General features: G+C 43.7%; 59 protein-coding genes and 1 tRNA gene. 12 read left to right on the top strand and 48 right to left on the bottom strand.

Annotated features, from left to right (window positions below; all coding sequences use genetic code 11):
• Positions 1–38: 38 nt before the first annotated feature.
• Together O3621_RS09970 and O3621_RS09965 are read left to right on the top strand one after the other, a co-directional pair.
• Entirely contained in the window at positions 39–581 is a 543-nt protein-coding gene (locus tag O3621_RS09970) for a DUF3278 domain-containing protein (protein WP_371514125.1), read from the top strand.
• Positions 578–754 carry a hypothetical protein gene (locus O3621_RS09965; RefSeq protein WP_002927526.1) on the top strand — a complete coding sequence of 59 codons (177 nt, stop codon included), beginning with the start codon at positions 578–580 and terminating at the stop codon, positions 752–754. Before O3621_RS09970 ends, O3621_RS09965 begins: the two co-directional genes overlap by 4 nt.
• A gap of 57 nt (positions 755–811) precedes the next feature.
• Here O3621_RS09965 and O3621_RS09960 read toward each other — a convergent pair whose 3' ends face one another.
• The 23 genes from O3621_RS09960 to O3621_RS09850 form a co-directional block, all read right to left on the bottom strand.
• A complete protein-coding gene (locus tag O3621_RS09960) occupies positions 812–1,069 on the bottom strand; it encodes a DUF896 family protein (RefSeq protein ID WP_002916326.1) in 258 nt (85 codons plus the stop codon).
• 20 nt (positions 1,070–1,089) lie between these two features.
• Positions 1,090–3,129: a glycine--tRNA ligase subunit beta gene (gene glyS, locus O3621_RS09955; protein WP_371514124.1), complete on the bottom strand. Its 2,040-nt coding sequence runs from the start codon at positions 3,127–3,129 to the stop codon at positions 1,090–1,092.
• A gap of 2 nt (positions 3,130–3,131) precedes the next feature.
• A complete protein-coding gene (gene glyQ / locus O3621_RS09950) occupies positions 3,132–4,049 on the bottom strand; it encodes a glycine--tRNA ligase subunit alpha (RefSeq protein ID WP_125331659.1) in 918 nt (305 codons plus the stop codon).
• Positions 4,050–4,248: 199 nt separating this feature from the next.
• Positions 4,249–5,010, bottom strand: coding sequence for an elongation factor Tu (locus tag O3621_RS09945; RefSeq protein WP_126435180.1), 762 nt, complete (start codon positions 5,008–5,010; stop codon positions 4,249–4,251).
• 313 nt (positions 5,011–5,323) lie between these two features.
• Complete coding sequence (locus tag O3621_RS09940) at positions 5,324–9,844, bottom strand: S8 family serine peptidase (RefSeq protein ID WP_371514123.1); 4,521 nt, start codon at positions 9,842–9,844, stop codon at positions 5,324–5,326.
• A 309-nt stretch (positions 9,845–10,153) separates the two neighbouring features.
• Positions 10,154–10,831, bottom strand: a complete 678-nt coding sequence (locus O3621_RS09935) for a hydrolase (RefSeq protein WP_009659035.1) — start codon at positions 10,829–10,831, stop codon at positions 10,154–10,156.
• A gap of 63 nt (positions 10,832–10,894) precedes the next feature.
• Positions 10,895–12,550, bottom strand: a complete 1,656-nt coding sequence (locus O3621_RS09930; RefSeq protein WP_311154350.1) for a VWA domain-containing protein — start codon at positions 12,548–12,550, stop codon at positions 10,895–10,897.
• 13 nt (positions 12,551–12,563) lie between these two features.
• Positions 12,564–13,253, bottom strand: coding sequence for a hypothetical protein (locus O3621_RS09925; RefSeq protein WP_311154351.1), 690 nt, complete (start codon positions 13,251–13,253; stop codon positions 12,564–12,566).
• 5 nt (positions 13,254–13,258) lie between these two features.
• A complete protein-coding gene (locus tag O3621_RS09920; RefSeq protein WP_311154352.1) occupies positions 13,259–14,416 on the bottom strand; it encodes a toxic anion resistance protein in 1,158 nt (385 codons plus the stop codon).
• 527 nt (positions 14,417–14,943) lie between these two features.
• Positions 14,944–15,333, bottom strand: a complete 390-nt coding sequence (locus O3621_RS09915; RefSeq protein ID WP_371514122.1) for an acetyltransferase — start codon at positions 15,331–15,333, stop codon at positions 14,944–14,946.
• A gap of 63 nt (positions 15,334–15,396) precedes the next feature.
• A complete protein-coding gene (locus tag O3621_RS09910) occupies positions 15,397–16,242 on the bottom strand; it encodes an aldo/keto reductase (RefSeq protein ID WP_371514121.1) in 846 nt (281 codons plus the stop codon).
• A 76-nt stretch (positions 16,243–16,318) separates the two neighbouring features.
• Complete coding sequence (locus O3621_RS09905; RefSeq protein WP_371514120.1) at positions 16,319–16,513, bottom strand: hypothetical protein; 195 nt, start codon at positions 16,511–16,513, stop codon at positions 16,319–16,321.
• Positions 16,514–16,671: 158 nt separating this feature from the next.
• The gene (gene nagA / locus O3621_RS09900; protein ID WP_314449263.1) at positions 16,672–17,823 is read right to left on the bottom strand and encodes an N-acetylglucosamine-6-phosphate deacetylase; all 1,152 of its coding nucleotides are present in this window, start codon (positions 17,821–17,823) and stop codon (positions 16,672–16,674) included.
• A 239-nt stretch (positions 17,824–18,062) separates the two neighbouring features.
• Positions 18,063–18,413 (bottom strand): 30S ribosome-binding factor RbfA, encoded by a 351-nt coding sequence (gene rbfA / locus O3621_RS09895; RefSeq protein ID WP_002908941.1) that lies wholly within the window; start codon positions 18,411–18,413, stop codon positions 18,063–18,065.
• A gap of 175 nt (positions 18,414–18,588) precedes the next feature.
• The gene (gene infB, locus O3621_RS09890; protein WP_314449261.1) at positions 18,589–21,381 is read right to left on the bottom strand and encodes a translation initiation factor IF-2; all 2,793 of its coding nucleotides are present in this window, start codon (positions 21,379–21,381) and stop codon (positions 18,589–18,591) included.
• A 19-nt stretch (positions 21,382–21,400) separates the two neighbouring features.
• Positions 21,401–21,697: a YlxQ-related RNA-binding protein gene (locus O3621_RS09885; RefSeq protein WP_314449258.1), complete on the bottom strand. Its 297-nt coding sequence runs from the start codon at positions 21,695–21,697 to the stop codon at positions 21,401–21,403.
• Positions 21,690–21,986: an RNase P modulator RnpM gene (gene rnpM / locus O3621_RS09880; protein ID WP_002893558.1), complete on the bottom strand. Its 297-nt coding sequence runs from the start codon at positions 21,984–21,986 to the stop codon at positions 21,690–21,692. The genes O3621_RS09885 and rnpM overlap by 8 nt, the downstream gene beginning before the upstream one ends.
• Positions 21,987–21,996: 10 nt before the next feature.
• Positions 21,997–23,253, bottom strand: a complete 1,257-nt coding sequence (gene nusA / locus O3621_RS09875) for a transcription termination factor NusA (RefSeq protein WP_314449304.1) — start codon at positions 23,251–23,253, stop codon at positions 21,997–21,999.
• Between the two features lie 59 nt (positions 23,254–23,312).
• On the bottom strand, positions 23,313–23,801 hold the full coding sequence (rimP, locus tag O3621_RS09870) for a ribosome maturation factor RimP (protein WP_314449302.1): 489 nt from the start codon (positions 23,799–23,801) through the stop codon (positions 23,313–23,315).
• 199 nt (positions 23,802–24,000) lie between these two features.
• Positions 24,001–24,639, bottom strand: a complete 639-nt coding sequence (gene trmB / locus O3621_RS09865; RefSeq protein WP_314449253.1) for a tRNA (guanosine(46)-N7)-methyltransferase TrmB — start codon at positions 24,637–24,639, stop codon at positions 24,001–24,003.
• Entirely contained in the window at positions 24,636–25,430 is a 795-nt protein-coding gene (gene ccrZ / locus O3621_RS09860; protein WP_002893562.1) for a cell cycle regulator CcrZ, read from the bottom strand. The genes trmB and ccrZ overlap by 4 nt, the downstream gene beginning before the upstream one ends.
• Before the next feature lie 50 nt (positions 25,431–25,480).
• A complete protein-coding gene (locus tag O3621_RS09855) occupies positions 25,481–26,527 on the bottom strand; it encodes an ABC transporter permease (RefSeq protein WP_314449249.1) in 1,047 nt (348 codons plus the stop codon).
• Positions 26,524–27,255 (bottom strand): ABC transporter ATP-binding protein, encoded by a 732-nt coding sequence (locus O3621_RS09850; protein WP_032911853.1) that lies wholly within the window; start codon positions 27,253–27,255, stop codon positions 26,524–26,526. Before O3621_RS09850 ends, O3621_RS09855 begins: the two co-directional genes overlap by 4 nt.
• 68 nt (positions 27,256–27,323) lie before the next feature.
• Here O3621_RS09850 and O3621_RS09845 point away from each other — a divergent pair, with 68 nt between their 5' ends.
• Both O3621_RS09845 and O3621_RS09840 read left to right on the top strand, forming a co-directional pair.
• A complete protein-coding gene (locus O3621_RS09845; protein ID WP_314449246.1) occupies positions 27,324–27,734 on the top strand; it encodes an HIT family protein in 411 nt (136 codons plus the stop codon).
• A gap of 9 nt (positions 27,735–27,743) precedes the next feature.
• Positions 27,744–28,034 (top strand): hypothetical protein, encoded by a 291-nt coding sequence (locus tag O3621_RS09840; protein ID WP_371514119.1) that lies wholly within the window; start codon positions 27,744–27,746, stop codon positions 28,032–28,034.
• Between the two features lie 118 nt (positions 28,035–28,152).
• Here O3621_RS09840 and O3621_RS09835 read toward each other — a convergent pair whose 3' ends face one another.
• The 5 genes from O3621_RS09835 to O3621_RS09815 form a co-directional block, all read right to left on the bottom strand.
• The gene (locus O3621_RS09835; RefSeq protein ID WP_371514118.1) at positions 28,153–29,391 is read right to left on the bottom strand and encodes an LCP family protein; all 1,239 of its coding nucleotides are present in this window, start codon (positions 29,389–29,391) and stop codon (positions 28,153–28,155) included.
• A 7-nt stretch (positions 29,392–29,398) separates the two neighbouring features.
• Positions 29,399–29,920: an N-acetyltransferase family protein gene (locus tag O3621_RS09830; protein WP_371514117.1), complete on the bottom strand. Its 522-nt coding sequence runs from the start codon at positions 29,918–29,920 to the stop codon at positions 29,399–29,401.
• On the bottom strand, positions 29,913–30,353 hold the full coding sequence (gene tsaE / locus O3621_RS09825; RefSeq protein WP_002908115.1) for a tRNA (adenosine(37)-N6)-threonylcarbamoyltransferase complex ATPase subunit type 1 TsaE: 441 nt from the start codon (positions 30,351–30,353) through the stop codon (positions 29,913–29,915). Before tsaE ends, O3621_RS09830 begins: the two co-directional genes overlap by 8 nt.
• Before the next feature lie 139 nt (positions 30,354–30,492).
• A complete protein-coding gene (locus tag O3621_RS09820; RefSeq protein ID WP_125409664.1) occupies positions 30,493–31,914 on the bottom strand; it encodes an NCS2 family permease in 1,422 nt (473 codons plus the stop codon).
• A gap of 145 nt (positions 31,915–32,059) precedes the next feature.
• The gene (locus O3621_RS09815) at positions 32,060–32,689 is read right to left on the bottom strand and encodes a DUF1361 domain-containing protein (RefSeq protein WP_125409662.1); all 630 of its coding nucleotides are present in this window, start codon (positions 32,687–32,689) and stop codon (positions 32,060–32,062) included.
• A 96-nt stretch (positions 32,690–32,785) separates the two neighbouring features.
• On the opposite strand from O3621_RS09815, the gene O3621_RS09810 reads away from it, so the two are divergent.
• The 6 genes from O3621_RS09810 (at position 32,786) to O3621_RS09785 (ending at position 38,538) form a co-directional block, all read left to right on the top strand.
• Positions 32,786–33,598 carry a Cof-type HAD-IIB family hydrolase gene (locus O3621_RS09810; RefSeq protein WP_371514116.1) on the top strand — a complete coding sequence of 271 codons (813 nt, stop codon included), beginning with the start codon at positions 32,786–32,788 and terminating at the stop codon, positions 33,596–33,598.
• 219 nt (positions 33,599–33,817) lie between these two features.
• On the top strand, positions 33,818–34,837 hold the full coding sequence (gene adhP / locus O3621_RS09805) for an alcohol dehydrogenase AdhP (protein WP_371514115.1): 1,020 nt from the start codon (positions 33,818–33,820) through the stop codon (positions 34,835–34,837).
• A 461-nt stretch (positions 34,838–35,298) separates the two neighbouring features.
• Positions 35,299–36,294 (top strand): PTS sugar transporter subunit IIB, encoded by a 996-nt coding sequence (locus tag O3621_RS09800; protein WP_371514114.1) that lies wholly within the window; start codon positions 35,299–35,301, stop codon positions 36,292–36,294.
• Positions 36,295–36,338: 44 nt separating this feature from the next.
• Positions 36,339–37,145 carry a PTS mannose/fructose/sorbose transporter subunit IIC gene (locus tag O3621_RS09795; RefSeq protein ID WP_002893578.1) on the top strand — a complete coding sequence of 269 codons (807 nt, stop codon included), beginning with the start codon at positions 36,339–36,341 and terminating at the stop codon, positions 37,143–37,145.
• A gap of 18 nt (positions 37,146–37,163) precedes the next feature.
• Complete coding sequence (locus O3621_RS09790; RefSeq protein WP_002893579.1) at positions 37,164–38,105, top strand: PTS system mannose/fructose/sorbose family transporter subunit IID; 942 nt, start codon at positions 37,164–37,166, stop codon at positions 38,103–38,105.
• A 70-nt stretch (positions 38,106–38,175) separates the two neighbouring features.
• A complete protein-coding gene (locus tag O3621_RS09785) occupies positions 38,176–38,538 on the top strand; it encodes a DUF956 family protein (RefSeq protein ID WP_314830784.1) in 363 nt (120 codons plus the stop codon).
• 186 nt (positions 38,539–38,724) lie between these two features.
• Here the strand turns inward: O3621_RS09785 and O3621_RS09780 are convergent, their stop codons facing one another.
• The 3 genes from O3621_RS09780 to O3621_RS09770 are packed head-to-tail and all read right to left on the bottom strand — an operon-like array spanning position 38,725 to position 40,499.
• Entirely contained in the window at positions 38,725–39,357 is a 633-nt protein-coding gene (locus tag O3621_RS09780) for a GNAT family N-acetyltransferase (RefSeq protein ID WP_314830785.1), read from the bottom strand.
• A 13-nt stretch (positions 39,358–39,370) separates the two neighbouring features.
• A complete protein-coding gene (locus tag O3621_RS09775; RefSeq protein WP_371514113.1) occupies positions 39,371–39,949 on the bottom strand; it encodes an NAD(P)H-dependent oxidoreductase in 579 nt (192 codons plus the stop codon).
• Complete coding sequence (locus tag O3621_RS09770) at positions 39,942–40,499, bottom strand: TetR/AcrR family transcriptional regulator (RefSeq protein WP_371514112.1); 558 nt, start codon at positions 40,497–40,499, stop codon at positions 39,942–39,944. Before O3621_RS09770 ends, O3621_RS09775 begins: the two co-directional genes overlap by 8 nt.
• Positions 40,500–40,808: 309 nt before the next feature.
• Here O3621_RS09770 and serS point away from each other — a divergent pair, with 309 nt between their 5' ends.
• Entirely contained in the window at positions 40,809–42,086 is a 1,278-nt protein-coding gene (serS, locus tag O3621_RS09765; RefSeq protein ID WP_371514111.1) for a serine--tRNA ligase, read from the top strand.
• A 120-nt stretch (positions 42,087–42,206) separates the two neighbouring features.
• Here serS and O3621_RS09760 read toward each other — a convergent pair whose 3' ends face one another.
• The 16 genes from O3621_RS09760 to O3621_RS09685 all read right to left on the bottom strand — a co-directional run bounded on the left by O3621_RS09760 (position 42,207) and on the right by O3621_RS09685 (position 55,747).
• Positions 42,207–43,124, bottom strand: coding sequence for a TDT family transporter (locus O3621_RS09760; RefSeq protein ID WP_314449213.1), 918 nt, complete (start codon positions 43,122–43,124; stop codon positions 42,207–42,209).
• 72 nt (positions 43,125–43,196) lie between these two features.
• Complete coding sequence (locus O3621_RS09755) at positions 43,197–44,261, bottom strand: acyl-CoA dehydrogenase family protein (protein ID WP_314449211.1); 1,065 nt, start codon at positions 44,259–44,261, stop codon at positions 43,197–43,199.
• Between the two features lie 18 nt (positions 44,262–44,279).
• Positions 44,280–44,828, bottom strand: coding sequence for a carboxymuconolactone decarboxylase family protein (locus O3621_RS09750; protein ID WP_314449208.1), 549 nt, complete (start codon positions 44,826–44,828; stop codon positions 44,280–44,282).
• Between the two features lie 199 nt (positions 44,829–45,027).
• Positions 45,028–45,798, bottom strand: a complete 771-nt coding sequence (locus tag O3621_RS09745) for an acetyl-CoA carboxylase carboxyl transferase subunit alpha (protein ID WP_002911786.1) — start codon at positions 45,796–45,798, stop codon at positions 45,028–45,030.
• A complete protein-coding gene (gene accD / locus O3621_RS09740; RefSeq protein ID WP_314449205.1) occupies positions 45,795–46,658 on the bottom strand; it encodes an acetyl-CoA carboxylase, carboxyltransferase subunit beta in 864 nt (287 codons plus the stop codon). The genes O3621_RS09745 and accD overlap by 4 nt, the downstream gene beginning before the upstream one ends.
• Positions 46,659–46,757: 99 nt before the next feature.
• Entirely contained in the window at positions 46,758–48,125 is a 1,368-nt protein-coding gene (locus O3621_RS09735; RefSeq protein WP_002905267.1) for an acetyl-CoA carboxylase biotin carboxylase subunit, read from the bottom strand.
• An 18-nt stretch (positions 48,126–48,143) separates the two neighbouring features.
• On the bottom strand, positions 48,144–48,566 hold the full coding sequence (fabZ, locus tag O3621_RS09730; protein WP_002896886.1) for a 3-hydroxyacyl-ACP dehydratase FabZ: 423 nt from the start codon (positions 48,564–48,566) through the stop codon (positions 48,144–48,146).
• The gene (accB, locus tag O3621_RS09725) at positions 48,563–49,051 is read right to left on the bottom strand and encodes an acetyl-CoA carboxylase biotin carboxyl carrier protein (protein ID WP_371514110.1); all 489 of its coding nucleotides are present in this window, start codon (positions 49,049–49,051) and stop codon (positions 48,563–48,565) included. Before accB ends, fabZ begins: the two co-directional genes overlap by 4 nt.
• A 6-nt stretch (positions 49,052–49,057) precedes the next feature.
• Positions 49,058–50,290 (bottom strand): beta-ketoacyl-ACP synthase II, encoded by a 1,233-nt coding sequence (gene fabF, locus O3621_RS09720; RefSeq protein ID WP_371514109.1) that lies wholly within the window; start codon positions 50,288–50,290, stop codon positions 49,058–49,060.
• A gap of 64 nt (positions 50,291–50,354) precedes the next feature.
• On the bottom strand, positions 50,355–51,089 hold the full coding sequence (gene fabG, locus O3621_RS09715; protein WP_314450491.1) for a 3-oxoacyl-[acyl-carrier-protein] reductase: 735 nt from the start codon (positions 51,087–51,089) through the stop codon (positions 50,355–50,357).
• 12 nt (positions 51,090–51,101) lie between these two features.
• Positions 51,102–52,022, bottom strand: a complete 921-nt coding sequence (fabD, locus tag O3621_RS09710) for an ACP S-malonyltransferase (RefSeq protein WP_314450489.1) — start codon at positions 52,020–52,022, stop codon at positions 51,102–51,104.
• A complete protein-coding gene (gene fabK / locus O3621_RS09705; protein ID WP_002893610.1) occupies positions 52,015–52,989 on the bottom strand; it encodes an enoyl-[acyl-carrier-protein] reductase FabK in 975 nt (324 codons plus the stop codon). The genes fabD and fabK overlap by 8 nt, the downstream gene beginning before the upstream one ends.
• Positions 52,990–53,125: 136 nt before the next feature.
• On the bottom strand, positions 53,126–53,350 hold the full coding sequence (locus O3621_RS09700; RefSeq protein WP_002893611.1) for an acyl carrier protein: 225 nt from the start codon (positions 53,348–53,350) through the stop codon (positions 53,126–53,128).
• A gap of 55 nt (positions 53,351–53,405) precedes the next feature.
• A complete protein-coding gene (locus O3621_RS09695; RefSeq protein ID WP_002908891.1) occupies positions 53,406–54,380 on the bottom strand; it encodes a beta-ketoacyl-ACP synthase III in 975 nt (324 codons plus the stop codon).
• Complete coding sequence (locus O3621_RS09690; RefSeq protein WP_002901186.1) at positions 54,380–54,814, bottom strand: MarR family winged helix-turn-helix transcriptional regulator; 435 nt, start codon at positions 54,812–54,814, stop codon at positions 54,380–54,382. The genes O3621_RS09695 and O3621_RS09690 overlap by 1 nt, the downstream gene beginning before the upstream one ends.
• A gap of 141 nt (positions 54,815–54,955) precedes the next feature.
• On the bottom strand, positions 54,956–55,747 hold the full coding sequence (locus O3621_RS09685; RefSeq protein ID WP_371514108.1) for an enoyl-CoA hydratase: 792 nt from the start codon (positions 55,745–55,747) through the stop codon (positions 54,956–54,958).
• A gap of 251 nt (positions 55,748–55,998) precedes the next feature.
• Between O3621_RS09685 and O3621_RS09680 the strand changes: the two genes are divergently transcribed.
• Positions 55,999–57,363: an aspartate kinase gene (locus tag O3621_RS09680; RefSeq protein WP_371514107.1), complete on the top strand. Its 1,365-nt coding sequence runs from the start codon at positions 55,999–56,001 to the stop codon at positions 57,361–57,363.
• Positions 57,364–57,594: 231 nt separating this feature from the next.
• Here the strand turns inward: O3621_RS09680 and O3621_RS09675 are convergent.
• A tRNA-Asn gene (locus tag O3621_RS09675) sits at positions 57,595–57,668 on the bottom strand.
• Positions 57,669–57,671: the final 3 nt, after the last annotated feature.

Here is a 57,671-nt window from a genome sequence, read left to right as displayed (position 1 = left end):
CCTGCAGCAACATTCATACCTAAAGAAAGGACACAAACATGAAAAAAGAAACATTCTCAGACAAGATGATTAAACGATTTTACGGTATTACTGGACCTTTGGACGAGCAAAAGCGCCAACAGGCTGAGCATCTAGGAAATATAGGCTTTATTTGGCTTTTCTTTATTCTGATTTTTGGCAATGCCATCGCCTTTCCCCTAGCCTTTCGCTGGCCCAAAATTATCGCTGTTGCCTATCCTATCCTGCTGGAAATCCTTATCCTCAGCTTCTGTGTCTATATAGTCATCCAAGCACGGCGCAAAGGAATTGATGATCTAGAGCTAGGACTTCAGGATGAAAAAGAAGAGAAAGCTATGAAACATGCTGGCCTCAAAGCAGGCTTCTCTTATTGGCTGCTCTTTTACCCTCTCTTTAGCATCATGATAGCTGTCATGGAAAAGAAAGATATCCTACAAGTTTTGCTTCAGCCTAAACTCATTATAACTGGATTAGCCGCAGGACTTGGATTTGGACTGATGATGCATTTCATTGCCAAAGGAAAGATTCGTCAAGCACAAAAAAAGGAGGAAGAAGACCTATGAGACTCAATCTCAAAGAAAAAATGGATTTAGGCATTCTGTCCCTCATTATTGCCATCGCTGCTTATTTCTTTTTCCGTATCACAGAGCCTTGGATTTTCTGGCTGGATGTAGCAATCATCGTTAGCTGCATCTATGTAGCCCTCCGCATTTTGAAAAAACGTAAACAAGAATAAAAGAACCCCTCGACAGGAACTTTCTAGCTTCCTAGCGAGGGATTTTTTTATATCTACTTAAGACTCTGGGTCATCCAGACTGCGGCCATGAAGACCTTTCTCGCGCTGAACTTGACGCAATTTCTCAGGTGTCACATCATTGCCATCCTCATCAACAATCTTGATACCTTCGATGTGATGGCGAACAGAGCGACGGTAGCCTTCGATATACTCTTCACGAAGCTTGGCTTGTTCCACTTTTTCCTCAGCAGTTAAACCTTCCGTTTTTTTCTTTTTAGCCAGTTCGTTGATGCGTTCAATTTTTTTAGGATCCATGATTCTACCTCTCTTACCTTTTATTTCGTATTAATTTGATTAAACTGGGCCAGCTGTCCCGCCTTAGCCGTCAATGAAGCTAGGAGAGCTAGGCGGTTGTTACGCACAGCTTCATCTTCTGCCATAACCATGGTATGGTCAAAGAAAGCATCGATAACTGGACTGAGAGCAAAGAGTTGGTCCAGATTGGCAGCTAAGTCTGCCGTCAGCTCCACTGCTTCAATAGCAGCTGCCAAATCTTTTTCCTCTTGATTTTCAAAGAGAGCTGGATTGACAGCTGTCTGCCCTTGGGCTTTCTCAGCTAGATTGAAGACCCGAGACAGGCTTTCGACTGCTGACTTGAAGTTGGCTTCCTGAGCTTTTTCTGCTAGAAGCGCAGCTGTTTCTACCAAATCGCGTACAACGAAGTGAGTGCTTTGAAGAACAGACGTAACAATGTCTTTCGGAATGCTGCGATCCATCATCTTCTCAACACGGGCACGGAAGAAGTCCAGCACTGCCTCTTGATTTTCATAGCTTAGACTATCAAACTTGAGTTCGTAAAGTCGACCAAGAAGCTGAGCCAAGTCAATGTTCCAGCCAAACTTGTCCAAGATACGCACAACACCCTGAGTCGCACGGCGTAGTGCATACGGGTCATTGGAACCGCTCGGAATCAGCCCAACTGAGAAGAAGGACAGAATGGTATCCAGCTTATCAGCCAGAGCCAAGACTGCTCCGACCTTGGTGTCAGGCAATTCGCCATCGGCTGAAGTCGGCATATAGTGCTCCCGAATGGCAGCTGCCACCGTAGCATTCTCACCAGCCAGAAGAGCATACTTTTCACCCATGATACCTTGCAGCTCATCAAATTCCCCAACCATGCCAGTCAGCAAATCAAACTTATAAATAGCCGCTGCACGAGCCAAGTCAGCTGTCTCATCAGCATCCAATCCTGCCTCTTGTGCCAAGAGAGCAGCAATCTTGCCAGTTCGCTCCATGTGCTCTGCCAGAGAGCCAATCTTTTCGTGGAAGGTCACATTGCTCAGCTTTTCAACCAAGTCAGCAATAGCCAGCTTTTGGTCTTCCCGCCAGAAGAATTCCCCGTCTTCCAGACGAGCCACCAAGACTTTCTCATTTCCCTTGATGACATTTTCTAAATGCTCTGCATTCCCATTGCGGACAGAGATGAAGTGCGGCAAAAGTTTGCCTTCAGCATCGCGCACAACAAAATAACGCTGGTGCTCTTTCATGGAAGTTACCAAGACTTCCTCAGGCACCTCTAAATATTTGGCATCAAAATTACCTAGAAAAGCAGTTGGATATTCTACCAGATTCAACACTTCATTGAGTAGGTCTTCGTCAATCTCGATAGAAACTCCGTGCTCCTCTTCAAGTGCTCGAATCTGCTCGACAATCATATCTCCCCGCTCAAGAGGACTGGCAATGACAAACTGAGCCCGTAGGTCATCTTCATAAGAATCTGCTGAAGCAATCTCCGTTTCTTGACCCAGGAAGCGGTGTCCTCGGCTAGTACGGCCGCTCTTGATATCCAAGAAATCCAAGTCAAAGGCCTGCTCATCTAAGAGTACAGTCAAGGTGTGGACCGGGCGGATGTATTCAAAGGTGTTGTTGGCCCAGTGCATGCTGACAGGGAAGGTCAGGGCTTGCAGAACTTCTGTCACTGCTGGGATGATCTCTTCTACAGGGCGACCGATTTCTTCCTTGGTCACATAGACGTATTCTTCACCTTTGATTTCGCGGAAAGTAATGTCATCAACCGTTAAACCCTTGCCACGGACAAAGCCTTCTGCAGCCTTGGTAAAGTTCCCATCTTCATCCAGAGCAATTTTCTTAGAAGGACCTTTGAAATCTTCTGTCAAATCAGACTGCTTGTCCGCCAAGCCAACCACGCGCACCGCCAAACGGCGAGGCGTTGAGAACATTTCAATCTTCTCAAAGGTCAGACGATGGTCTGTCAGGAAGGCTCCCATCTTGTCGCGCAGCTGCTTCATGCTCGGTGTCACGACATAGGCTGGCATTTCCTCCAAGCCTAATTCAACTAATAAATTTTTTACCATGATTATTCTCCCTCCTCTGCCAAGAGTTTATCGCGAGTCTCTGCATCCAAAAGCGGATAGCCCAGACGCTTGCGCTCAGCCACAAAGGTCTTGGCCACGACACGTGCTAAATTCCGGATACGAGCGATATAGCCAGCCCGCTCAGTCACAGATACAGCGCCACGCGCATCCAAGAGGTTAAAGGTATGCGAGCATTTGAGAACATAGTCATAGGCCGGGTGCACCAGATGCTCGTCCAGACAGCGCTTGGCTTCCGCTTCAAACTTTTCAAAATTCCCCAAGAGCAAGTCTTGATCGCTGACCTCAAAGCTGTACTTGGAATGCTCATACTCAGGATGCGTGAAAATTTCGCCATACTTAACGCCATCAGCCCACTCAATATCATAGACAGAGTCTACTTCCTGGATATAAGAAGCCAGACGCTCCAGACCATAAGTCACCTCAGCAGTCACCGGCTGAGTTGGCAGACCTCCGACCTGCTGGAAATAAGTGAACTGAGTGATTTCCATACCATCCAGCCAAACTTCCCAGCCCAGACCAGCCGAGCCGGTTGACGGATTTTCCCAGTTATCCTCGACAAAGCGAATATCATGCTCCAGTGGATTGATACCCAAGAGTTCCAAAGACTGCAAATAAAGTTCTTGAATATTGCTTGGAGAAGGCTTCATAACCACCTGAAATTGGTGGTGCTGATAAAGACGGTTAGGATTTTCCCCATAACGGCCATCTGCTGGCCGGCGAGACGGCTCGACATAAGCCGCATTCCAAGGCTCTGGCCCAATAGCCCGCAGGAAGGTATAGGGACTCATCGTTCCCGCCCCCTTCTCATTGTCATAAGCCTGCATGAGCATACAACCCTGATCATTCCAGAACTGCTGTAAAGTCAAAATTATTTCTTGAAAGGTAAGTTTCTTAGACATTAGTTACTCCTTTAGTTTCTTGAGATTCTTGCGAAGTGTTCAAAAGGGAACGATTATTTCCCTTTTGAAAAGCTAGTACATCGCCTAGACAAACCGCCCCATAGCGGTTGTCGTTAGTCAATCGAACCTTTAGGTTCGCAATTGACTTTGGCGAGGTGAAATGTTAATTTCTTAGACATTTTTTACTCCTTTAGTTTGTTTATATCTCTTTGTCTATTATTTTCTGCTGTATGAACCAATCCAACAAGGGAAGTGTTTTATCTGTATTTGCCCACCGATGATAAAAATCAAAGACCGCTTGCACACTGCCTAGATTTTCTACTAGCTTGTCAACTGTCAAAAAACTGCGCCAGTATTCGTAAAAAATACTAGCATAATTCCCTTGATAAGTTGAAGTGCCGAAATCATTCAATGAGTGCCAACCGTGCTTTTTCTGAAAGAGCTTTACGAGAGACTGATTACAAGCTTTTTCCACTCGAAATTCCTCATTTGTAAAGAAATACTTGCGGCTAATATACTCAACCATCCCTTCTTCAAACCAGATATAGGCACCGTATCCATCAAAATCATCTAAAAAATGCTCCGACCAATGAGCTAACTCATGGCCCACAATCTGCAAGAGAGAATTTTCAGACAAAGACTGATAGTGGTTTGCTATTGCTTGAGTTTGGTGAGAGGACTCGTAATTCTCCAACTGAAGAAGATATAAATCTTTCCAAACCGTCAATTCGGGAGTCATAACCATCCGCCTATCATTTGTATAGGCTGGTACAGGAATTTCCCGAATGATCTGCGTAGCAGAATCAAAATCGGACCAAATGATGGCTTGCGGTAAATCATAAACCGCAAACTCGTCTTTTAAAAAAGCTAGATAATCCTGCAACTTTGCGGCATTCTTTGCGACGAAATCTCGAAAAGCTGCTAATTGGTTCTCGTCTTTTACAAGATAAAAGTTCTCCACGAATCTCCTTTCTTTCGAACAATAGACTCAGTACGCAAAAGAACCACATCCGACAGTCCTAGGCTATTCACCTAGGGGCGTCAAGACGCGGTTCCACCCTAATTTATTACTTCATTGCTTTTGAAATTATAACCGAAAGCGCCATCTGCACTGCTTCCCTATCCGGCTCACACTATCCCGAACTCGCTAAAAAGTAGACAATGAGAATTCTTTCTAAAAAAGATTATAGCAGAAAATAGAGCCAATGTAAAATACTTATCGAAAAATCCCTCAAGTTTCAACTTGAAGGATTTTTAACTGACTTGAAAACCAATTAGACTTGTTTAGGCTTTTTCGGTCTTACAACTCTTGGCTTTCTGCCATCGAGTTTTCTTTTTGCCTCTCTGAGGTTGGCAATGGCTGCTTTGACATCTTCCTGGCTGGCACCTGGATCTGCCAAGACTGCCTTTGCCTCAGCATAGGCCTCTAGATAAGCCGCCTTCACCGTGTCAGTCGCATAGATAAACTTATTGCTGATGGCTTGGTAATGTACCTCATCATCGACTAGCTTCTTGAGATTAGTAAAGTTAGTCGCCTTGCCATCCAGCTTCTTCTCAGCTGTAGTCAGCTGAGCGATCGCAGTATCGATTTGCTCCTGGGTCACCTTGTCCTGCACCAAGAGCAGAGACACTGCTTGGAAGGCCTTGTCATAAGTACGGCGAGTCCTATCCTTAGCATTGGCATAAGCTCCTGTCTTAGTGGTAGCTGCATAAGCTTCCACAGCTGCTTTAACCGCAGCAATATCAGAGTCCTTACCGTCTAGATCAGCAGTTGCTGTTTCAAGCTTACTTCTTACGGCATCAACTTGCGTTTGGGTCAGTTTGCTTGTCAAAGCTTCCTTGGCTGCTTGATAGGCTTGGTCGTAGGCCGTGCGCTTCGCTGAAGAAGCATTGTAATACTGAGCAGTGCCGACCAGATTAGACTGCTGATTGACAGCTGCCAGCAAGCCTGACTTGACGATAACTCCTAGCTTGAGTAGGTTATTCTTGCCCTCTTTGACCTCAACAGTCGGCTCACTTTCCCAGAGCTCGTAGCCAGTCGGTAGGTTGACAAAGACAGAGTAGAATCCAGCTGCTACGGATCTTCCAAAGGCATGCTTGCCAAACAGTTCTGCTGGAAGCGTATAGACATCGCCATTGTTATTCTTGAGAACCACTTGAGTATTCTTCGGAACAGCTTGATCAAAGGCAATGCTGACCGGTGCAAAGACCAGCTTCTTAACTAGAAACTCAATCGTCTTAAAGCTATCTTGGGCTGTCAGCTCAAACTCCTGAGTCAGAGCGCTGTAGAAACGAAGCTCATCCTTATCATAAGTAAAGATCTCTGCTGTATAGCGGCCAAATGGCAGAGCATTGATTTGCTTGCCCTTGTCCAGTTCAACATACTTACCCTTGCTATCCTTGATTCGATAGACAAAGGTTGAAGATACATCTTGATGCGTATTGGCATCCACCAGAGCGACACGGATACGCCCATCATTTTCAGCACTGACTAGCTCTGACAAAGCTATGGCATCACGGTTGCCTGCATAGTCCTCTACCACATAGAAGATCTTAGACTTGTCCACTCCTTTTGGCAAGGTGTAGCTGCCATCCGCATTGGCTGAGATGTAAACCCGACGCTCGTAATCACGCTCAATGCCAAAATCATCCACGGCTTTATAGGTCTCTTTCCCTTTTTCATCTGCCTGCAGATAGAAGACCTGTTCTCTCAAAATACCGCCGTTGCCGACATCTTTTGGCTTGCGAGCCGTAAAGGTTTCCGCACCATCCTTGGTACTGATATAGCCTGAGCTAATCAGAGGTTTCTGAGTATCAATCTGCAGCTTAAAGCTAATCTGCTGCTCTTTAGCACCTGGTACATCTGGAGTATAGCGAACCACATAGGTATAGAGGCCATCTTCCAACTTCTCACCCTTGCTATCACGACCATCCCAATATGTATCTTCCAGTAGGTAGGACTTAGGATTGTCTGACTGACCACTATAATAGTTCTTGCGGCCTTCTCTAATCGTGCTGCTCTGCCAGATTGGGAAGCGATAGTCCGTATCATCTGCCGTATAGACACTAGCTGTCAGATTATTGATATTGCGATAGAGAACTGTCCGATACTGGATGCTGTCTTGATTACCATCTCCATTAGGTGAAAAGGCCAGGCGAATCTTGCCATCCGCTCCTAGCTGCAGCACATGCTTACCATCTGCATTTTCTGCAGTTCCCAGTACAATTGAGCTGCGAGCAGCTGTTCGACCGGTAGAGTAGAGTGTATCATTTGACTCTGTCACAAGGGAAGAGACATTGTCATCAGACAGGATACTCTTGTCCTTTGGCACTGGGTAATAGAAGCCTGACTTACCTTCTTGGACCAGATTATAGATTGGTCTTTCTACAGCTGGAAGATCTTGGAATTGCCCACGGAAGCCCATAAATGGCAGACTAACCACATCGCCATCATCCGCTGGATCGACAAAGCGGACAAAGCCTTCTAGGAAATAGCCATTCGGCATCTGCTTGATCAACTCTTCCGCAAACTTAGCAGTATTTACCTTGACCGTCACTTTCTGGCTGCTGTGAGCCTTGACAGTAACTTCTGGCCAGACTGTTTCAGTTAATTTGCGAGGTGTCAGGGTAAAGTAGCCATCCTTAACCGCATCCGTATTGGTATTGACAATCATCTTCAGCGTCCGGTCCTTATCCGTGATATTATGAACCGTAACATCAAAAGTGAAGCTGTCTTGAACATTGCCCAAGGAAACGCTAGGATATTGATTATCCCCTGTCACATAGAGGCCGGTAGAAATAGCCGCTGCCGTATCCACAATACCAGCACCCTGCTGACGTGGAGAGGTGTAGACGCCAGTTTCCTTGTTGACATGCAGCTTGGCTGTTGACATGATGAGGGCTTTGACTAAGTCTGCATTCTGGGCAGGTGTTAAGTCTGGATAGTGCTGAAGGAGATATTCCTTGACCAGAGCCGCCACACCAGCCACATGAGGCGTAGCCATACTGGTTCCCTTCATAGAGCCATAGGTATTATCATTAAGTGAAGAGTAGATATCGCCACCTGGTGCGGTCACATCTGGCTTGAGCAAACCATCTGTCGTCACACCCCAACTAGAGAAGTCAGACAGACTACCTGCTCCTGGATGCGGCCGATTGACCTTAAGACCATTAAAGACCACCTTGTAATTACCAGCTGCCAAAGCCTCTCCATATTCCTTACTGATAAAGGCTGACGGAACCTTTTTAGATTCACTGTCCAGGCTCATAGTAAGGTTAGCTCCGTCAACATTATTATAGATCAGAGCACCAACAGCACCATGGCTGATGGCATTTCTAACCTTTTCAGCAAAGGTAAAGGAACCACGCTGGATAAGAGCCAGCTTACCTGTCAAATCTTTACCAGCAAAGTCTTCTTCACGGCCAAGACCAACATGGACATACTCATATTCTTTGCCCTTTTCAAAGGTTGCATTTGTCTCACCCATGGAGTAGCTAAAATGACCGTTCAAAAGCTTGTCATTCTTCTCCAAGCCACGAACTTCCATGACTTCCTCTGTCAGAACAGTGTTATTGACAGAAGCGACTGAGATAGAGCTTTCTGCTGTTGAAGGACTGCCAACTAGACCATAGTCTGGATTTTCAACCAGCGGTTTAGAGTATTCACTTCCGAAGGTATTGTCATTACCCGCCGCAATGATCACACTCACTCCTTTGGCCCGAGCACGCTCAATAGCCGCCTGCAAACTAGGGCTGACATCAACCGTCGAACCTGTTGCTGAGCCTAGACTCATATTGATGGTATCAGCTCCCAGAGCTACTGCATCATCAATGGCTTTGATATAGATAGCGTCGCTAGTTGTGCGTTGACGGTCTGAGAATACCCGCATAAACATAACTTGTGCTTCTGGCGCAACACCATAGACATACTCATCATTAGGAGCTTTCTTGTTGGGATTTCCCGCTGTAATCCCTGTGACGTGCATACCATGTGAGTAACTGTTCTTTTCCTTGACATTGTCATCACCGTCGATATAGTTATAGGCATAGACAACCTTGTTGTTGTACCATTTCCCGTAGTCAATACCGGCCTTTTTCTTAGCCTCTTCCAAAGCCGCCTCTGTCTGATACTTGGCCTTTGACGGATCAGAAATCTTCAGAACCTCGTGATGGACATCCAGACCTGAGTCGATAATGGCTACCACACGGCCTTGACCTTTGTAGCCTTGAGACCAGGTTTGAGGAACCTTAATAATCTCATTGGTACTGATGCTGCTTGGCTTAGCATCGCGAGAAGTTGGTGACTCTGCTACTGCATCAGGATTAGCAGCAGGCTTTTCTGAGTTTGCGGCTGACGGAGACTCTGCGGTCGGACTAGCTGGAGCTGTTGGCTTGGTCTCTGTGGTAGATGGCTGAGTTACCTTCTCAGCACTTGAAGAAGCCTCTTCGGATGAAGAAGTCGCTCCTTTCTCTACAGGAGCTGCAGCTGCTTCCTTAGCCTCTGCCGTAGAAGGCTGGCTTGCCTGCTCTGTACTTGAAGCAGCCGATTCAGAAGAAGCTGGTGCTGCTTTCTCCACAGTAGCTGGAGTTGCCGGCTGACTCTCAGGTCTAGCTACTTGAGAAGCAGGCTCAGTCGCTGATACCACAGTGGCAGTCGGCTGGCCTTGCCCTGATGAACTAGCTGCCGCCTGCTCATCTGCCTGAGCCTGTCCAGCACCAAAAACCAGAGCAGTTCCCAGCAGAACAGAAGCCAAACCGAACTTGTATTTACGGAGTGAAAAACGTTGTCTTTGCATAGAAGTCTCCTTACTTTATTTATAAACCATATTATAATAAAAATTTTCTGACAATTCATACACTCCTAACAAATGTAACAAAAACGTAATAATGACGAACGTTATAGTCAAGAAAAGCTATATGATAAAGTTTCAATCATCTATTTATTTGAAATACAGAACAAATACATCTTAAAATCCGGAAATAAGAAAAACCCTCGATTCATTTATGACCGAGAGATTTATTTTATATTGTAAATAATCCCTAAAACTCATTGAAGCTAAACCGACCAATGACTAGTAATTTTAGGGCTTATTAATCCTGAAATGTTATTCACTATCACTACGATAAATTTCCATTTTCTTATGGAAGTACCGTTCCATCATTCCATAAGCAGTATAGGTAATTGCATTGGCACCAGCTGCAATGGTGTCTAAGATATTTTCTTCTGTTTTACCACCAGAAGCAATAATAGGAACATCTGGGTATTGTTCTCTTACCCATTTTACTAATTCAACCGTATCTTTTCCGCCGCTGACATTGAAAATATTCACACCAGCCTCAAGGTAAGGTCCCAGCGGTCGAGATTTATCAATTACTGTATAAATCAGGGGGATATCGACATAGGTCCGGACAGCTTTTGTTGTTTCAATGTCAACTGGTCCATTGAGTACAATTCCCCCAGCATTGTTTTCTTCTGCGTGAGAGGCTAGTCGAGCTGAACGATCACCACTAGTCAAACCACCTCCAACACCAACTAAAATCGGAGCCTTCGCAACTAGTGAAACTGCATTTAAAATCTGGGTATTTGGTGTAAAGGGGTACACACATAGAATAGCATCTGCATTCGTATTGGCAATAAGAGAAACATCTAGGGAATAGACAATTGATTTAATACGTTTCCCATAGATTATGATCCCTGACGCCTCCTTGATACAAGATGGCATTGCAATAATAGAATCACGCAAGGGGCTGGTTACAACTGGAATTTTTTTATTACTTGTCATTATTTTTTTACACTAATCCTTTATTTAATAATAATCTAACACTCAAATTTAAAGCTGAATTTATTAAAATTCAGCATTAAACAATTCTTTTAATTTATATATAACATCATCATTTGATGCATCAATAGAAACAGATTCATTAATTTTAGACAGCTTGGTTAATTCTTTCAAATCTGCATTGTAACCAATGGTATTAACCGTAATACCTAAAGCTTTAATAATGGGTTCAACTCGTTCAAATTCATAGCCGCCATTAGTCTGACCGTCTGATAGAACAAAGATAACAGGTCTAGCACCTGGATTTTCTTTCATTTTATCCAAAATCATCTTCACCGCTACAAGCGTTCCATCATAAGTGGCTGTTCCACCAGATGGCGTCAATCCTTTAATGGCAGATGTGAAGTATGATTTTTGCGTGCTATTCATAGTGTCAATCGGAACATTAATAGTCACATCATCACTATATGAAACTAGACCTATTTGATTTTCTTCATTGATATATTGCAGGGAATTTAGCAATGACTTCTTCAAATTGTTCATCGGCTCACCATCCATAGAGCCAGATACATCTGTTACAAATACACCGACAATAGGTTGGCTATTATTCTTATTCTTTTTCCAAAGGTTCTGCATGGACATCAGCAGATTTCCGTCAGTCGTTTGTTCTTCAAAACTATAATCATCCAGTTTATTAAAACCATATGATGTCGCTTTTGATTGATTATTTCCTTCAAGAATATAGCTAGAGAATTTCTTCAATACTTCTTGTTTAGTAGCATCATTTGTTGTTGCATAAAGCGGTGAATCCTGACGAATACCAAAAGGAACATATTCATAATCACTGAATTCCGGAGTATTGATATAGGTTTGATAGGAGATAGACAGAATATCAGCGCTACCATTTTTTGCTGCTTCGCGCAACTGAGTTGTCGTTACAAATGTAGATGGAATGTTATTTTGAAATTGTTGGAACTCTGTTTTAGCTTTGTCACTAATTGGATTTTCTTTATCAAAGGTAAACAGTAATTGCGATAACAAACTCAAACCTGTTGATGAGGTGTAAGGATTTGTATAGCCTAGCAATTTCCCGTCTTTCACAGCTTTGGCTAAGTTTTCAACAGTCACGTCACCATAGGCTTTCTTAATCTCATCATAGACATTTTTTTTCATTAAGAGTCCACTGGTGTTACCGAATAACCGTTCTGAAATCTGAGTGGTAGCTGTTCCACGTGCATTTAAAATATAATTCCATTGTTGATTTGATGGAGTATAGCCATCTGGCACATGATTTTTACTTGCGATATAATCGACTGATGTTCCTGAAGGGATAGAACGAATCGATACGCTGACTGTTTTCCCATCAATCGTTTGGTGCTGGTTATTAAAGCTTTCAGCAATTTCATTCAAAATACCATCTTTACCGCTGCCTGCTTTTTCGGAACTGACAAAGATTTCAGCATTGATTTCTCCACTACCTTTCACGGTATAAGGATAAGTTGCATCAATATCTGGCAATTCTTCATTTTCCTGCAAGGAAGTATTTGAAATATCTTTTTTCAACTCTGCAATCTTGGGATCGATTTTCTTATAGTAAGCTTCGACTTCCGTTTTAGCATCTTTTTCTGATAGTTTGGAATTGATAGGTCCATCACCAGAACAAGCAGTTAAAAATAAACTCGCACCAAGCGCAAGAAACAGAGAGGTTTTTTTAAGTTTCATAAATAAACTCCTTCTAAATAAGTTTAATAAGCTCTTTGAGTGATTCTGTCAAGTTCTTCAGATCAATTTCACTTGTTGATGTTTTTACATCAATATAGTTAATCGCTTCAACAATTAAACTATCTGCATCATCAAGCAACTTATTATTATGAATTAATTTAGCTTCAATATTTTCAGCATCTTTCGCAATAATTAATCGACGATAAATGCTTTTGGCATCTTGTAGAATACGGACTCGAATAGAAATTAATTCCTTAGCAATATTTTGAATAATCGGTTGGTCGTTATTCTCAACAATCTCAGCGAAATCATCAGACAATGCTTTAGCATCAAGCAGTTGTTTTAAAATACGTTTTGCATAGTCAATGTATTCAGGATTTTCTATTGTTCCTTGAATACCCGTTAATTTTTCAATCATTGATGCTTCATCGTACAATGGATCTTTTCGTTGTTCTTCTTCAATAGCAACGAGTTGTAATTCTTTGCTTTTACTTGCAATATAAGTCTTGATAACAAAGCCTGCATACAAAATGGTTATCCCCAAGGCGATGTATGCACCAACATTAATCATTTTATAAGTTCTAATACCTGATTCTACAATAATATCATCCTTATCAAACATTACTAATTTAAACAGAATGATGGTTAATATGCTTAATCCACCAGATACTAAACCATGCCTTATAATAAATTTATTTATCATAACTTTTACCCGTTCACATCAGTATGATTGATTGTTGTTACAAGCTGTGTTTTTAATTCCTCACGCAATTCACCAATACGAAGCGATGCTCTTTCACGATATTCTCGTCCTTTGGCTTGTGCCGCATCAATATCTTTCAATGAATTAACAATATCAGATGTCATAGACTCTAAGGTTGTAATATCAATTGCTGCCCGCTCGCTTTGTTCTGCACTACGCTTACTTGTCTGGTGCAGACTCCTTGTGACATCTTTTAATAATTGGTTCGTAGCATCGGTTACATACTGATCTGCTTGCAAAGCTTTTTCCGTTTGGGTATTATAAAACGCAGCCATCATGTACATATTCCAAGCTGGAATCATAATCGTTTTACTACGATTAATCTTTTGGATTAGACCTCGATTAGTATTGGTCAATGTTTCTAACTGGATAGCCATTGCTTGTGACAGAGACATTTGCGCATCTAAGTCATGGATTTGTTTTTCAAACAGATTTAAGGAATTTTTATATTCAGTCAATTCATTAATCTTTGTTTGGTCACCGCTTTTCGCCTCTTCTTCTAAGGCTGGCAACTCAGACTGATAAGCTTCTTGAATCTTTAATTTACCAGCATCCACATAGACAGATAATCTTTGGAAATTTTCTCTATTACCTTCTTTCATCTGTTCTAAGTCTTTATTGTTTTTAATTAAAGTCAGCTGGTTATTTTCAAGGGTTGCAACTACTCGGTCAATATTTTCTTTAGCAGATTCATATCGAATCTGCAAAGTTTTGATATGATCCTTAGCTTTCTTAAAGATCCCAAAAATACCTTTTGGACCATCCTCTTCAGAAACAGTTAATTGTGTAGCTAAGCTAGATAAAAGTCCTCCAATGTCACCAACATCTGAAGCCTTGACATGCGATAAAGTCTTGTTTGTCAGTGTCATCAAACTATTAGACTCTTGTGTTCCGTATGATAGAATAAGATCTTCATCACTTAGTACAATGGCATTTTTTACTTGTTCTACAGCCGCATTTTGTTCATCAGTTCTTTCAATAGGCTCAAAAGTTTCTTCTGTAACTTCAGAGATTAGTTTTTCTTCCTCCTTAAATTGTTTTTCAATTTCAGGGGTGATTAATGGTGAGCCAACTGTTGTGTCACCAACTGTAAATCCTGCCATATGTATTAAACCAAACCTTCCTAGTTTATAACAAAATAAAACTTGCTTAAGATAAAAATTATTTTACTAGTAATTACTTCTTTAAGCTAAGCAATCACATATCTAACTACTTTATCTTCAGTTTTTTAATTTGATTTTTCCAAACTGCAATAACTGCACTAAATCGAGATAACTCTCTTGCTAGAATAGAAGCTAATGAAATTCACATATAAAACAAACTATCCACTCAAGTACAATATCAATTGTATTGCAATGGCTCTTTAATCAAATCGTATTTTAATTTTAACACAATTAGGAACTTTGAGCAATATTAGTATCAAGCTATTCGTTGGCTTATTTGAAGTATGATATACCTAGATTTTAATTCTCAGATTTCAAACTCATGTTTGGATAATTTAGCAGAATTTTTGGAAGCTAAAATCGATTAACTGATATCTCTTAAAACAAGCAATCAAAATCTAATTTATTATGCTATTTTTTAGCTAATATACTAAAAATCCCCAGCTCTTTTCAAACTGGGGATAGCTTTAGATTTTTAATTCATACACTTCCTGCCAGCCGGCTGGTCCTAATATGCGTTGGAGCTGTTTGCTAAAGACGGTCTCTAGGTAGAGATAGGAAGCGACTTGATTTCTCTCATTGACACCTAGGATGATGCTTTTATACATAGGCAAATGCTCTCTTATGAAATCAGGCAAGAGCTTCAGCGTCTGACTACCGTATCCTCGCATCTGAAAGTCTTCATCCGTTGAAAAGCTACGAAGGAGCAGGCTATCTGGCTGACCGCCATAAGTATACTTCTCTTCTCCAGCATCCAAGATCAGAAAGGTTACGATTTGATCTTCTTCAAGACCCAAGATGGCATAGCGATTTTCCAAGTCAGCGACAGCCTGGCTAGGATGGCTGGTAAATCTCAAGTCGGTTAAATGGTAAGACTACAAGGCTTCTCTATCTGAGCTTCTATAGAATCGGATTTTCATCTAAAAATCCATTTCATCAGGATTTGGTGCGCCACCCGCCAGGTCACTGATATTTTTGAGGACTTCTAAGTCTGCTGTATCTAGCTCGATGCCAAAGCAGTCTAGATTGCTGGCAATCCGGCTCGGAGTGACCGACTTAGGCAGAGGCAGGAAGCCTTCCTGCAAACTCCAAGCTAGCGCGACTTGGGCAATGGTCTTGCCATACTTGTCTGCCACAGCCTGCACGGCTGGATTTTGGAAGAGCTCACCTTGGCCAAATGGTCCCCAAGCTTCCAGTAAAATCTCATGCTCACGGCAGAAGTTCACCGCCTCTGTCTGATAGACACCTGGAGCTAGGCGGATTTGATTGACAGCAGGAGTCATACGTGCTGTTTCAAGCAAGGCTTCTAAGTGATGAGGCAGGAAATTGCTGACGCCAATCGCTCGAATCTTTCCGAGATTATAAAGCTCTTCCATAGCACGCCAGACTTCGGCATTGCGCTTTTTCCAAGCATTGTTTTCCCTCAGGGGTTTGGGATTCGGCCAGTGGATGAGGTAGAGATCCAGATAGTCCAGTCCCAACCGCTCCATTGAGGCCGCAAAGGCCTCTTGAGCCTCCTCATAAGTATGAATGTCATTCCAAAGCTTGGTCGTGATGAAGAGCTCCTCCCGTGGAATGCCGCTGTCCTTGATTGCCCGTCCGACACTCTCTTCGTTCTTATAGATGGCTGCCGTATCAATGTGCCGATAGCCTGCCTTAAGAGCGGCTAATGTTGCTTGATAGGCTTCTTCGCCATCCTGAGCCTTCCAAGTACCAAAGCCCAGCACCGGAATGCCTACACCATTATTCAAAAGATATTCTCTCATCTCACGTCTCCTTTACAAGTTCCATCTACTGCCTTCAGCAAGGCAGCTGCTATAGTGTTCACAAGAGCAGAACTGCTCACTTTTTTTCCTTTTTCTTCAGTATTGGCTTGGGTTTAAAGATATTTTCCTTGGTCGGCTCCATGCCTTTACTGAAAAAGCTATAGATAATGAAAGCAAGTCCTGCGACAAGGATTAAGATTCGTCCAAAGATCAGTCCCGCCACCAGAAAACCCAGTCCCATTATCAAAAATTTCGCATCAATTCGTTTCATAGCCTACTCCTGTTCACATTATAGTCTCATTATATCACGCCTAAGAAAGCAATTCAAATCTAGGCGAAGGTTATCAAGTTGTCCGCCAATCAAAAAGAACAGGTTTCCCTGCTCTTTCTGAAAAATATAAGGAGACTAATTTAAAATACCTGCGGTTCTCATACATGGAATCGTTCTTGACCATCAAGATAAGTAGCTACCAGCTCTAAATCTTTATCTAAGACGATAAAGTCAGCATCGTAGCCTTCCTTGATCTGTCCGCAGACATCATCAATATGGACTGATTTTGCTGGAATCAGGCTAGCCATCATAACCGCCTGATGAGGATTGGCAATGCCCCATTTGACCACATTTTTCAATCCGTCCTTGAGCTTGAGGATAGAGCCAGCTAGATTGCCCGTCGACTTGAGCCGAGCGGTTCCTTCCGCCACAACCACTGGAAATTCTCCCAGCATGTAGTCACCATCTTCAAGTCCTCCTGCGGTCATACAGTCAGTAATGAGGGCAATATTTTCATGTCCCTTCTGCTTGAGCAAGATGTCACAGGCCTTAGGATCCACATGGTGGCCGTCACAAATCAGTTCCGCATAGGTGTGGGGCAACTCATACATGGCACCAACCATTCCCAGCTCCCGATGAGTCAGGCCACGCATACCGTTATAGGCGTGAACCCAGACACTGGCACCAGCTTCGACCGCAGTTTTGGCTTCATCATAGGTTGCGTTAGAATGCCCCAGAGCAACGGTCACACCTTCATCCGTCAGCGTGCGGACAAATTCCTCCACGCCATCACGCTCCGGCGCGAGAGCAATCTTATTGAGCAAGCCATTTGCGGCTTTCTGCCAAGCACGAAACTCATCCATGCTAGGATCTTTCATATAGGCCGGATTTTGAGCGCCTTTATACTTCTCGGTGAAGTAAGGTCCTTCAAAATAGAGACCGCGAATCTTGGCCCCGCTGGCTTCTTGATAGCGAGCACCGATATTTTCAGTTACTGCTAAGAGCCGCTCATAGGATGAGGTCAGGGTTGTTGGTAAAAAGCTGGTCACACCGGTAGTCAAGAGACCCTCACTCATGGTATGAAGAGTTCCTTCGATGTTATTGTCCATGACATCAACACCGCCGAAGCCGTGAATGTGAGTGTCCACCAGACCCGGCGCAATCAAGTAGCCACTGTAGTCTATGACTTCTGCATCCTGCGGAACAGACTGCACCAACTTGCCAAACTTGCCATCAATCAGCTCTAAATAACCGCCCTGACGGATTCCCTGAGGATAGAAAAATTGATCTGCTTTGATATATGTAGGCATAAGACTGCCTCCCTTGTTCTTGACTTCTGTATTCTCGGCCATTCAAAGTGGAAGTCTGTGATAGAGCTAGCTTATTACTCTAGCTATTTCTAACTCCCGCTTTTGAATCTCTGAGTTTTCTTGACTATATTATAACTCTTTCTTTTTTATTTGTAAATGGTATATACCTATTTTTGCAAAAAATTGTTATATTAAATTAAAAAATAAGAAAACCCAGCCATAACAGCTGAGTTTCTGCTTTATTTTTTATCTAAATCTCGAAGCATCTGGTCGATTTTATTGCCATACTCGATGGATTCGTCCTTGACAAAGGTCAAATCTGGAATCTTGTACATCTTCAGATTGTGACCCAGCTCTCGCTTGATGGTACCGGTCGCTTTTTCCAGACCGGTCTGAGCTTTTTGATTGTCAGAGGCCAGATTGCTCATAATCGTGTAGTAGACTTTGGCCATGGATAGGTCGCCCAGCATTTGGACATCGGTAATGGTCACTCCCTGCACCCGCGGGTCACGAACTTTCTTCTGCAAGATTTCATTGACTTCGCGCTTGATTTCCATGCCGACACGGTCTGTACGAAAATTGTTTGCCATGAGATTTCCTTTCTAATTTTCTTTTCTGCAATATAAGCTAGGCTAGGCCTAGCTTATATGTTTAGTTTTTATTAATGAAATTCGATCTAAACTCTTTGTGAAAAAGATGTGGAACTAGAAGTATAGACTTCCGCCAAATATGATTTTACTGCGAGTTTTTAACCTACTTCTTATCTTACTTCTTAATTTCTTCCATGACGTAGGCTTCAATCGTGTCATCTACTTGGATGTCATTGTAGCCATCAATCATGAGTCCACCTTCGCGGCCGTTAGTAACTTCCTTAACATCATCCTTGAAGTGCTTGAGGCTGGCAAGCTCCCCATCGTAAATCACGACGCCGTCACGGATAACGCGAACCTTGGAATCACGTGTAACTTTACCGTTGATAACCATAAATCCACCGATAGTACCAACCTTGGAAACCTTGAAGGTCTCGCGGATAAGAGCTTCCCCGATGATTTTTTCTTCGTATTCTGGATCCAGCATCCCCTTCATGGCATCTTCCATTTCCTCGATAACCTTGTAGATAATGCTGTGGAGACGGATTTCGACATCATCAGCTTCTGCCTGCTGGCGAGCTTGAGATGTAGGGCGAACGTTAAATCCGATGATGAAAGCATTTGAAGCTTCCGCCAGTGTTACGTCTGACTCATTGATAGCACCAACCGCTGAGTGGACGATGGTAATCTTAACGCCTTCCACTTCAATCTTTTGTAGGGAAGCAGACAGGGCTTCTACAGAACCTTGTACATCAGCCTTGATGATAACATTGACAGACTTAACTTCACCAGCTTTGAGGGTATCAAAGAGATTTTCCAGACTGACGCGGTGAGTAGCTTGACGCTGTTTGAGAAGGGCACGTTTGGCGCGTTCTTCACCGGCTGCACGCGCAGCTTTTTCATCTTCATAAACTGCAAAGTGGTCACCAGCCATCGGAGTTTCATTGAGACCAGTGATGGAAACCGGTGTAGATGGTCCAGCTACCTTCACGCGACGGCCTAGGTCATTGGTCATAGCCCGAACCCGACCGAAGGTATTACCAACAACGATTGGATCCTGCACATTCAGAGTTCCCTGCTGAACCAAAAGGGTTGCGACAGCACCTTTTCCTTTATCCAGACGGGCTTCAATGACTGTACCAATCGCTCGAACAGTCGGATCTGCCTTGAGCTCTTGAATTTCAGCCACCAAGAGGACTGTTTCAAGCAAGCTGTCGATATTTTGATTGAACTTCGCTGAGATTTCAACAAATTCAGAATCTCCGCCCCAAGCTGTTGACATGACACCATGCTCAGCCAATTCACCAATCACACGTTCAGGATTCGCTCCCGGCTTATCAATCTTGTTGATGGCTACGATGATTGGGACATCAGCGGCTTTGGAATGGTTGATCGCTTCGATCGTTTGCGGCATAACACCATCATCAGCTGCCACGACCAGAATAGTGATATCCGTAACAGAGGCACCGCGGGCCCGCATAGAAGTAAAGGCCGCGTGGCCAGGCGTATCCAAGAAAGTAATCTTCTTGCCGCTTTCCTCGATCTGGTAAGCACCGATGTGCTGAGTGATACCCCCTGCTTCACCTGTTGCTACGCGAGAATTACGCAGGGTATCCAAGAGTGTTGTTTTACCATGGTCAACGTGTCCCATGATGGTTACAACCGGTGGACGCTCTACCAAGGCATCTTGGTTGATATAACCTTCTTCTACGAAGAAGCGTTCAATGTCAGCTGTGTCAACTTCCACCTTCTTCTTAGCTTCGATACCGTAGTCCACCATGAGGAGCTCGATAGTATCGCCGTCAAGAGATTGGTTTTGCGTTGCCATTACGCCCATCATAAAGAGCTTCTTAACAATTTCAGCTGGCTCGCGCTTGATCCGTTTTGCAATTTCTGCAACGGTCATTCCGTCTGTATATTCAAATTCAGTTGGCAACTCATGGAACTTACGTTCTGTAACAGGTTTTGGTGCCTGATTATTGTTGCCCTTTCCTTTTTTATTTTTCTTGTTTTTATTCCAATTACTATTTCTTTGATTTCTCACTTGATTTTGACTGCTTCGATTCTTTTGTTGTTTTCTTGGACCTTCTTCTTCGCGATCAAAATCATCGCGCTTCTTATCTGGTCGAGCTTGCTTCTTACGACGCGTATCCACAGCGGCTGGCGCTGGACTTGGATTCGCTGCTGGTGCAGATGGAGCTGGTGCAGGCTGAACTAGTGCACTTGCTTCTGCCTTAGGCTGCTCCTTGCGGCGGTTTTGCCGTTCCATAACTTCTTTAGCTTCTTGTGCTTGCTTAAAGCGTTCCTCGCTGGAGCGAGCGTATTCAGCATTCTGCTCTGCTTTCAAAGCTGCGGCCCGGGCCTTGAAGTCAATCTTCGGCCGTTGAGGCTGTTGGCGGTTTTGACCGTTAAATCCTTGATGATTCTGACCATTGCGGCGGCCATCTTGACCACGATTATCGCGACGGTCATTTGGACGATTGCCCCTATCTCGGTCGTTGCGGTTTCCGCGATTCTTATTTCGATTATCGCGATCCTCACGCTTGCCTTGCTCTTTGTTTTGTGGTTTGCGGTTACCTTGCTGCTTACGACGCTCTGCCTCTTCTTTGGCTCTCGCTTCACGCTCTGCCTTAAAGTTCCGGCTTTGCGGGCGCTTGACAGGTGCTACCGTTTCTGCTTTCGCTTCTGGCTTAGCAGTTACTTTTGCTTCTGTCTGTTCTGCCTTGACTGGCGCCGCCTCTTTGGCAGGAGTTTTTTGCGGTGATGGCTGAGCTGCTGCAGGCTTTTCTGCAGGAGCTTGAGGTGCGGCTGCTTTCTTGAAGCTGGATTTGATTCGCTCACCAGCGTCAGCTTCTACGCTGGATGAATGACTTTTGACATCCAATCCCAGCTCCTTAGCACGAGCCACTACCTCCTTGCTTTCTTTTCCCAGTTCTTTGGCGATTTCATACAATCTTACTTTAGACAAATCTTGTCCTCCTCTTCTATTACATAAGAGACCTCATTTTCTTTGTAAAACCAGCATCTGTCACGGCGAGCACTTTTCTGGCCTTGCCAATGGCAGAGCTTAATTCCAGTGTTGAAAACACGGTTGATACTTCTACTTGGTAGTAACGACTTTTATCAGTGATTTTCTTGCTGAGATTAGGAGCTGCATCCTGGGCCAAAAAGACCAGATGTGCTTTTCCCTCCTGTATAGCTTTGACGGTCATCTCCTCACCAGAAATGATGCGGCCGGCCCGCTGAGCCAGTCCCAGCATATTTGCAAGTTTCTCTTTATTCAAGACCTAACTCTCTTCTTTTGACCTTATGATCGACATAAGCGATTAACTCATCATAGAAAGCCTCGTCCACTTCCATACTGAAGCTGCGGTTAAAGACCCGCTTCTTCTTAGCTTGAAGGGCTTCTTGATTGTCCAGCTTGATATAGGCCCCACGTCCGTTGGCCTTGCCTGTCGGATCGATAAAGACTTGACCTTCCTTGTTCTTGACAATCCGCAATAAATCGCGCTTGTCAATCACTTCGTTGGACACCACTGATTTTCTTAAAGGGATTTTTCTTGTTTTTGCCATTCCAGCCCCCTTAATCTAGTTCTTCAGCTTCGCTTTCTAAACCAGCTGTTTCTAGTACAGTTTCCTCTGCAGCTGCGTCAAAGTCAGTTGCTTCTGCTGCTGAAACTTCTGTCTCTAGAACATCTGCATCTGCAAGAATTTCTTCTGCTTCCTGAGCAAATCCGCCCAGTTCATTGGCTGCTTCCATTTCTTCAAACTCAGTGGCAGACTTGATATCAATTCTAAAGCCTGTCAAATGAGCTGCCAAGCGAACGTTCTGTCCGCGACGGCCGATAGCCAAAGAAAGCTTGCTGTCCGGTACGACAACCAAGGCCCGCTTGTTATCTTCTTGGTTAAAGATAACTTGGTCAACCTCTGCAGGAGCAATAGCGTTGTAGATAAATTCAGCTGGATCTGCTACCCACTCGATGACGTCGATATTTTCTTCAGTCGGTACCATACGGCCACTCTTGGGATCGTATTTGGCAGGATGGAACTTGCTAGTAATTTTCTTGATATTGGCTCCACCGCGTCCGACGATTGTTCCGATGGCATCAACATTAGGATTATGACTGCGAACGGCTACCTTAGTCCGATCGCCTGCTTCCCGTGACACGCTCATGATTTCCACAGTTCCGTCATAGACTTCAGGGATTTCCTGCTCCATCAAGCGCTTGATCATCTCTGGATGGCTGCGGCTTACAAAGACATTGACACCGCGAGGATTGTCTTCTACTTTGTAGACAAAGACTTCGATGCGGTCATGAGAGGCAAAGACCTCACCAGGAATCTGATCTTGTTTCGATAGCTGCGCTTCAATGCTGCCAAGATTGACATAGATAAAGCGATTGTCAAAGCGCTCCACCGTCCCGCTCATGATTTCATTTTCATGCTCTTTGTAGGTATTGTAGGTGATTGCTCGGGTCTGCTTGCGCATCTTTTCCATGATGGTTTGCTTGGCAGACTGAGCAGCGACACGGCCAAATTCAGCTGGCGCTTCTTCAAACTTGATCTTATCTCCCAATTCATAGGCTGAACTGATAGCCAAGGCATCTTTGAGACTGATTTCCAAACGGCTGTCAAAGACCTCGTCCACGACTTCGCGAACAGTATAGACACGGAAATCTCCTGACTTTTCGTCAAACTCAATGGCTGCGCTGTCTGCCTGACCATAGCGACGACGATAGGCAGAGCGGAGTGACTCAGTCACTGCGTCAATGATATCTTCTTTCTTGATTCCTTTGTCTTCTTCCAGAATGCGGAAGGCCTCTAGCATTTCTTTACTCATTTTCATGTGACTTTTGCCGAAACAAAAGTGTTCCTTTCTTTTCTATATTGCTTCTGCGGCTAAAACTTAACGGCTAATCTGGCTTTGGAAACCAGACTGTAGGGAATTTCGACTTCTTTTCTGCGAGTCTTGTCCAGATATTCCATGAGCAGAACATCCTCTTCAAAGCTCAGCAAGGTGCCTTCAAAGACTTTCTGCTTGTCAACAGCCTTATAGAGACTGACATGGATATAACTGCCGACTGCATCGGCTAGCTGTTCCTTGGTCTTGAGCGGACGCTCCAAGCCTGGACTGGTCACTTCCAGAAAATACTGTTCCGGGAAAGGATCTGGCTTGATTTGATCCAAGAGCGGACTGATAATATCCGTCAAATCCGCTGTATCATTGACCGTAATACCTTCGGGCTTATCTACAAAGACACTGAGAACGTAGTCCCCGCCCATCTTTCCGTACTCAATATCGACTAATTCATAAGGGGCCAAAATGGCTGGTTCAATAACCTCCCTCACCAATTCAACAATCGTTGCGATATGACGACACCTCCTCACAGATAAGAGGCGAAGATACTTCCTCGCCTCTCTTTCCTTATTCATTATTAGTATTATAGCACGACAAGTCCCAGAATGCAAGGGAAATGTGCCATGTAAGCTTGTTAAGACGGAATTCCACTTAAAACGTTCTTATTTTTAAGCAAAATTCTTTCCCAATAATAAAGTCTTCAAGGAGTATTTCCTCGAAGACTCTTTCTTATTCAAACGCTGCTTCCACGCGGTAGATGACTTGTCCCTTGTTAGCAAATTTCTGCTCATACTCAGTCAGGACATTATCCTCGAAGTCGCTGGCATGCAAATCTAACCACACGCCCTTTAACTTCATACCATACTGTGAAAAGCTTACTAGGCTATACTCAAAAAGACCGCGGTTGTCCGTTTTGAAGTGGATTTCTCCATTTTCCGGCAAAATCTGCTGATAGGTCGCCAGAAAGGACTGATAGGTCAGACGGCGCTTTTCATGACGTTTCTTGGGCCAAGGATCCGAGAAGTTCAGATAGAGGCGGTCAATCTCGCCATCTTCAAAATAATCAGTCAGATCCGAACCGTCCACCCAGAGAAGCTTGATATTGGGCACATCCGTTGCTAGCACCTTGTCCAAGGCATAGCTGAGAACCGATTTTTGAATATCAATCCCGATGTAGTTGATATCCGGATTGGCCTTGGCCATACCGGACACAAAAGCTCCTTTGCCACTGCCAACCTCTACATGAATGGGATGGTCGTTGCCAAAAATCTCCTGCCATCTGCCCTTGGCGTCTGCTGGATTTAAAATCACATACCGGGGATGCGCCTCTAGCAGTTCCGTCGCTCCCTTACGATTCCTTACTCTCATTGTCCTCTTCCGTATTTGGAACGGAAGTTTCGTAATGCGTAAATCTCCCGGTTCACATTTTCTAAATCATTGTTTTCATAGTATTTGGCAATCTGCATCAAATAAGAATACTGACCAAACCAGTATAGCTTATTGAAAACAGTCTGATTATACTTATAGCCGTAAGCGCTCAGCCACTCTTGCCAACCTGAATCAGGCACATAATGGCTCAAAATATGTGCTACATCCATCATCCTGTCTGTCAGACGCACAGAATCCCAATCCACCAAGTAAATAAGCCCGCTGTCGGTCTCTACCCAGTTGCTGTGGCGCACATCTCCGTGAACGATGGTTGCATAATCCTCGCGAAAGGCCGGCACTGTCTGGCGCAGGTCTCGGATAACTGATTGCAGATATTGATTATTCCTCAAAGCAAGCGGCACTTGATTGAGCCAAGCATTCAGCAAATCAGTCGGCGTTTCCAAAGTATAGCCCAGCTTGGTCAGCTGCGTCATCAATGGGCGCGAGCGATGCAGCCGTGTCAAAATATTGATTACTTGCTTTTTGGACATATCATTTGGGGTCAGAATAGTGCCTGAAAGCCACTCCTGCCCGCTCATAACATTGCCGTCCGGCATCCGGCGACTCCACAAAAGCTGCGGTGCTATTTGTTCTCGAGCTAAGCCTGCTAAGATAGGGGTTGTATTCATCTTGACGAAAACGCGCCCCCCGTCCGGATAAGTCCCCATATAGGCCTTTCCGCTCTTACCAGCTATCGGTGTCAGGGTCAGCTCGTTATCAACCAAGTCCATGTTTCCCCTCCGTAAAAAGTTTCTTTATCATTTTACTAGTTTTACCTCTTTTAGTCAACCAATCTCCGTAACTTAAACGGCAGATAGAACAGATAGAGTAGGGCAGTTGCTCCCAGCATGGCCAGCACTGCTGTCTTGTCTTGGAAAAAGAGCAGAGCAGTCAGCACTTCAGCCAAGAGAACACTGCTGCCAATCGAAGTGATAATTTGTCTTGCTCCCTTCAGCTTCTCCCCTCTTTCTATCGGAAAAAGTTGGGTTAAAAACTGATAGTCAAAAGCTTCGTACAAGGCCGTCAGCTGGAAGAGCAAGAGGTAATTGAACAAGACCGCAAAAGCTGCAGCAATCCAAGCTTGACTGACAAAAACCAAGGCCAAAAGAGCTAGAAAGAGCAGTCTTAAGGTAAGAGCAAAGAAGTCTCCATTTCGCAAGTAAGAGCGCAAAAAGAGATTCTGCCAGGTCTTGCCATGCTGCTTGCCCACAAGTCTCGTCAAACCATCCAGATAGGCCCGGCGCTTGACACTGTTTGAAATGCCTTTAACATTTGTAAAGAGAGCAAAGAAGCGGAGAATCATCTGTTTTCGAGCTGCTTCATAAGCCACCAGAGCCTGCCAATCTAGACCATTTTCAGTAAAGAACTTCTTAGCCTTAGCCTGAAACAAAAACCATTTCAAGACTAGCATAAGGAAGCAATAGAGCACGAAGCCCCAAACAGGCAATCCCAGAGCCAGAAAAAGCGGGGCCAGTAGCAGTAAGATTCCAGTCTGTAAGACTGCGTACAAAAGATAGGAACGTAGAATCTGAGCCTTGATAAAAGTCCTGACTTCTGCTTCTCTGACCAAGAGAAAGAGAGCATCCGGCTTTTCCAGATAAGTCGCAATCCGTCCAAAAGGCAGGATAAAGACCGATAGAATAACTAGACTAGCAATAATAGGTAGGAGATTGGTCGGAAAATGTCGCAAAAGCTGACTGTACTGAACACCTAAAAATCCCGTAAAAATCAGCAGAAAGAGCACGAAATGATCATTAAAAACATAGCGCAGGTATTTCAGACACTGCTGACGAAATTCCTGCTTTCGTTTGGCAAATAATTCTTTCATAGCGCTGCCTCTTCTGTCAGGGCTAGATAGATGTCATTCAGACTAGCATCCGGCATTTGGAATTGAGCCCGCAGCTCAGTCAAGCTGCCCTTGGCCCGTACTTGACCCTTGTGCAGAATTACAAAACTATCACACATCTTCTCGGCAGAGTCCAGAACATGGGTGCTCATCAGAATCGACTTGCCCTTCTTCTTTTCCTCATCCAAGAGCTGGATAAGGTCTGCAATAGCTACCGGATCCAGACCCAAAAAAGGCTCATCTACGATAAAAAGGCTGGGATCAACTACAAAAGCACAGATAATCATCACTTTTTGCTTCATCCCTTTTGAAAAGTGAACAGGGAACCAATCCAGTTTTTCCTTGAGTCGGAACATTTCCAGTAGCTTATCCACGCGCTTAAAAGCTGTTTCTTGCTCAATGTCGTAAGCCATAGCTACCGTCTCAATGTGCTCACGCAGGGTCAATTCTTCGTAGAGACTAGGCGTTTCCGGAATAAAACCGATCTTCTTGCGGTAATCGCTGGGATTGGTCCGCAGCTCCAGTCCATCAATCTGAATCTGCCCCTTATAAGGCGTCAGAAGACCAATAATCTCATTGATAGTCGTGGATTTGCCCGCACCGTTGAGACCAATCAGACCAACCAGCTGGCCATTGCCCACTTCAAAGCTGACATCCTTTAAAACCGGGATATTAACATAGCCGCCCGTAAGCTCTTTGATTTCTAACATATTTTCTCCGAATTCTGGTATAATGGTTCTTATATTATAACAAAATCTAGCGAATAGAGGTACCATTTATGGCTGATTGTATTTTTTGTAAAATTATTACCGGAGAAATCCCTTCTTCTAAGGTCTATGAAGACGAGAAAGTCCTTGCTTTTCTAGATATTTCCCAGGTAACACTAGGTCATACCTTGGTTGTCCCTAAAGAGCATTTCCGAAATGTGCTGGATATGGATGCCGACAGCACCAGTCAGCTCTTCGCTCGCGTACCTGACATTGCCCGTAAGGTGATGAAAGCCACAGGTGCAGCTGGTATGAATATCATCAACAACAACGAAGAAATTGCTGGACAGACCGTCTTTCACACCCATGTACATTTGGCACCGCGCTACAGTGATGCAGATGACCTCAAGATTACTTTCGCAGCCCACGAACCAGACTTTCCAGCTCTGGTCGAATTAGCTGAGAAGATTGCACAAGCTTAAGGAGGGAATATGAAACTTTCAAATATTTTCCTATTTATCGGTGCCGCAGCAGCCAGCTACAAGCTGGTTGAAAACCGGCAAAAAATCCAAACTGAAATCACTGAAACAGCCGATAGTCTGGACAAGGTAAAGGACAGTCTAGCCAATATCCAACGAAATATTGCCATCATTCAAGAGCAAAAAGAGCAAGTCAAAGACATCGCTCAAGATCTTACTTATAAATATAAAGTCCTTGAAAACCAAGCTCAAGTGCAGATCCAGCAAGTCAAAGACATCTGGGAAAAGTACGAGTCTCAATAGAGAAAAGATGGATGATAGGGAAACAAAAACTCCAATCCGCTACTGCGTCAAGAACCTCCTGTCATTACCAAAAGAGACCGAGACATTTTGTCCCGGCCTCTTTTTATATTTAACTTTTTTACTCTGTAGTCGTATTGACTACTGGCTGACTTTGTGGGGTGCTGACACTGACATCTGCCGCTGGAGCAGAGGAAGCTGCTGGAGCAACCGGAGTCGTATTCGTAGTTCCAACTGTTGTATCTGTCGACGGATAAGAGTAATTCTCATAACCATTATTATAAGTAGGCTGACTATAAGAATTCTGGTAACTGCTATAGCTTTCTGTGCTACTAGATGTACTACTGCTATTGCTGCTTCTTAGACTGTTGCCGCCCATAATATCTTCATAGAGAACAGCATTGGTCTTCAGACTCTTAACTGTGTCCAAGCCCAGAGACTTGCGGATTAGATTCTGCATGCTCAGCAGATGCTCTGACGTCACCAGCTGATAGCTTCCACCATCAGGCAAGGTCGCATCTTCTCCACGTAGCTGTTCAGACTTGATGTTCTTAAAGGCATCCTGATAGCCTAGCAATTGTGGAATGCTTTTTGAATCAAGCGCGATATTGGTCTGCATGTTGCTGCTGACAGCTTTTAAAATAGCCTGATAATGGCTGACACTGTTGAGACTGAGAACTTTTTCAACCACTTTCTTAATTACTTCACGTTGACGCTTTTGGCGGCCATAGTCACCCTCTGGATCCTGATAACGCATGCGAGCATAGACCAGCGCCTGATCACCATTGATGGTTTGCTTGCCTGGCTCAACCTTGGCAGTATACTCAGGCTCATTATCCTCAATAGAAATTGGGAAGTCAAAGGTATTATTGACCTCAATACCACCTACTGCGTCTACTAACTGAACCAAGCCCTGCATATTGATCATCACATAGCGATCGATGTGGATATTCATCAAGCCCTCAATAGTCGAAATGGCTAACTCTGCTCCGCCTGTCGCATAGGCTGCATTCAGCTTAGCTTCAACTGTCTGACCATTTTCATCAATCTGAGTCAGAATATCACGTTCCAAACTCATCATGACTGTTTTCTTAGTCTTTGGATTCACGCTCAGGAGGATCATGGTATCGCTGTTCCCAACCCAAGTATCCTCGCGGGATCCGCTCCCTGTATCTACACCCATCAGCAAGATGGTCATGGGCTTAGTCGCAGAAATGACATCTGTCTCATTTCCCAAGCCCTTATAAGTCTTGGACAGTTCATCTGTTGACTGACCATAGATCGTCCAAGCATAAGTACCGATACCAGCTGTCGTTACGACAAGGAGGCTGAGAAACATCATTATAATCTTTTTAAACATATCTTTTTTAGTCTATCAGTTTACCCATCAGGTAAACATCAAGAAATATCCCTTCTTTTAAATAGGCTCCTCTTTTTTGTAAGCCTTCAATTTCAAATCCTAAATCTTTATAAAGGTGAACCGCTCGTTCATTTCTAACCTGAACGCTCAATTCTAAACGTCTAATAACTTGAGAATCTTCTGCCCAAGTCAGTGCCTCTTCCAGCAATATGCGTCCCAGTCCTTGATTCCAGAAAGTTTTCTTCACAACAACAAAGACTTGACCGATATGGCGAATTCGCTCATGGAAATCAGCTGTGATGCTGACTAGGCCAGCAATCTCACCATTTAAAAGTGCCAACAGATAAAGCTGATTACTAGAAGCAGCCTGATGCTCAATGAATGAAGCCATCTGCTCTTGATTCATCAAGATTCCAGCCTCATCCAGCGTCATATAATCTGACTCAGACCCAACCTGATTGAGGAAGGCAATCAGCTCAGCTGCATCTGTTTTTTCCGCTTCTCGCAAGCACAATTCATATTCAGTCATTCTGCAGTCCCTCAAGCAGCTCTTGGGCTCGCTTTCCTTGGGCTTCAAAAACCAATTCACGTCCATCTTCCTTTTTCAAGAGGCTTAATTTTAAATAGTTATCAGGCAGATTTTCTCCCAGCAGCTCCCCCCATTCAATGACCGTCACACCCTCCCCGAAGAGAAAGTCATCCAAATCAATGGAATCTGGATCGTCTCCGACGCGGTAGACATCCAGATGATAGAGCGGCAAGCGCCCCTCGTATTCCCGAACAATGGTATAGGTTGGACTTTTAATCATCTGACTGATGCCCAAACCTAGAGCCAGACCCTTAGTAAAGGTTGTCTTCCCTGCTCCTAAATCTCCCGTTAAAACCAGTACGTCCCCTGCCTGAAGCAATTTGCCCAGACGTTGACCCCACTGAATTAATTCTTCCTCATTATGACTAAACATTCTCTTATTATACCAGAAAAAAATTTTTTCTGCTTAATTTTGCAAAAGAAAAATCAGCCGCAAAAAGCTGATTTTTTATACTGAAAATATAAGCTATCCAAACTTCACTAGACACAAGGAAATCCAGCAATGTTTAGACCTAATTTAAAGCCAGATTTACGAAATTCAAAATAAAGAGAAGATCCAAAATCCAAATCATAGAATGCACATCCTTAGCTTGACCTTTGAAGATTTTGACCAAAGTGTAGGTAATAAATCCAGCTGCTATCCCGTGAGTGATAGAGTAGGCAAATCCCATAAAAATAGAAGTAAAGAAAGCTGGAATGGCTTCTGCCATATCATCCCAATGGATATTTTTCAGACTAGCTAGCATCATAATCCCCACAATAATCAGAATCGGTGCAGTTGCAGCGTTAGGAACAATGGCTAAAAGCGGACTAAAGAAGCTTGACACCGTAAAGCAGATGGCTACGACCAAGGCGGTCAGACCTGTTCGGCCTCCAGCTCCGATACCAGCTGCAGACTCCACATAAGTCGTCACGTTAGAGGTTCCAGCAATGGCTCCAATAGAGGTTCCGATGAGGTCCGAGTAAAGCGCCTTATCCAAACCTTCTGATTCATGGTTTTCCCCAGAAGTCGCCACAATCCCGACCTTTTCACCAGTCCCAATCAAAGTACCAATAGTATCAAAAATATCTGTCAAGGAGAAAGCCAGAATGGCCATACAGGTCTGGGGCCAGCGAGCTGAATCTGCCAAAAGGGCACCCAGACCTTTCGGGCCTACTGCCACCCCAAAAATCTGTCCCAGTTCATTAACAGCAGTACCAATGTTATTCTGCCCAAAGTCAATAGCTGACAAATCAACCAAGCCAACCAGAATAGCTACCACTGTCGTTACTAGGATGGATAGGATAACCCCACCCTTGATATTTTTCACGATAAAGAAGATTGTGATGGCCAAACCGACCAGGGCTACTAGGACCGCTGGATTGTTAAAGTCTACCAGACCTGGAGTTGCTGCTGAATTAGCTGTAATAGCCGCTGCAGCCTTATCTGCACCTTTGCCAGCTACTGTATAATTGCCCGGATCGATTGAAAACTTGAGCAAGCCAGCATTTTTAATACCTACATAGGCCAGAAAGACTCCGATCCCAGCTGAAATAGCTGCTCGCAAGGAGCCTGGAATTGACTCAATGATCATCTTACGCACCTTGGTCAAAGTGATAATGAGTGAAATAATCCCGCAGATAAAGACCATGGCCAAGGCTTCCTGCCAAGTATAGCCCAAGGCAAAGACGACCGTAAAAGTGAAAAAGGCATTCAGCCCCATACCCGGTGCCTGCGCATAAGGCAAATTGGCAAAGAAGGCCATCATCAAGGTTCCGGCAACAGCCCCGATAATCGTAGCTAGGAAAACACCCTGCTTGGGCATACCTGTCTGAGCCAGCATGGCCGGATTGACGAATAAAATGTAGGACATGGCAAAGAAAGTCGTCAGACCTGCCAAAACCTCTGTCCGGACATCTGTCCCTTTTTCGGTCAGTTTGAAAAATTTATCCATTTTTCAATAAATCTCCTTTTGAGTAAAATTTCTAATATCTAGTTCAAAAACAAAGAAAAACAGATCGAATTTCATTTATTCGCGAACGATAGTTTAAATTATAATAAAAAACATTCACTTTTTCAAGGTGAATGTCTCGCTGTTCTTATTTTTTATTATCTTTCATCAGAAATACCAAACTCATAAACTGTAAAAAGGTAAAACCAAGAATGAAAGGCAGTCGATCAGGCTGCAAAGTTTGCAAGAGTTTCTGTAGAACCAGCTGTGGATGAAGTAATAAATCCCAGCTATTGAGGCGATCATAACGTCCTATGTAGATAGCCAGACTGGACACAGCCGACAGAGCTGCCGTCAGCAATAGATCCAAATACCAGTTAAGCTTCCAACGCTCCTTGATGACATACCAGCTCTCCATACCACAGAAAATCCCGAATAAAATACTGGAAACAAAAGCTAAAAAGAGCAGAAAAACACTTGGCTTACTCAGAACATCTGCTACCCAAGTCATATGAATCAAATCAGTAATCATATAGAAAGTGTTGGGGAAGAAAAGCAACCACAACAGGAAAAGAAGAGGATAGATCCACTTCTGTTTCTTGAATAAAAGCGTCAATACAGCAGCATCATAGCTGATTAAGGCCAAGGTCATATTCCAGATGAGATAGGTAGGACCGCCATTTAGAGATTGTATATAGATAAAAAAGGCAATCATCAGAAAAAGAGCATGAATCATGATCGGTTTACGCATACGAAAAGCTCCTCCTCGGTGTGTCATAATTGTGACTGATTAGAGCACCATTATAACATAAGTCGTGTTATTTACACTGAATTCTGTTATAATAGTCTGTATTATCACTGAAAAGAGACTCACATGACAAAAAAAGTAATCGCTGTGGACTTGGACGGAACCTTGCTGGACTCTAATAGCAATCTGTCTGATTTCACCAAAGAAACCATCAAAAAAATTTCTCAAAAGGGCCATAAGGTTATTATCACAACAGGCCGGCCCTACCGCATGGCTTTGAAATATTATAAAGAATTAGAGCTCAATACGCCCATGATCAACTTCAATGGCTCTTTGACTCATATTCCAGAAAAGAAATGGGACTTTGAAAAATCGCTGACGCTGGATAAGTCCTTTCTACTGGATATGGTTAAGCGCAGGGATGAGATTGAAGCGGATTTCATTGCTGGCGAATACCGCAATAAGTTCTACATCACCAATCCCAATGAAGAAATTGCTGATCCTAAGCTATTTGGCATCGATGCTTTCAAGCCAGAAAACCAGTTTCAAGCTAATCTGGTAACGGAGAATCCTAACGCCATTCTCTTGCAGACGCGAGCATCTGACAAATATGCTCTGGCAGAGGAAATGAATGCTTTTTACCAGCATGAACTTTCTATCAACTCTTGGGGCGGCCCACTCAACATCCTCGAGTGTGCTCCCAAAGGTGTCAATAAGGCCTTTGCCCTTCAGTACCTGCTTAATGTTCTCCATGTAGACCGTAAAAATCTGATTGCCTTTGGAGATGAGCAAAATGATACTGAGATGCTGTCCTTTGCTGGCACTGGCTATGCCATGAAAAATGCCAATACCGACCTTCTTCCATACGCCGACCAGCAATTGTCTTTGACCAATGACCAAGATGGCGTTGCCCACGAGCTCAACAAACTCTTTTTATAAAACTAGACAATTAGGCAAACTCTGTTCGAGAGTTTGTCTTTTTCTTTTTTGTCTTCTCACGACCTCTATCAGGTTCAAAAAGCTTTAAAAATAGGGCCTTATCAGCTATGTCAGAATATTTGAGTGAATTCACGCTTAGTTTTGTAAGCGTTTGCTATTTGTTTGAGTTTGTGATATAATTAACATAATCAAAAACTAAATAACAGGAGGAAACTACTTATGAAAGCAGTCGTTGTAAATCCAGAAGGAACCGCTGTCCAACTCATCGAAAATAAAGAAATGCGTCCTCTTGAAACAGGGGAAGCTCTCGTTGATATCGAATACTGTGGTGTCTGCCATACTGATTTGCACGTCGCACATGGTGACTTTGGCAAGGTGCCAGGTCGCGTTCTTGGACACGAAGGTATTGGTATTGTCAAAGAAATCGCTCCAGATGTAAAAAGTCTCAAAGTCGGAGACCGCGTCAGTGTCGCTTGGTTCTTTGAAGGCTGCGGCGCTTGTGAATACTGTACAACTGGCCGCGAAACCCTTTGCCGTACAGTAAAAAATGCTGGTTATTCTGTTGACGGTGGGATGGCAGAGCAATGTATCGTAACTGCAGACTACGCTGTCAAAGTCCCTGAAGGACTCGATCCTGCACAAGCTTCTTCTATCACTTGTGCAGGCGTAACTACCTATAAGGCTATCAAAGAAGCCCAGCTGCAGCCAGGCCAATGGACAGTAATCTTTGGAGCAGGTGGATTGGGTAACCTAGCGGTTCAATATGCCAAGAAAGTCTTTAATGCCCATGTTGTCGCTGTTGATATCAACAATGATAAGCTAGCTTTGGCCAAAGAAGTTGGTGCTGATATCGTCATCAACGGCCATGAAGTTGAAGATGTTGCTGCTCTTATCCAAGAAAAAACTGGCGGTGCGCATTCTGCAGTAGTAACAGCTGTTTCTAAAGTTGCCTTCAACCAAGCTGTTGATTCTATTCGTGCTGGCGGTCGGGTAATTGCCGTTGGATTACCATCTGAAATGATGGATCTCAGCATTGTCAAAACCGTTTTAGATGGTATCCAAGTCATCGGTTCCCTCGTTGGTACTCGCAAGGACTTGGAAGAAGCCTTCCAGTTTGGTGCTGAAGGATTAGTGGTTCCTGTCGTTCAAAAGCGCCCTGTTTCAGATGCAGTGGATGTCTTTGACGAAATGGAAGCGGGTACCATTCAGGGACGTATGGTACTTGACTTCACACACTAATGCTTTAAAGCATGTCAATCCCAACATTTACCAAACTTTTGGAAACTTATGATAGACAGGCTTGATATTATTTAGAAACTTTTGCCATTACAGAGGGAGACTAAAGACATAAGATGCGATTTTTTGTCTTTGGCCCTCCTCTTTCTTTTTTGATAAATAAACACTTTCTCAAACAAAATTCTCTTCTGTCATTTCAAAAGTCTCTTTCATATTATTTCAACGTTTTTTCATATATTAATCTGTTTTATTTTCTGTTTTCCTAATTTATTAAAACATTTCTATAGCCAAGGTTTGCTTATACCTATATTTATCAGGGGTGCAGCAAATACTGACATTTTTGAAAGAAAAAGTCGTTTTTAGGAACAAACGCTTGCATTTTTCATGAAAACGTTTTATAATAAACTTGCCTTAAAGTTTTCTTAAAACTTAAGTCAAACATTTTATAAGGAGGAATGTCAATAATGAGTATCGGAATCATTATTGCTAGCCACGGTGAATTTGCTGCTGGTATTCATCAATCAGGTTCTATGATTTTCGGTGAGCAGGAAAAAGTACAAGTTGTTACTTTTATGCCCAACGAAGGACCAGATGATCTCTATGCAAAGTTCAATGACGCTGTGGCTTCGTTTGATGCGGACGATGAAGTGTTGGTCTTGGCTGACCTTTGGAGTGGCTCTCCATTCAACCAAGCTAGCCGTGTCATGGGTGAAAATCCAGACCGCAAGTTCGCTATAATTACAGGCTTGAACCTGCCTATGCTGATTCAAGCTTATACAGAAAGGATGATGGATGCCAACGCCGGCGTTGAAGCTGTTGTTGCTAACATCATCAAAGAAGCCAAGGAAGGAGTCAAAGCTCTGCCTGAAGGGCTGAATCCTGTTGCTGAAGAAGCAAATGCTCCTGCTGCAGCTGCTCCAGTTGCCCAAGCAGCAATCCCTGAAGGGACTGTAATCGGTGACGGCAAGCTCAAAATCAACCTTGCCCGGATCGACACACGCTTGCTGCACGGTCAGGTAGCAACAGCTTGGACGCCAGATTCAAAAGCAGATCGTATTATTGTTGCTTCTGACTCAGTAGCTCAAGATGAACTTCGTAAAGAATTGATTAAGCAAGCTGCACCAGGTAATGTCAAAGCCAATGTAGTCCCAATTGACAAATTGATTGCTGTTTCAAAAGACCCTCGCTTTGGCAACACACATGCCTTGATTCTGTTTGAAACTCCTCAAGACGCCCTTCGTGCTGTTGAAGGCGGTGTGCCAATCAAGACCCTTAATGTTGGTTCCATGGCCCACTCAACTGGTAAAACGATGGTCAACAACGTACTTTCAATGGACAAGGAAGACGTTGCTACTTATGAAAAGCTGCGTGACCTTGGCGTTGAATTCGACGTACGTAAAGTACCAAATGACTCTAAAAAAGATTTGTTTGATTTGATTAAGAAAGCCAACGTGCAGTAGAATCAAACGTTTTGCTTTTATTAATTTACGAAAGGATTTAGAACATGTCTATTATTTCTATGGTTTTAGTAGTCTTTGTTGCCTTCTTAGCTGGTCTAGAAGGTATCTTAGACCAATTCCAATTCCACCAACCGCTGGTTGCTTGTACCTTGATTGGACTGGTAACTGGTAATTTGGCTGCCGGTGTTATGCTGGGTGGCTCTCTCCAGCTGATCGCTCTTGGCTGGGCTAATATCGGAGCTGCTGTAGCACCTGATGCCGCCCTCGCTTCTGTTGCCGCTGCCATCATTATGGTACTGGGTGGAGACTTCTCAAGCAAAGGAATCGCTGTAGCACAAGGTGTTGCAATTCCACTTGCTGTTGCTGGTCTCTTCTTGACTATGATTGTCCGTACTTTGTCAGTTGGTTTGGTTCACGGTGCAGATGCTGCTGCGAAAAAAGGAGACATTAAAGGAGTTGAACGCGCTCACTTTATCGCTCTTTTCATGCAAGGAGCACGTATTGCTATCCCGGCAGCACTTCTTTTGATGATTCCAGCTGAGTCTGTTAAATCTGCTCTTGAAGCTATGCCAGCTTGGCTATCAGAAGGTATGCAAATCGGTGGTGGTATGGTCGTAGCCGTTGGTTATGCCATGGTTATCAACATGATGGCAACTCGTGAAGTATGGCCATTCTTCGCTATTGGTTTCGCTTTGGCTGCTGTAAGCGAACTCACTCTGATTGCCCTCGGTGCAATTGGTGTCGCTATTGCTCTCATCTACCTTGCCCTGTCTAAAAAAGGCGGAAATGGTGGCGGTGGAGCAACAGCTTCATCTAACGATCCAATCGGCGATATCCTAGAAGACTACTAAGAAAGGAGACACACTATCATGACAGAATTAAATACTGTAAAACCTGATGAGTCAGGAAAATTGACTCTTTCAAAGGCTGACCGTCAAAAAGTTTGGTGGCGTTCTACTTTCTTGCAAGGTTCTTGGAACTACGAACGTATGCAAAACTTGGGCTGGGCTTATTCACTGATTCCAGCTATTAAGAAACTTTATACTAAAAAAGAAGATCAAGCTGCTGCTCTTGAGCGTCACTTGGAATTCTTCAACACTCACCCATATGTTGCAGCTCCAATCATCGGAGTTACACTTGCGCTTGAAGAAGAAAAAGCAAATGGTGCAGCAATTGACGATGCGGCTATCCAAGGGGTTAAAATCGGTATGATGGGACCTCTGGCTGGTATCGGAGACCCTGTCTTCTGGTTCACAGTTCGTCCTATCCTTGGAGCACTTGGGGCATCTCTTGCTTTGACTGGAAATATCATTGGGCCACTTATCTTCTTCTTAGCTTGGAATGCTATCCGGATGGCTTTCCTCTGGTACACACAAGAATTGGGCTACAAGGCCGGTTCTGAAATCACTAAAGACATGTCTGGTGGTATCCTCCAAGACATTACTAAAGGTGCTTCAATCCTAGGTATGTTTATCTTGGCTGTTCTGGTTGAGCGCTGGGTATCTATTAAGTTTGTCTTTAACGTTTCATCTGTTAAGCTAGATGATAAAGCATATATCCATTGGGACAAATTGTCTAGTGGCTATAAGGGTATCCAAGAAGCCTTTGCTCAAGTAGGTCAAGGACTATCTCAAACCCCTGAAAAAGTTACAACTTTCCAACAAAACTTGGATTCCTTGATTCCTGGTTTGATGGGACTGCTTCTAACTTTTGCTTGTATGTGGTTGCTTAAGAAGAAAGTATCGCCTATCACTATCATCATCGCCCTCTTTGTAGTTGGTGTACTAGCTCACGTTGCTGGTTTGATGTAATCAAAAAGAAGGTTTCGGCCTTCTTTTTATTGTGGTATAATAGCTATATTATTTAAAAGGGAGTTACTCTATGGCACAGTCACAAAACAAAACAGTTGAGTTTAATACTACTGGCGTATCCTATCTTGGATTAGGCGGAAAGGTTGGGAAATTTTTAATCGGCGAGACTGCTCTGGAGTTTTACTCTGATGCCAATGTAGAAGATTATATCCAGCTGCCTTGGATTAGCATCACTGCTATCGGCGCCAATGTTTCTGGCAAGAAAGTCAGCCGCCACTTTGAAATCTGGACTGACAAAGGAAAGTTTCTCTTTGCCTCCAAAGACTCTGGCAAGATTCTCAAAATTGCGCGAGAACATATTGGCAACGACAAGGTCGTTAGATTGCCGACTCTGTTACAAAAAATTGCTGGAATCTTTAAGAAGAAAAAATAGGGTTGAAAAAGTTTCAACCTTATTTTTTATATTTTCGACTAAGATAAAAGCTGCTTGTATCAGCAAAATGGAGCTAGCACAAAAAATTGAAAAGTGAAACAGTCTGAGAATGCACTATTTCAGCCCCTTGAAATAATAGTGTGGGGTAAGATGACATTATCAATGCAAGACCGCATCATTAGATTTTCAAAAAGTATAAACATCAGCTAAATTTTTCTCGAAAGTCCATGTCTTGACACCTTCAACATCACGGACATCTAGTTGTTTAAATCCGTTCTTTTTGTAAAAACGGCAGTTGCTTTCTGTATGAGTAATCAAAGTAAGCCGCTGGCATTTCTCTTCTTTGGCAAGCAGCTCAAGTCCCTTTGAGATAAAAAGACCGCCAACTCCCTGTCCTTGATAATCAGGCAGCACACCCAGCAGTTCAAGATATAGAGTTGAAACACCCCTTTTCTTAGCTTCTTTACTCCCCTCCCCAAAGACTTTTTGAAAGGCTAAAAGCTGGGGAATATATTGCCACATCCTCCATGCTCCTGCCCGCAAAAAGGAAAGTATACCGACAGGATGGCTACCGAGCTTATGAATAGTAGCGACCGCCATAAGACGTCCGTCCACTTCAGCAAGTAGGCAAATATGATGACGCATCGCCGCCTTAACCATAACTGCATGCAATCTATTTAGAAAATCAATATAAGACCGGCTGCTGCCAAAGAGAGGACGGAATTTTTCTCTGTAGACCTCATGCTCTGCAAAAGCAGCAGTTAAAACCGAGACCGCAGCAGCAAGATCCCTTTCATCTGCTCTTCTAAAACGAATCATGATAGCTACCTCCTCAAATCTTTTCTGCTAATTTTTCTAAAAAAGCTTGACGTTTTTCAGCTGTAGACTGAGAAATATTCCCGAAATTCAACCAACGGCGCTGTCTAGCACCGATAGACTTAAAGGTATGCCCCAACATGGCTTTCTTGACGACATCACCACAGAAATACTTAAGATAGAAGGTCGGTGCTGCAGAGGTAGTAATAGCCAATACCTCTTTAATATTGGTCAAACGACCAACTAACTGGCGAGTCTTCGTCTCCTCGTAAATCTTATTTTTCAAAAAGACCTTATCTTCAAAGCCCTTGACAATAGCTGGCATATCCGCCCACCAGATAGGAAAAATCATGATAAGGCGGTCACAGGACGCAAGAGCTTCCTGATATTTTAAAACCAGTGGGTCTAGTGCCTGCCCTTTATTAAAAAGCGCTAGCTCTTCCTTGGTATAGACAGGGTTAAAACCATCCTCATAGAGATCAATCAGTTCATAGGTCTGACCTTTCTTCTCCAACAACTCCTGAATCTGCTCTAAAATAGCATAGTTAAAGCTTTTATCATAGGGATGTGCATAAACAATGAGATTTTTAATCATGTTTGTAACCTCCTAGTAAATCATTGAACATTGAGCGATAGACTTCCTCATCAAAAGGCTCCAAACCTTTGGCAATAAAATGGCCATAACCTGTGATGAAGGTGTCCAGCTTGAGCAAGAGAATCTTTTTCTCTTTCTGACTCTCAATAGGCAGCCTATCCAGATAAGCCACCGTCTTGTTCCCGATTTCCAGAAGCTCACCTTTCCGGTAAGCCTCTATCGCCACAGGACTGAAAAAGAGAAAATCCATCATCTGACTGTTGGTCTTATATTCCGATAAAAGAAAGAGCCCTATCTGCCAAATACAATCCAGAGGATCAGAGACTCGATCTAGATACTGCTCCTCTAAACGCTTAAGCTGCTTCTGGTTTTCCAAAAGACAGACCTGATAGTAAAGTTCCTCCTTGTTCTCAAAAGCCTTGTAAAAAGCACCAGTCGTAACCCCCAGCAGAGATGCCAGTTTCCTTAGGGGGATATTCTGATAGCCATACTCTCTGATAAGCTGGCTCGTCTTCTCAATCATACGGTCGCGCGTTGTTTGTTTTGCCATAAGAACTCCTTTAGATAACTACGTTACCTTTATTTAAAGATAACATAGTTATCTTTTTCTGTCAAGATTTTTCCTATCCTAGGATTTACATTTTCCGGAAAATCCTGTATAATAGTCGAAACGGATAAGTACTATTGGGCACTTTTCAGAAAGTCTGCGGCGGCTGTGAGCAGATAGGGAGAAAATAGGAAATTCTACCGTTAGTTTAAAAATGAATATTCAAGCGAGTGCACTTTTGTGAAGTTGGATGGAACCGCGGCTCTGCCGCTCCAACAGTTTCATAAAGTGCTTTTATTTTTGGAGGTACCTATGTTAGATTTAAAACGCATCCGTACAGATTTTGATTCTGTCGCTGAAAAATTGGCTACGAGAGGTGTTGACGCTGCTGCACTCAACCAAATGAAAACCATTGACAAAGAACGACGGGATTTATTGGTCAAGGTCGAAGAACTCAAGGCAGAGCGCAATACTGTTTCCGCTGAAATTGCTCAAGCTAAACGCAACAAGGAAAATGCTGATGACAAGATTGCTGCTATGCAAAAACTTTCTGCTGAAGTCAAGAACTTAGACGCAACCTTGGCTGAGCTAGACGCTAAGTTGACCGAGTTCACTACCACTCTGCCTAATATCCCGCACGAAAGTGTTCCTGTCGGAGCGGATGAAGACGAAAACGTTGAAGTTCGTCGCTGGGGCACACCGCGCCAATTTGACTTTGAAGCCAAAGCTCACTGGGATTTGGGTGAGGATTTGGACATCTTAGACTGGGAACGTGGGGCAAAAGTTACTGGTGCTCGCTTCCTCTTCTATAAGGGCTTGGGAGCAAGACTTGAGCGTGCTATCTACAATTTTATGCTGGACGAGCATGGCAAAGAAGGCTACACAGAAGTCATCACTCCTTATATGGTCAACCACGATTCCATGTTTGGCACTGGGCAATATCCTAAGTTCAAAGAAGATACCTTTGAGCTAAGCGATACCAACTTCGTTCTGATTCCGACTGCTGAAGTTCCGCTGACCAACTACTACCGAGATGAAATTTTGGACGGAAAAGAATTGCCAATCTACTTCACAGCTATGAGCCCATCATTCCGCTCTGAAGCTGGCTCTGCCGGTCGTGACACGCGCGGCCTCATCCGTCTGCACCAATTCCACAAGGTTGAAATGGTGAAATTTGCCAAGCCAGAAGAATCTTATGAAGAGCTGGAAAAGATGACTGCCAACGCTGAGAACATCCTACAAAAGCTGAATCTGCCTTACCGCGTTGTAGCACTCTGTACTGGAGATATGGGCTTCTCAGCCGCTAAGACCTACGACTTGGAAGTTTGGATTCCTGCTCAGAACACCTACCGTGAAATCTCTAGTTGCTCTAACACAGAAGATTTCCAAGCTCGTCGAGCTCAAATCCGCTACCGTGACGAATCAGATGGTAAGGTCAAACTCCTTCATACTCTCAACGGTTCTGGACTGGCTGTCGGACGCACAGTGGCAGCTATCTTAGAAAATTACCAAAACGAAGATGGCTCTGTGACTATCCCGGAGGTTCTGCGTCCGTACATGGGTGGATTAGAAGTTATAGCGCCAAAATAAAAAGAAGTTCATCCTGATACTTTGCCTGTATCATTAGGTCTAAGTTCAGACTTATTTTGCTAAAATAAAAAAAATCCGAGATCAACTCAGAGAAAATCAAAAACAGATTTTCAAAGAGTATCATCTCGGATTTTTTGTTATCTTTCTGGCTCGCAATGAGACTATATAGTAAAAACAAACATAGAGGACGATTGCGAAAGCTAGCAGAGCTTCTGCATGACTTAGCCAAACAAGCCAGGTCCAACCTAGATAATCAAGTCCCAGTTTCAGGGCAAAAGCTGTATTGACAAGAGGAAAGGTCAAGGCTGACCAGCTAAGCTGAGGCCCCAGTCGGAAAATGCGAGGTAAAAGACATAGGACCAAGAGATAAAAGGCCTGCGATAAGAGGAGCAGCAAGGCAACAAACCAACCTTCAGCATCAGAACCAGCCAGACGGATATAACTTCCCAGCAGGAGCGAGAAAGGCGCACAGTAAATGGCCCACTGTGGCTTTAAAGTATCTGGCAGCCTTTGTGTCCGCCTAACCTTGTAAAACAAGGGATAGAGAAGCAAACTCAGTAGCAGAGCAAAAAACCAAGCCAAATAGCCCAAAAGCGGCTGATGAACTACACCCTGAGTCAAGCTTGCCATGGCTAATCCAACATATAGGACCGTCCAGCTCGGGGTTAAAGATAATCCTTCGGCCTTAAACACATTCTTCCAAGTAAAGATAACTATTAGAAAAACATGCAGCAGCAAGGCCATGTACCAAAGCAACTGACTCACCCAAAATAAGCCAAGCTTGCTTAGGTAAGCAGCTAAGAGCATACTAGCCATAGGATAAGTCGCAAAGCTCGATAAGAAAGGGGCCTTTTGCAAATCCTGTCGATAGTACGAAAATGACAGCACTAAAGCCAGTGTCAGATAAAGCCAAAGTATCAAAGCCAGACCATTCAAGAAGTGGAAAAAGATAGAATGGTAGTTCAGTAAAAGATTAGCTAAACCAAATAGGCCAAGAATCAACCCAGATAAGAGAATGGGCGGTCGTTTGCTGTTCACGAAGTAACTCCTTTATAGTAATGTCTTGAAGCCCCTTTTCAATGACAATCAAATGTTTGTTTGCCATCATTTCTATGAAACTTCTAAAATATGCCGCAGCTGGACTGCACTCGGTGAGACAATGGGAAGAAAAGCTCCTTCGTTCCAACGGCGGATAAAGCCAGAAGTCGAATTACTCAAATATCCTCTGCCTCCACTAGCCTGGAGCTCCAAGAGCAGACTTTGGGCTACCACATCAACTATATCAATTCGCAGCTGGAAGAGCTCCTTAGGACGCTCAACAAAATAACCAGGCTGGAGAAGACCTCTATAGAGCTGATCCTGGATCGCAGTCAGAGCAGCCACTTGCTCCTCCCACTCCTCTCTCAAAATAGAGCGGACTGACAGATTAGCTTCGACCTCCGCCAGTGATTTCTCCGCTAGACCAAGAGCCAGACCAAACTGATAACCTAGAAAAGCTGGGCGATTTTCTGCCAAAAAGACCTGGGCATCTTGTGCAAGAATCCATTCCTCTTGCAAAGGCACATAATTAAAGGTCAGGGCAGCTGTATTTCCCCCTTGCAAGGATACAAACGCTAAATCCGCCGAACGGGAGAAATTCTGCGCGTCAGACGGCACAGCCAGAACCAGCGGCTGGCGGCTCCCGTCTTCGAAACCGGCAACAAATATGCTGAGAAAGCGATCCGCGCGAGCATTGGTTACCCAAGGCAGACACCCTTTCAGATAAAACTGCCCATCTTCTTCCACAATAGAGACATTTAACTCTTCTAGGTCCGACAGGAATTTAACAGCATTGGACAAGGCTGTCGCACCTGCATATTCCCCTGACAAGAGCCCTTCCAAATAGCGGTCTCTAAAGTAGGGATTAGGAGATTTTAAAATGTTATCAATAAAGGTCCTTTGCCCCCAAGAGATAAAGGAAGCGGTCAAAGAATGGTGAGCCAGCTCCTTGAGCACTTCAATCACATCCGTATCATTGCCACCTCGGCCTCCCAGCTCTTCTGGAACGCCAACCCGAAAGGCTCCTTCAGCGGCGATACGCTCAATCAGTTGGTTACCCGCTGCACAGGATTCTTTGTCAATTTGATCAGCATGGTCATCCAACCAGTTGATAAACTCTTCTGAAAAAAATGTCATTTGCTACCTCCTCAAAGACTAGACATAAGGCTGTAATTCCGGATTAATTGGCGTATTGGCCAAATTATTGGCATAATTGCAAAGGGTCGCAAGGCTGACACCTAGAACTACATCTAGAGCATTCTCATGTGTATAGCCTGCTTCTAGGAAGTCTGCTAACGCCTCATCTCCGACCCGTCCCTTGGTATTGATGACAGCAATGGTAAATTTAGCAAGCGTATCTAGCTTCGGATCTGTATCAATCGGAGTACGATTGCGCAGAGCCTCCAAAAGATCATCATTCATTTGAATCTGCTTGATTGAAAAAGCTGTATGACCCGCTACACAGAAAGCACAGCCGTTGGTAACTGCGGCCGTTATCTGCACTACTTCACGCTCAGTCGGTGTCAGGCTGTTACGGCGATTGATAGCTCCAACCGTCCGATAAGTTTCCAATGCTGTTGGTGCATTTGCCAAAAGACCAATAAGATTAGGAATGTAGCCACCGTTATCATTTTGAACAGTTTCCAGGACTTCTTTTACCTCAGCTGGTGCGGACTCAATCGTGTGGATAGTAAATTCTGACATATGAAACCTCATTTCTTTTAATTAGAAACTATCTTAACATAGGATCAATGGCTTGTATAATATATATTTTATATAAGTCCTATAAAGAGAATATAATGCGATTTTTCAAACTAAAATATATTTCCCTCGTGAGGTAGCTCCACATCAATTCCAAACAAGAATCCGAAACGAGAAAAAGAAGCCTTTGGGCTTCGATTTTTTAATATTTCCTGAATCGCTGGTAGCGATTTTCCAATAATTGCTCCAAGGGTAGCTGAGACAGACTATCCAACTCCGTTGCGATTTCTTCTTTCACTGCAGCCAGTAATTCATGGTTGTTAAAGCCTCTTTCAGGAATGACCTTATCTACCACTTCCATCTGCAAGAGCTCGTGTGAAGTAATTTTCATCAGCTCTGCCGCTTCCATAGCTCGGCTGCCGTCTTTCCAGAGGATGGAAGCAAAACCTTCCGGACTGAGAACTGCATACATAGAGTTTTCCAGCATCCAGACCTTGTCTGCTACAGCCAAAGCCAAGGCACCACCTGAGCCACCTTCACCAATGATGATGGCAATAATCGGCACTTTGAGATTGCTCATTTCCATCAAATTACGGGCAATAGCTTCCCCTTGGCCACGCTCCTCAGCACCGACACCAGGATAGGCTCCTGCCGTATTAATAAAAGTTACCACAGGACGGCCAAATTTTTCCGCCTGCTTCATGAGGCGCAGGGCCTTGCGGTAGCCTTCTGGATGCGGCTGTCCAAAGTTTCGGCGCAGATTGTCTTGCAAATTGCGGCCTTTTTGAATACCGACCACCGTTACAGGCTGACCGTTTAGCGTCCCAATACCGCCTATCACTGCACCATCATCTCGAAAAGAGCGATCCCCATGCAGCTCGACGAAGTTATCAAAAATTCCTTGTGCAAAATCCAGCGCAGTCAAACGAGCCTGATCACGCGCTTCTTTAATAATCCGAGTGATTTTTGTCATGCTTGACCTCCATGGAATGCTAATAAGGTAGCAAGTGTATCTCTCATATCACCACGCTTGACGATGGCATCCACAAAACCATGCTCCATGAGAAATTCAGCCTTTTGAAAATCATCTGGCAGCTTCTCACGAACCGTGGATTCAATAACCCGACGCCCGGCAAATCCAACCAGAGCCTGTGTTTCGGCCAGAATAATATCGCCTTCCATAGCAAAAGAGGCTGTGACACCACCAGTTGTTGGATCCGTCAAGACGGTCAGATAGAAGAGGCCTGCTGCAGAGTGACGCTGAACAGCCGCAGAGACCTTAGCCATCTGCATCAAGCTCATAATGCCCTCTTGCATGCGGGCACCGCCAGAAGCCGTAAACAGCACCATTGGCAATTTATGCTCTGTCGCATACTCAAAGAGACGGGTAATCTTTTCACCCACAACTGTCCCCATAGAAGCCATGATAAAGTTTGAATCCATGATTCCTAGAGCTGCTTTATGCCCCTTGATGCTAGCTGTTCCAGTCAGAACCGCCTCATCAAGTCCCGTCTTCTCACGGGTAAGAGCCAATTTTTCTTGATAATTAGGGAAGTTCAGAGGATCCTTGGTTTCAATTCCAGTGAACATCTCCTCAAAACTATTCTCATCTACGGTTAGGTTTAAGCGCTCATGAGCAGAAATACGGAAATTATAGCCACAGTTAGGACACACACTGTCATTTCCAAGATCTTTTTGGTAAATGGTATGCTTACAACCTGGGCATTTCGAAAAGAGTTCGTCTGGTACCTCAGGCTTTGCTTGAGGCTTTTCCCGACTCGCTCGATTAGGATTGATACGGATATATTTATCCTTCTTTGAAAACAAAGCCATCGTTTACGTCTTCTCCTTTTCAAGATTTTATACTCAGGCACATCAAACTGCAAGAGCCACTGTCTTTCGAGTTTACAGAGCAGCTCTTACATGTCGTATCTATTGTTTCTCTTGATAAGCCGGAAGGAACTTCTCCATGAGAAAGGCTGTGTCATAATCACCAGCAATTACATTAGAATCTGAGATTAAGTCCAGTTGGAAGCCACTATTGGTCACAACACCGTCAATTTCTAGTTCATAGAGTGCACGTTGCATCTTCATCAGAGCATCAAATCGGTTTTCCCCGTGAACAATTATCTTCGCAATCATGCTATCGTAGTAAGGCGGGATGGTATAGCCAGGATAGACGGCTGAATCCACGCGCAGACCCACTCCACCGCTTGGCAGATAAACATTTGAAATCTTACCTGGACTCGGTGCAAAGTTAAAGGCTGGGTTTTCAGCATTAATCCGACACTCAATCGCATGCCCTCGGATTTCAACATCATCCTGACTGAAGGACAGCTCCTGACCGTTTGCTATCTTAATCTGCTCTTTTACAATATCCACACCAGTAACAAACTCGGTCACTGGATGCTCAACCTGCACCCGAGTGTTCATCTCCATAAAGTAGAATTCACCCTTGGCTTCATCAAGCAGAAACTCAATTGTACCAGCATTTTCATAGCCGACAGACTGAGCAGCCCGAACAGCTGCTTCACCAATCTGCTGACGTAGGGTTTTCCCAATTGCCACAGACGGACTTTCTTCCAACACTTTCTGATTATTACGCTGCAATGAGCAATCTCGCTCGCCCAAGTGGACGACATGCCCCTGCTGATCTGCCAAAATCTGCACTTCAATATGGCGCGCTGGATAGATGACTCGCTCCATATACATAGCACCATTACCAAAGGCCGCTTTGGCTTCGCTAGATGCAGACTCAAAGGCCGCTACTAAATCCTCAGCCTTCTCAACCTTACGAATTCCCTTGCCGCCGCCGCCAGCAGAAGCTTTAAGCATGACTGGATAACCAATCTTTTCGGCGACTTCCAAGGCTTCTTCAGAGGTATGAACTTCTCCATCAGAACCTGGGATTACCGGCACTTTCGCCTTAATCATCTGAGCCCGAGCATTAATCTTGTCCCCCATCATATCCATAACAGCACCTGAAGGCCCAATAAACTTAATGCCGACTTCTTCGCACATGGTCGCAAATTTAGAGTTTTCGCTCAAAAAACCAAAACCAGGATGAATGGCTTCTGCACCTGTCAAGACAGCAGCAGACAAGACTGCATTCATATTCAGATAAGAATCAGTGGACTTGGCTGGACCGATGCAGACGGCCTCATCAGCCAGTAAGGTATGGAGTGCTTCCTTGTCAGCCGTTGAATAAACAGCTACCGTATCAATTCCCAACTCGCGGGCTGCACGAATAATTCTGACCGCAATTTCCCCACGGTTAGCAATTAAAATTTTACGAAACATGGTGAAAGCTCCTTTTATCTACTGGCCAATCGCAAAGGTCAAGGTACCGCTGGCCGCCAGTTTTCCATCAACTTCTGCTTTCGCCTCTACAACCGCAATGGTTCCGCGGCGCTTGACAAACTTAGCTGTCATAATCAGCTGATCACCTGGTACAACTTGCTTCTTGAACTTAACCTTGTCCATGCCAGCATAGAAGACCAGTTTGCCCTTATTTTCTTCTTTGGACAATTCCAGCACGCCGGCTGTTTGAGCCAGAGCTTCCATGATCAAGACACCTGGCATAACAGGATATTGAGGAAAATGGCCGTTAAAGAAAGGCTCATTGACTGTCACATTTTTCAGAGCGACAATTTCATCTTCGCTAACTTCCAAAACTCGGTCTACCAAAAGCATCGGATAGCGGTGCGGAAGTGCTTCTTTTATTGCATTGATATCAATCATTTGATACGTACCAGCCCTTTCCCAAATTCAACCATTTCTTCATTCTGAACCAGAATTTCTGTAACCAGACCATCTTTAGGTGCTGGAACTTCATTCATGACCTTCATTGCTTCAATAATCATCAGGGTTTGACCTTTTTTAACTTGGTCTCCAACAGATACAAACGGTGGCTTGTCTGGACCAGCTGCTAAGTAAGCCACACCAACTAAAGGGCTCTCCACAACATCACCTTCAGCAGCAGGTGCCGGAGCTTCTGAAGCTGTTTCTGGCTCTGCAGACGGAGCTGCTTGAGGAGTTGGCTCAATCACAGACGCACTCGCAGCCTGCAAAGGTGCAGCAATTGGAGCAACACTGGCTGTTGGTACTGCAGCCTGACCTTCATTCTTACTAAAAGTCAGCTCATCGCTCTGATTTTTGTAAGAAAACTCACGCAGACTAGACTGGTCAAACTGCGCCATTAAATCTTTAATTTCGTTGATATTCATAGGTTTTTAAACCTCCCAGCGTTTAAAGGCAAGAACTGCATTATGGCCGCCAAAGCCAAATGTATTGGAAATCGCATAAGGGATTTCCTGTTCCTTACCTTGACCGTAAATAACGTTGGCTTCAATATAGTCTGGCAGCTCTGTTGTACCAGCTGTTTTTGGCACATAGCTATGACGCATCGCTTCAATCGTCGCAATAGCCTCAACCGCTCCTGCTGCACCGAGCAGATGTCCTGTAAAGGATTTAGTAGAAGACACCGCTACATCTTTACCAAAGACAGAAACAATAGCTCCGCTTTCGCCTTTTTCGTTAGCAGGGGTTGATGTGCCGTGAGCATTGACATAAGCTACATCTTTCGGCTCAATTTCAGCTTCTTCAACTGCCTGTTTAATCGCCTTGATAGCACCCAAACCTTCTGGATGCGGAGAAGTCATATGGTAAGCGTCACAAGTGTGGCCGTATCCTACCACCTCAGCCAAGATAGTAGCTCCACGTTTCTCAGCATGTTCCAAGCTTTCCAGAACCAGCATACCAGAACCTTCACCCATGACAAAGCCATTGCGGTCCTTGTCAAAAGGAATAGAAGCACGCTTAGGATCTTCTGTGGTAGAAAGAGCAGTCAGAGCTTGGAAACCAGCAATCGCAAATGGTGTAATAGAAGCTTCTGAACCACCAACCAGCATCACATCTTGATAGCCAAATTTAATTGAGCGGAAAGCTTCACCAATCGCATCGTTTGCTGAGGCACAAGCCGTATTGACAGACTTACAGATACCATTGGCTCCAAAGCGCATCGCTACATTTCCTGCCCCCATATTTGGCAGAGCTTTTGGCAAGGTCAAAGGTTTGATACGTTTAGGACCTTTTTCATGCAAGCGAACAACCTGCTCTTCAATTTCCTGAATCCCACCGATACCTGAAGCCACAATGACACCAAAGCGATCCTTATCCAACGCATCTACATCTAAGTGAGCATTGTTGACCGCTTCTTGAGAAGCATAAATCGCATAAAGTGTGTAATTATCATAACGATTGGTATCCTTTTTGACAAAGTATTTATCAAAAGGGAAATCCTGAATTTCCGCCGCATTGTGAACACTGTATTCACTATGATCAAATTTAGTAATTGGACCGATTCCAATATTGCCTTCTTTTAAATTATTCCAGAATTCTTCTGGAGTATTCCCGATAGGTGAAGTTAAACCGTATCCTGTTACAACAACTCGATTAAGTTTCATATTGAGCTCCTTTATTTAGATGAATCAACTGATTTTATACTCGTTAATATTCAAAAACTGTGACTTACTGCATGGTAAAGCCGCCATCAATCGTGAGGACTTGTCCCGTCAAATATTCCTGACTTGCTAAGAAGAGCGCAACATCTGCAACTTCTTCTGGAGTACCAAAACGCTTCATTGGAATGAGTGCCAGAGACGCTTCCTTAATTTTTTCTGGGAGCACATCTGTCATATCAGATGCGATAAAGCCAGGGGCAATGCAGTTCACACGGATATTACGCGCTGCCACTTCACGGGCTACTGACTTAGAAAAACCAATCAGACCGGCCTTGGAAGCTGCATAGTTTGCCTGACCAATATTTCCAGCCAAACCAACGACACTCGATAGGTTGATAATAGCACCCTGACGAGCTTTTGTCATCGGTTTCAGGACTGATTGTGTCATATTGAATGTTCCAGTCAAGTTCACTTTCAGCACCTGCTCAAAATCTTCTTCCGTCATTTTCAGCATCAGCTTATCACGGGTAATACCAGCATTATTGACCAATACATCTACAGACCCCAGAGCCGCAACAGCTTCTTCCACTATCCGCTGAGCATCCGCAGCTTTAGACACATCCCCAATAACAGCTACGACTTTACCAGAATAGCCGGCAAATTCAGCCAAAATATCATCAGAAATCCCGCTTAGTCCGTTTAAGATAATATTGGCTCCGACACTGGCAAATTTATGCGCAATTGCCAGCCCAATCCCACGAGCGGACCCTGTAATTAACACATTCTTGTTTTGTAATTCCATGATGATTCCTCATTATTTTTCTAGAAGAGCATTCAAACTTTCTACATCTTCAACTTGGCGTACATCCGCAGATTTATCAATTTTCTTAATAAAACCAGACAGAACTTTGCCAGGACCAATTTCGACAAACTCAGTCACACCAGCTTCCTGCATTTTAGCAATGCTGTCATAGAAACGCACTGGCTCCATTACCTGACGAGTCAAAAGCTCTTTGACTCTCTCTTTTTCCATCACAGTTGCTTCTGTATTTCCGACTAATGGCCGTACAAAATCTGAAAACTCAACTGTTTCCAAGACTTCTGCCAATCGTTGGCTGGCTGGCTTTAAAAGCGCTGTATGGAAAGGTCCGGATACATTGAGCGGGATTAAGCGCTTGACACCGGCATCTTTCAAAAGCTCCACCGCCTTATCTACTGCCGCCACTTCTCCACCGATAACGATTTGACTAGACGTATTATAGTTAGCTGGTGAGACTACACCAATAGCGCTTGCTTCCTGACAGACCTCTTCGATGAGAGAAACTTCTGCATTTAAAACTGCGACCATTTTCCCAGAGCCAGCTGGAGCTGCCTCTTCCATGAAGCTACCCCGCTTAGCGACCAAGGCTACCGCCGTCTTGAAATCAAGGGCGCCCGCAGCCACCAAGGCAGAATATTCTCCAAGAGAGAGACCCGCTACCATGTCTGGCTCTATTCCCTTATCAGCTAAGAGGCGATAAATAGCTACTGAAGTCGTTAAAATAGCCGGTTGCGTGTAGCGAGTTTGATTGAGCTTTTCTTCGTCTTGATTGATCAAAGCTCGGACATCATAGCCTAGAACTTGGCTAGCCTCATCAAAAGTTGACCGCACAAGCTCATACTGATCATAAAGCTCGCGCCCCATTCCAAGGTACTGCGCTCCCTGACCGGCAAAGAGAAAGGCTCTTTTAGTCATTTCTAGTTACTCCTGCCCAACGTTTTGCTTCCTGCTGAATCTTCTCAGCAGCACCATAGTAGATATCTTTGAGGATCTCTTCGACTGTTTCTTCCTTACTAATTAAACCAGCAATTTGACCAGACATGACGGAACCATTTTCCACATCTCCGCGAACAACCGCATTGGCCAAAGCACCAGCGCCCAGATTTTCAAAAACAGTCAAATCTGGATTTTCTTGCTTGAAGGCTTCTTTTTCTGCCTTTTCAAAATCACGCGTTAGCTTATTCTTGATAGCACGAACTGCATGGCCGAAATGCTGGGCAGAGATAGTCGTATCAATATCGCGAGCCTTCAAAATCATGTTCTTATAGTTCTGATGGGCATTGGATTCCTTAGCAACGACAAAGCGAGTTCCGACCTGAACGGCCTCCGCTCCCAGCATAAAGCCAGCTGCAGCCCCAGAACCATCTGCAATACCACCTGCAGCAATAACCGGAATGCTAACTGCTTCTGCAACCTGACGAACCAAGGACATGGTAGTCAATTTTCCGATGTGACCACCGGCTTCCATACCTTCTGCGATGACTGCATCCGCACCGATTTTTTCCATTCGCTTAGCCAAAGCCACACTTGGCACAACAGGGATAACTGTAATCCCCGCTTCATGGAAACGAGCCATGTGCTTGCTTGGATTACCCGCACCAGTCGTTACTACTTTTACTCCCTCTTCAATGACGAGATCCACAATATCGTCTGCAAAAGGAGAAAGAAGCATGATATTAACCCCGAAAGGACGGTCTGTTAAAGACTTAATCTTATCAATATTAGCCTTTACCACTTCTTTGGGTGCATTTCCGCCACCGATGATACCAAGACCGCCAGCTTTTGAAACCGCGCCAGCCAAGTCACCATCAGCAACCCAGGCCATTCCGCCTTGGAAAATTGGATAATCAATATTCAATAATTCTGTAATACGTGTTTGCATAATACCTTCCTTTTATCATTGCTTAAGTAATAGCTTGATTTCAAACTACCACACGCTAAATGTATTTTCTTTACTTTGACAGTCAAACTATTACCTAAACAAGAGAGAATATCTTTCGATACTCTCAGTTACTTGCTTATTTAGTTTTTTCTTCTACATAAGCAACCAAATCACCAACTGTGTTCAAACCTTCTTCAGTTTCGATTTGGATGTCAAATGCATCTTCAATTTCTGAAATCACTTGGAACAAGTCCAATGAATCTGCTTCAAGATCATCGAAAGTTGACTCAAGAGTAACTTCTGATGGCTCTTTGCCAAGTTCTTCAACGATAATTTCTTGTACTTTTTCAAATACTGCCATGGATAGACTCCTTTAAAAATAAAATATTTTTTATCATGTGTTTCCACTTGATTAACTAAATTGTAACAATAAGCGTGCCCCATGTCAAACCTCCACCGAAACCTGACATCAAAATTGTCTGATTTCCGTTCAGTTTGATTAGTCCTTGCTCCACACACTCAGATAATAAAATCGGGATGCTAGCTGCACTAGTATTACCATATTCCATCATATTGGCTGGAAGCTTCTCCCGCGCAACACCAAGCTTCTTAGCCATTTTATCCAAAATACGGATATTGGCCTGATGCAACAACAGAAAATCCAAATCTTCCGCTAAAAGCTGACTGCTTTCAATGGTTTCTTTGATAGAACGAGCAACATCACGAATAGCAAAATCAAAAATAGCTCGACCGTCCATTGTCAGATAAGGCTGATTCTCACCCTTTTCAGAAAAAGGTGAAGACAAACCAATTTTTCCGCAGGTCAGACTATCTCCGCGAGATCCGTCCGTAAACTGACTTTCTGCCAAAAAATGCTGTTCTGAAGCACTTTCCAACAGGACACCGCCAGCGCCATCTCCAAAGAGAACAGCCGTTGAACGATCCGACCAATCTACAGTCTTAGAGAGCGTCTCACTTCCTATAACCAGACCTTTTTGATAACGACCTGAAGAAATTAATTTTTCTCCAGTCGATAAGGCGAAGATAAAGCCACTGCAGGCCGCCGTCAAATCAAAGGCAAATGCATTCTTAGCACCAATATTGGCCTGTACTCTCGCAGCCGTTGAAGGCATTAAAGAATCCGGCGTAATGGTGGCAACAATGATAAAGTCTAGGTCTTGAGCAGAAATCCCTGACTTTTGCAGCAAATTCTCTGCTACTTTTGTAGCTAAATCACTGGTCGTTTCATCTGACGATAAATGGCGGTTTTTAATCCCAGTTCGACTTGAAATCCACTTATCACTGGTATCCATAATCTCGGCCAGATCATCATTGCTGACAACCTGACGGGGAGCATAATGAGCCACCTGGCTAATCTTAGCATAGTTCATTATTTCAAATCCTCTAGGAAACTATATAAATTTTGCAGGCCCTTTTGCATCACTTGTCTCTCTTCTGGACTCATCCCATCCACTACCTGCATGACCATACGGTTGTGGAATCGCTTGTGAAGACGATACAAAAGCCGCCCATTCTTTGTCAAATTCAGATGCACCACGCGACGGTCAACTTCCGACCGACGCCGCTCAATATAACCCTTACGCTCCAGATTATTCAAACTAGTCGTAACAGTTCCCAAAGTCACCATCAATTCTCGTGATATATCACTTGGAGTAGCATTTGGGGTTGTGCCGATAACATCTATTGTATGCATTTCCTTAATGGAGACATCGTTGAAGCGACTGCTTCTTAGGCTCGATTCTTCAATAACCAAGACATTATTGAAAATAGACGTTAAGTAATCATTTACTAACTGAAAATTCAAAACCAGACCTCCTTAAGAAAATACTTTGACAATCAAATTTTATCAGATAGAAAAGTAATTTGCAAGCTTTTTTGAAAATTAATTTGATTTTCAAATATTTTTGTAAACAACTTGCAAAATAAGCAACCTTGAACCAATACATTATTTACCTGTGAAGTTTGGACGACGCTTCTCAGAATAAGCCCGAACCCCTTCTTTGAAATCCTCTGTGAAAGCCAGCGATTTCTGCAGTTCCAACTCTAGCTCAGCATACTCAGACCAGCCGCTGAACAAACTCTTCCAGACCATTTCTTTCATGGCTCTGTAAGAATTCAGAGAGCCTCGTTTCAGTTTCTTCAGTAACTGTTCCGTTGTTTTTTCCAATTTCTCTGCTTCACAGACTTTATAAAGCAAGCCATAATCCAGAGCTTTCTCTGCAGTCAGAGCTTCCCCAGTCATGACCAGATGGGTCGCCCGAGTCACCCCGATAGCACGAGTCAGTAAGTAAAGACCACCAGCATCTGGCGCCAGACCGACCCCAACAAAGGCCTGAATGAAGCGGGATTTTTCAGTGGCAATACAGAAATCAGCTGCAACGACCATATTAGCAGCCGCACCAGCAACAGGACCATCAACACTCATGATGACAGGCTTAGGAAGACGTTTCATAGCAAAAGAAATATCATTGACCAATTCAGCGATTTTCACCAAGGATTGGACGTCATCATCACTGACAGCTCTCTGCATCTCAGCTAAGTCACCACCCACTGAAAAAACCTTACCATTCGCATTGATAACTAAAAACTTGACGGACTCATCCTTAGCAGCAAGTTCAATAGCCTCTAAAATTTCCTCACACATAGGAATATTAAAACCATTTGAAACTTCAGGGCGATTGAAAGTAATCGTTGCTATCTCATCTGCTACATGATAGAGAATTCCATTAAATGTCATTTCAGCTCCATTCCCGACCCGATTTCAAATCAGCCGTTTTGTTTTATTCTTAAATAATTTGATATTCAAATTATAAACAACTTATATTTTATCATAAAATATAAAAGAAAGGAAATAAAAGATGGGAAAAATTAGATGGTCTTCAAATTTGAAGTGTAAAAGCAATATTTTGGTTAAAATATAGTATAAAAACTGCGTTTGAATAATTTTCAGAATTTTGTTATAATTTTTAAAATAAGATAGGAGAACCAATGAAAGTTGTAAAATTTGGTGGAAGTTCACTGGCTTCTGCGACTCAATTAGAAAAAGTTTTGAACATTGTCAAATCTGATCCTGAACGTCGATTTGTTGTAGTGTCAGCGCCAGGAAAACGCCATGATGACGATATCAAAGTAACCGATGCCCTGATTAAATATTACCGAGAATATATTGCAGGAAATGATGTCACACCTAACCAACAGTGGATTATCAATCGGTATGCAGATATGGTGGCAGAACTAGGCTTGAAACCAAAAGTTCTGGAGAAAATTTCCAAAAGCATCACAAGCCTTGCAACCTTGCCAATTGAAGATAACGCATTTCTTTATGATACTTTTCTTGCTGCAGGAGAAAATAACAATGCCAAACTGATTGCAGCTTATTTCAGTCAAAATGGCGTTCCAGCTCGCTATGTTCATCCGAGAGAAGCAGGACTCCTTGTTTCCAATGAGCCAGGTAATGCTCGAATTCTCCCTTCCAGCTATGACAAAATAGAAGAACTCAACAATTCTGATGAAGTTCTAGTTATTCCTGGTTTCTTTGGTGTAACTCAAGATGGCCAAATCTGTACATTTTCTCGTGGAGGTTCTGATATTACAGGATCAATCATTGCTGCGGGTGTCAAAGCAGATATTTATGAAAACTTCACTGATGTTGACGGAATCTTTGCTGCCCATCCCGGCATCGTTCACAAGCCACATTCCATTCCTGAGCTAACCTATCGGGAAATGCGAGAATTAGCTTACGCAGGCTTTACAGTTCTCCATGATGAAGCTCTGCTTCCAGCTTACCGCGGCAAAATCCCGCTGGTTATTAAAAATACCAACAACCCAAAACATCCAGGTACTCAAATTGTCCATAAACACAGTAAGGACCATCTCCCGGTCGTTGGGATTGCTGGAGATGCAGGATTTGTCAGCATTAACATGTCCAAGTACTTGATGAACAGAGAAATCGGCTTTGGTAGACGCGTCCTTCAAATTCTAGAAGATTTGAATATTGGTTGGGAGCACATGCCTACAGGAATCGACGACCTCTCTATTATCTTGCGCGAGCGCGAATTAACTCCTATCAAAGAGGAAGAGATCCTTCGACAACTTGTCCAAAAAGCTGAGGTTGATCATGCAGAAATTGAACACGACCTTTCTATTATCATGATTGTTGGTGAAAAAATGAAAAGTCATATCGGGGTTACAGCCACTGCAACCAAAGCTCTTTCAGAAAACAACATCAACATTCAAATGATGTCCCAAGGCTCAAGCGAAGTGTCCATCATGTTTGTTGTTGAAAAAAATCAGGAAAAAGCGGCCATTCGTGCTTTATACAGAGCCTTCTTTGAAGTCAATACAGAATCATAAATGCAAACCTCAGAAGCATCTTTATCATACAATCACTCGATAATCGAAAAAGGCAGAAGTTAGTGCTTAACTAACTTCTGCCTTTTTGATTTAAGTGCTAAAGACTGTTATTTAATTCATAGACTATCTGAAAAAAAATAGCTTTTAACACTACCACTCACAATCATAGAATTATCTCTCATTGTAAATAATACCAAAAAGTACAAAAAAAGAGGTAAAACCTCTTTGAAACTCCGCCAGTAGGACTCGAACCTACGACATCATGATTAACAGTCATGCGCTACTACCAACTGAGCTATGGCGGATAA

The organism is Streptococcus sp. 20925_1_22 (genome assembly GCF_041431685.1).
In the GTDB taxonomy this organism is placed as follows: Bacteria; Bacillota; Bacilli; order Lactobacillales; family Streptococcaceae; genus Streptococcus.
This window is presented reverse-complemented; position numbering and strand designations above follow the sequence as displayed.

Coding starts and splice junctions, on each gene's coding strand:
- O3621_RS09970 (WP_371514125.1), top strand. CDS start 39: ATGAAAAAAGAAACATTCTCAGACAAGATGATTAAACGATTTTACGGT.
- O3621_RS09965 (WP_002927526.1), top strand. CDS start 578: ATGAGACTCAATCTCAAAGAAAAAATGGATTTAGGCATTCTGTCCCTC.
- O3621_RS09960 (WP_002916326.1), bottom strand. CDS start 1,069: ATGGATCCTAAAAAAATTGAACGCATCAACGAACTGGCTAAAAAGAAA.
- glyS (WP_371514124.1), bottom strand. CDS start 3,129: ATGGTAAAAAATTTATTAGTTGAATTAGGCTTGGAGGAAATGCCAGCC.
- glyQ (WP_125331659.1), bottom strand. CDS start 4,049: ATGTCTAAGAAACTTACCTTTCAAGAAATAATTTTGACTTTACAGCAG.
- O3621_RS09940 (WP_371514123.1), bottom strand. CDS start 9,844: ATGCAAAGACAACGTTTTTCACTCCGTAAATACAAGTTCGGTTTGGCT.
- O3621_RS09935 (WP_009659035.1), bottom strand. CDS start 10,831: ATGACAAGTAATAAAAAAATTCCAGTTGTAACCAGCCCCTTGCGTGAT.
- O3621_RS09930 (WP_311154350.1), bottom strand. CDS start 12,550: ATGAAACTTAAAAAAACCTCTCTGTTTCTTGCGCTTGGTGCGAGTTTA.
- O3621_RS09925 (WP_311154351.1), bottom strand. CDS start 13,253: ATGATAAATAAATTTATTATAAGGCATGGTTTAGTATCTGGTGGATTA.
- O3621_RS09920 (WP_311154352.1), bottom strand. CDS start 14,416: ATGGCAGGATTTACAGTTGGTGACACAACAGTTGGCTCACCATTAATC.
- O3621_RS09910 (WP_371514121.1), bottom strand. CDS start 16,242: ATGAGAGAATATCTTTTGAATAATGGTGTAGGCATTCCGGTGCTGGGC.
- O3621_RS09905 (WP_371514120.1), bottom strand. CDS start 16,513: ATGAAACGAATTGATGCGAAATTTTTGATAATGGGACTGGGTTTTCTG.
- nagA (WP_314449263.1), bottom strand. CDS start 17,823: ATGCCTACATATATCAAAGCAGATCAATTTTTCTATCCTCAGGGAATC.
- rbfA (WP_002908941.1), bottom strand. CDS start 18,413: ATGGCAAACAATTTTCGTACAGACCGTGTCGGCATGGAAATCAAGCGC.
- rnpM (WP_002893558.1), bottom strand. CDS start 21,986: ATGGCAAAAACAAGAAAAATCCCTTTAAGAAAATCAGTGGTGTCCAAC.
- nusA (WP_314449304.1), bottom strand. CDS start 23,253: ATGAGTAAAGAAATGCTAGAGGCCTTCCGCATTCTGGAAGAAGACAAA.
- trmB (WP_314449253.1), bottom strand. CDS start 24,639: ATGAGAGTAAGGAATCGTAAGGGAGCGACGGAACTGCTAGAGGCGCAT.
- ccrZ (WP_002893562.1), bottom strand. CDS start 25,430: ATGGACTTGGTTGATAACGAGCTGACCCTGACACCGATAGCTGGTAAG.
- O3621_RS09855 (WP_314449249.1), bottom strand. CDS start 26,527: ATGAAAGAATTATTTGCCAAACGAAAGCAGGAATTTCGTCAGCAGTGT.
- O3621_RS09850 (WP_032911853.1), bottom strand. CDS start 27,255: ATGTTAGAAATCAAAGAGCTTACGGGCGGCTATGTTAATATCCCGGTT.
- O3621_RS09845 (WP_314449246.1), top strand. CDS start 27,324: ATGGCTGATTGTATTTTTTGTAAAATTATTACCGGAGAAATCCCTTCT.
- O3621_RS09840 (WP_371514119.1), top strand. CDS start 27,744: ATGAAACTTTCAAATATTTTCCTATTTATCGGTGCCGCAGCAGCCAGC.
- O3621_RS09835 (WP_371514118.1), bottom strand. CDS start 29,391: ATGTTTAAAAAGATTATAATGATGTTTCTCAGCCTCCTTGTCGTAACG.
- O3621_RS09830 (WP_371514117.1), bottom strand. CDS start 29,920: ATGACTGAATATGAATTGTGCTTGCGAGAAGCGGAAAAAACAGATGCA.
- tsaE (WP_002908115.1), bottom strand. CDS start 30,353: ATGTTTAGTCATAATGAGGAAGAATTAATTCAGTGGGGTCAACGTCTG.
- O3621_RS09820 (WP_125409664.1), bottom strand. CDS start 31,914: ATGGATAAATTTTTCAAACTGACCGAAAAAGGGACAGATGTCCGGACA.
- O3621_RS09815 (WP_125409662.1), bottom strand. CDS start 32,689: ATGACACACCGAGGAGGAGCTTTTCGTATGCGTAAACCGATCATGATT.
- O3621_RS09810 (WP_371514116.1), top strand. CDS start 32,786: ATGACAAAAAAAGTAATCGCTGTGGACTTGGACGGAACCTTGCTGGAC.
- adhP (WP_371514115.1), top strand. CDS start 33,818: ATGAAAGCAGTCGTTGTAAATCCAGAAGGAACCGCTGTCCAACTCATC.
- O3621_RS09800 (WP_371514114.1), top strand. CDS start 35,299: ATGAGTATCGGAATCATTATTGCTAGCCACGGTGAATTTGCTGCTGGT.
- O3621_RS09795 (WP_002893578.1), top strand. CDS start 36,339: ATGTCTATTATTTCTATGGTTTTAGTAGTCTTTGTTGCCTTCTTAGCT.
- O3621_RS09790 (WP_002893579.1), top strand. CDS start 37,164: ATGACAGAATTAAATACTGTAAAACCTGATGAGTCAGGAAAATTGACT.
- O3621_RS09785 (WP_314830784.1), top strand. CDS start 38,176: ATGGCACAGTCACAAAACAAAACAGTTGAGTTTAATACTACTGGCGTA.
- O3621_RS09780 (WP_314830785.1), bottom strand. CDS start 39,357: ATGATTCGTTTTAGAAGAGCAGATGAAAGGGATCTTGCTGCTGCGGTC.
- O3621_RS09775 (WP_371514113.1), bottom strand. CDS start 39,949: ATGATTAAAAATCTCATTGTTTATGCACATCCCTATGATAAAAGCTTT.
- O3621_RS09770 (WP_371514112.1), bottom strand. CDS start 40,499: ATGGCAAAACAAACAACGCGCGACCGTATGATTGAGAAGACGAGCCAG.
- serS (WP_371514111.1), top strand. CDS start 40,809: ATGTTAGATTTAAAACGCATCCGTACAGATTTTGATTCTGTCGCTGAA.
- O3621_RS09755 (WP_314449211.1), bottom strand. CDS start 44,261: ATGACATTTTTTTCAGAAGAGTTTATCAACTGGTTGGATGACCATGCT.
- O3621_RS09750 (WP_314449208.1), bottom strand. CDS start 44,828: ATGTCAGAATTTACTATCCACACGATTGAGTCCGCACCAGCTGAGGTA.
- O3621_RS09745 (WP_002911786.1), bottom strand. CDS start 45,798: ATGACAAAAATCACTCGGATTATTAAAGAAGCGCGTGATCAGGCTCGT.
- accD (WP_314449205.1), bottom strand. CDS start 46,658: ATGGCTTTGTTTTCAAAGAAGGATAAATATATCCGTATCAATCCTAAT.
- O3621_RS09735 (WP_002905267.1), bottom strand. CDS start 48,125: ATGTTTCGTAAAATTTTAATTGCTAACCGTGGGGAAATTGCGGTCAGA.
- fabZ (WP_002896886.1), bottom strand. CDS start 48,566: ATGATTGATATCAATGCAATAAAAGAAGCACTTCCGCACCGCTATCCG.
- accB (WP_371514110.1), bottom strand. CDS start 49,051: ATGAATATCAACGAAATTAAAGATTTAATGGCGCAGTTTGACCAGTCT.
- fabF (WP_371514109.1), bottom strand. CDS start 50,290: ATGAAACTTAATCGAGTTGTTGTAACAGGATACGGTTTAACTTCACCT.
- fabG (WP_314450491.1), bottom strand. CDS start 51,089: ATGGAATTACAAAACAAGAATGTGTTAATTACAGGGTCCGCTCGTGGG.
- fabD (WP_314450489.1), bottom strand. CDS start 52,022: ATGACTAAAAGAGCCTTTCTCTTTGCCGGTCAGGGAGCGCAGTACCTT.
- fabK (WP_002893610.1), bottom strand. CDS start 52,989: ATGCAAACACGTATTACAGAATTATTGAATATTGATTATCCAATTTTC.
- O3621_RS09700 (WP_002893611.1), bottom strand. CDS start 53,350: ATGGCAGTATTTGAAAAAGTACAAGAAATTATCGTTGAAGAACTTGGC.
- O3621_RS09695 (WP_002908891.1), bottom strand. CDS start 54,380: ATGAACTATGCTAAGATTAGCCAGGTGGCTCATTATGCTCCCCGTCAG.
- O3621_RS09685 (WP_371514108.1), bottom strand. CDS start 55,747: ATGACATTTAATGGAATTCTCTATCATGTAGCAGATGAGATAGCAACG.
- O3621_RS09680 (WP_371514107.1), top strand. CDS start 55,999: ATGAAAGTTGTAAAATTTGGTGGAAGTTCACTGGCTTCTGCGACTCAA.